The following is a 46579-nucleotide window of genomic DNA, read 5'->3' on the forward strand; positions in this document are numbered from 1 at the left end:
CGCCCCCACCACCATCGGCGCGCCCGCCGTCGGCGGCCCGCCCACCGGGCCCACGCGCGCGACGACGGGCGTGCAGCAGGCGGTCGGGCGCGACGGCGAGGTCCCCGGTCACCCGGACGAGCTGCGGACCGAGGTCGTACGCCGCCCGGGTCCCGACGCGCCGCCCCGCCCTGAGCACGACCCCTGGGGAGGAGCCCGGTGAACGTCCCCCTGCGTCGCGTCGCGACGGTCGTCCTCGTCATGTTCCTCGCGCTCATGGTGTCGACGACGTACATCCAGTTCGTCCAGGCGGACTCGCTCAACGACGACCCGCGCAACGCCCGCACGATCTACCGCGAGTACAACAAGTTCCGCGGGCCGATCGTCGTCGCGGGCGACGTGATCGCGTCGTCGACCCCCGTGGACGACGCGTTCGGCTTCCAGCGCCAGTACGCGAGCGGCCCGCTGTACGCCCCGGTCTCGGGCTTCCTGTCCCTCACGAACGGTCGCACGGAGATCGAGGACAAGGAGAACGACTACCTCAACGGCCAGGCGAGCTCGCTGTGGCTCGACCGGCTCAGCGCGCTGTTCACGGGCAAGCAGCCGCAGGGCGCGTCCGTCGAGCTGACGATCGACCCGGCCGCGCAGCAGGCCGCGTGGGACGCGCTCGGCGACCAGCGGGGCGCGGTCGTCGCGATCGAGCCGAAGACCGGTCGCGTCCTCGCGCTCGTGTCCAAGCCGAGCTACGACCCGAACGAGCTCGCGACGCACGACACGGCCGCGGCGCGCGACCGCTACCAGGAGCTGCTCAACGCGGACGGCAACCCGATGTCGAACCGCGCCATCCGCGGCAACACGTACCCGCCGGGCTCCACGTTCAAGATCGTCACGTCGGCCGCCGCGATCGAGAGCGGGCAGTACACGGCCGAGAGCGTCGTCCCCGCGCCGGACGAGTACCAGTACCCGCAGTCCGACCGCACGATGAAGAACTTCGGCGGGTCGCGCTGCTCCCCGACGGGCGAGATGACGCTCGCCGACGCGCTGCGCATCTCCTGCAACACCGCGTTCGCCGACCTCGGTGTCACGCTCGGCGACGACGTGCTGCGCGACCAGGCGGAGGCGTTCGGGTTCGACGAGCCGCTCGAGATCCCGCTCGACGTCACCGCGAGCCACTTCCCGGACGACGAGGAGGCGACGCCGGACGCCACGGCCCGCGCCGCGATCGGCCAGGGAGACGTGCGCGTCACGCCGCTCCAGATGGCGATGGTCGCCGCCGCGATCGCGAACGACGGCGTGCAGATGGCCCCGTACACCGTGGAGACGGTGCGCAACCCGGATCTCGACGTGGTGCGGCAGTCCGAGCCGCGCCGCCTGCGCACCTCGGTGTCGCCCGCCACGGCGGAGCAGCTCACGCAGATGATGCTCGGCGTCGTGCAGAACGGCTCCGGCGAGGCCGCGCGGATCCCGGGCGTGCAGGTGGCCGGCAAGACGGGCACCGCGGAGACCGGCGGGGACGCCGCGCCGCACGCGTGGTTCACGAGCTTCGCGCCCGCGGACGACCCGCAGGTCGCGGTCGCGGTCATCGTCGAGAACGGCGGCTCGCTCGGCAGCGAGGCGACCGGCGGCGCGATCGCCGCGCCGATCGCACGCGCCGTCATGGAGGCGGTGGTGAACGGATGAAGCCCGTCCGGGGCCTGACGCTCGGCAACCGCTACCGCCTCGTGCGACGCATCGCCGTCGGCGGCATGGGCGAGGTGTGGGTCGCGGCCGACGACGCCCTGGGCCGCGAGGTCGCCGTCAAGGTGCTGCGCAGCGAGTACGCCGGGAACGAGGACTTCCTCAACCGGCTGCGCACCGAGGCGCGCAACAGCGCCGCGCTCTCGCACCCCAACATCGCCCAGATGTACGACTACGGGGAGGCGAACGGCTCCGGGTACCTCGTCATGGAGCTCGTCGTGGGCGAGCCGATGGCGGACCTCCTCGAGCGCGAGCCGGTGCTCCCGGCCGTGCGGCTCCTGCCGATCCTCGCCCAGACGGCGCGCGGCCTGCACGCCGCGCACCTGTCCGGCGTCGTGCACCGCGACGTGAAGCCGGGCAACATCCTCATCGACCGCGCCGGGACGGTGAAGATCACCGATTTCGGGGTGTCGCTCGCCGCGAACCAGGTGCCGATGACCGCCACGGGCATGGTCATGGGCACGGCCCAGTACCTGTCGCCCGAGCAGGCCGTCGGGCAGGCCGCGACGGGTGCGTCGGACATCTACGCGCTCGGCATCGTCGCGTACGAGTCGATCGCGGGGAACCGTCCCTTCACGGGGTCCACGCCCGTCGACATCGCCGTCGCGCACGTCAACGAGCCCGTGCCGCCGCTGCCGTCGTCGGTCGACCCCGAGCTCGCCGAGCTCGTCATGGTCATGCTCGCCAAGGACCCGCTCGCGCGGCCGCACCCCGCCGACGCCCTCGCGCGCGTCTTCGAGGAGATCGGCGCGCGCCTCGCGAGCGACCCGTGGTCCGCACGCTCCACGACCCCCGCGCCCACGACGCGCCGGGCCCGCCGCGCGCGCACGGCGGAGGAGGCCCCCGCGCCCGAGCCGGACCCCGCGCCCGTCATCACCCCGCTCGTCATCCCTGCGGCGGTGCGGGACCCGCACGCCACCGACCCGGCGACGCCGTGGGTCGCGCCCGAGCCCCGCCCGGCCGCGCACGCCGCCGCGCCCACCGAGGTGCCGGCCGACGGGCCCACGCCGGAGACGTCCGCCGGTCCGGTCGTCGGCCGGCACGGCGTGCCCGCGACGCCCGACGACCAGGGACCGGCCGCGCCGGACGAGGGGGCGGCCACCGGGCCCGCCCTGCCGTGGGAGCGACCCGTGCCCGCGGGCGCAACGGCGGCCGGCGAGAACGCACCCCGGTCGTACCCGCCCCGGCGCGAGATGCACGGCGGCACACGCTCCTCGCGCCGCCCGCAGCCTGCACGCGGCGGGGCGCGCGCCGTCGCGGCGGCGGGACGCCCGTCGGGCCCGGCGGTCTCCGAGCGCAGCGCGACGGCGTCGTCCGCCGCGCCGGCGACGCGCGCCGAGGCCCGGCGCCGGTCCCAGGCGACGCCGTCGCGCGCCTCGTCGTCCGGACGTCGCACCTCCACGACCACGGGACGGCGCCTCGGCGGCCTGCCCAACGGGCTGACGTGGCCCCTCGTGGCGCTGCTCGGCCTCCTCCTCGTGCTGGTCGTCGCGACGCTCGCGTCCCTCGGAGACCGCGGCGCGCGCGACGACGCCGCGGCCTCGTCGCCCGGACCCGCGGCCGCCGTCGTGGTCGTCGACGGCGTCCCCGGACCCCCGCACGAGCGGGTGACATCGTGACGACATCGTTGTGTTCCCCGCTCTCCCGCAGGCCCCCGAGTGGGATGATTGCGCCAGATGTGCCGCGTGCGGACGCGCCCGCGGCCCCGACGACACCGAAGGACGAATGAGTGGTGGACAACGCTCCCCGAGTGCTTGCCGGGCGCTACCAGGTCGGTGAGCTCATCGGCCGTGGCGGCATGGCCGAGGTGCACATCGGGCACGACAACCGCCTCGGTCGTACCGTCGCGATCAAGATCCTGCGCTCCGACCTCGCGCGCGACCCGTCCTTCCTCGCCCGCTTCCGGCGCGAGGCGCAGGCCGCGGCGTCGCTGAACCACCCGGCGATCGTCGCGGTGTACGACACGGGCGAGGACGTGCACGCCGACGCCACGGGCAACTCCGTGCACGTGCCGTTCATCGTCATGGAGTACGTCGAGGGGCACACCGTCCGCGACATCCTGCGCGACGGCCAGGCCGTCCCGATCGACGAGGCGGTCGAGATCACCGCGGGCGTGCTCGCGGCCCTCGAGTACTCGCACCACGCGGGGATCGTCCACCGCGACATCAAGCCCGCGAACGTCATGATCACGCCCACGGGCGCGGTCAAGGTCATGGACTTCGGCATCGCGCGCGCGGTCGCCGACTCGGCGACCACGATGACGCAGACGCAGGCCGTCATCGGCACCGCGCAGTACCTCTCCCCGGAGCAGGCGCGCGGCGAGACGGTCGACGCGCGCTCCGACCTCTACTCCACGGGCTGCCTCCTCTACGAGCTGCTCACGGGCCGCCCGCCGTTCATCGGCGACTCGCCCGTCGCCGTCGCCTACCAGCACGTGCGCGAGGCCCCGGCGACGCCGAGCGCCGTCGCCCCCGACGTGCCCGAGGTCCTCGACCGCATCACGCTCAAGGCCCTCGCCAAGGACCGCACCGCGCGCTACTCCAGCGCGGCCGAGTTCCGCGCCGACCTCGAGAACGCCGTGCGCGGCGGGGCGATCACGGCCCCGGCGCTCGGCGTCGCGGCCGCGGCCGCCGGGCTCGGCGCGGGTGCCGCCGCGGCCGACCTCCAGCCGACGATGGTGGAGTCCGCGACGCAGGTCATGGCCCCCGCCGGCGCGGGCGCCCCAAACCCCTGGGCGACGAGCACGGCGCCCGCCGTCCCGCCCGGCGAGGAGCCGCCCGGGGAGGACGACGAGGAGCCGAAGAGCCGCAAGGGCCTCATGTGGACCCTCATCGCGGTCGGCGTGCTCGCCCTCGCCGCGATCATCACGATGATCGTCATCTCCAACCAGGGTGAGGACGAGCCCACCACCGGCACGGTCCCCACGCTCTCCGCGCCCATCACGCCCGAGGAGGCGGAGAAGGCGATCACCGACGCCGGGTTCGAGTACGCCGAGGCCCTCGACCAGGAGTCGACGGAGCCCGAGGGGACGTTCACCAGGACGGACCCCGCGGGCGGCACCGAGGCGGAGCTCGGCTCGACCGTCACGGCCTTCTTCTCGGCCGGGCCCGACGCCGTCGTGATCCAGGACGTCAAGGGCAAGACCCAGGACGAGGCGCGGCAGATCCTCGAGGGCCAGGGCCTCACCGTCACGTCCGGCGGGTCCGAGGACTCGAAGGACGTCCCGAAGGACGCGGTCACGCGCACCGACCCCGCGGCCGGCCAGTCCGTCGCCGCCGGGTCGACCGTCACGCTCTACACGTCGTCCGGCCTCGTCGCGCTCCCCGACCTCGTGGGCGGTCAGCGCGCGGCGGCCGAGCAGGCGATCACCGACCTCGGCCTCAAGCCGGTCGTCAACGAGGTCGAGTCCGACGAGCCCGAGGGCCAGGTCGTCGCGCAGCGGCCCAACGCCGGGAGCGTGCCGCAGGGCTCGGAGGTCACCATCGACGTCGCGATCCCGCGCTCGGCCGAGACGACCACCGTCCCGACGAACCTCGTCGGCATGACCCTGGAGCAGGCGCAGGAGGCGCTCGGCGGTGCCGGGCTCAACCCCGGTCGCCAGCAGAACCAGGAGTCGGACCAGTGGCCCGCCGGGACCGTCATCGGCTCGGACCCGCGCGGCGGTGCCGAGGTCGAGGTCGGCAGCGAGGTGTCGCTCATCGTCTCGACGGGCCCCGGCCCGTCGGGCGGCGAGGGCCCCGGTGGCGGTGGCGGCCCAGGTGGCGGCGGCGGCCCCGGCGGCGGGGGTGGCGACGACGACGGCGACGGCTGACCGCACCTCGCCGGCCCACCCCGGGCGGGTTGCCGCCCGGAGCACAGGCGAATGACGACGGGCCCTCACCTCGGAGGAGGTGAGGGCCCGTCGTCGTGCGCAGGTCGGGGCTGTGGGCGGCTACTGGCGCACGAGGGGCGCCATGCCCGCCGAGCGCTCGACGGCGCCGTCGAGACCGCACGCCTCGAGCCAGTTCGCGAGCAGCCGGTGCCCACCCTCGGTGAGCACGGACTCGGGGTGGAACTGGACGCCGTGCAGAGGCAGGTCGCGGTGCTGCAGCCCCATGATCACGCCGCCCGCGGTGGCTGCCGTGACCTCGAGCTCCGCGGGCACCGTGTCGTGGACGACCGCGAGCGAGTGGTAGCGCGTCGCGGTGAACGGGACGGGGAGGCCCGCGAGCACGCCCACGCCCTCGTGCTCGACGAGGCTCGTCTTGCCGTGCATGAGCTCGGGCGCGTGCGTGACCGTCGCGCCGTACACCTCGGCGAGCGCCTGGTGGCCGAGGCACACGCCGAGCATCGGCGTGCGCGACGCGGCGCACGCCCGGATGACCTGCTCGCTCTGACCCGCCTCCTTGGGCGTGCCGGGGCCGGGGGAGACGAGGACGCCGTCGAAGGCGGTGCCGTCGGCGTCGTGGTAGCGGCCCTCGGCGTCGGGCTCGGGCACGGCGTCGTTGCGCACGACGACGGTCTGCGCGCCGAGCTGGTCGAGGTACCCGACGATCGTGTAGACGAACGAGTCGTAGTTGTCCACGACGAGGATGCGGGTCTGGTGGGTCATCGTGGGGCCTCCCCGGGCACCGCGCCGGCGGCGTCGGTCTGGATGTTGGGGTCGTTGAACGGCATGTACTCGGAGACGAGCGGGAACAGCCACTCGAAGCACGCGAGCACGACGGCGGCCGCGAGGACGAGCAGGAGGAGGGCCCGGACCCACGCGGGGCCGGGCAGCGCACGCCACAGCGCCCCGTACATCACGCGCTCCCTTCGGCCGGCGGTGCGGTCTGCCCGACGAGGTCCGGCGGCGTGCCGTCCTCGACCGGCATCCAGTAGTCGAACTTCGCGTTGACGATGAACCGCGCCACGAGCGAGTTGAGCCCGATCGGGTGGCACGTCGTCAGGGTGAGGTACCGCTCGGTGGGCTCGACGCCCGGCTGCCAGGGCACCGGGGCGATCGCCTCGACCTGGTCGGGCCGGACCGCCTGCATGTGGTCCACGCGGTAGACGTACCAGGTCCCGCCGGCCTCGACGACGATGGGGTCGCCGACCTGCAGCTCCTCGACGTCGTGGAAGATCTTGCCGTACGTCTGGCGGTGGCCGGCGAGCGAGAAGTTGCCGACCGCGCCCGGCATGACGGTCTCCGGGTAGTGCCCGGCCATCGCCTGGTCGAGGATCGCGCGCTTGTCCGTGCCCTCGGCGATCGGCATCATCTTGCCGTCCCAGCGCGGGACGTAGAGCGTGCCCCACACCTCGCCGGGCCCGGGCGCCGCCATGACGGGCGGCTCGTCGCGGCGGACGGTCGTGCCGACGTCCTCGGCGTCGGGCACGGGCGCGGCGATCTCCTCGAGCACCTCGGCCTGGACGCGGTCCGCCTGGACGTCGGTCCACCAGAGCTGCCACACGACGTAGAGGCCGAGCAGCACGCCGAGCGTGATGAGCAGCTCGCCGAGGACTCCGACGACCGCCGAGACCGCGCCGCGCCCGGAGCCGCGACGCCCGGCGTGGCGCACCGGGGCGGGTGCCGTGGCCGTCACGACGCCACCGCCCCGGCCGGGCGCGCGTAGCGCAGCTCGAGCGCGCCCTGGTAGCCGGGCATCTCGATCTCGGGCTCGTCCTCGACGGACCAGCCGAGGTTCACCGCGTCGACGTACTCCTTGTACACCTGGACGCCGGGGGAGCGGTCGAGCGCGTCGCGCAGCGCCTCGGGGTCACCCACGGCCTCGACGACGTAGGGCGGGGAGTACACACGCCCGTGCAGCAGGAGGATGTTGCCCGCGCAGCGGAACGCGGACGTCGCGGTCACGCGCTGGCCCTGCAGGGTCATCGCCTCGGCGCCACCCGCCCACAGGGCGTTGACGACGGACTGGATGTCCTGCTGGTGCACCACGAGGTCGTCGGGGCGGATCTGCGGCGGGTAGTTCCCCTCGGGGGGAGCGTCGTCGAGCGTCACGGACACCCCGCGCCCGGTGACCGGCGTCGTGCCGGCCGCGACCGCGGTCCGCGCCGCGAGGTCGGGGTCCACGCCCGCAGGCGCGTCGCCCGTGCTCGACAGCCGCGCGACCTCCGCGGTGAGCGCGTCGACCTGCTCGGCGAGGTCCGCGACGCGGTCCGACTCGCGGTCGACGAGCTGGGCGAGGTTCTCGGGGTGGCGCGAGTCGTCGCCGCGCGCGAGGCGCGCGTTCGCGGTGAACATGAGGCCGGACAGCGCGAGGACGAGCGCGACCGTCACCGCGGAGCGGAGGCGGCGCGAGCGCGGCGCGGGGGGCTGCGCCGGGGCGGCGACGGGCTGGTCGCCGGGCGTCACGGAGGCGGGGGTGGCGTCGTCCACGCGACCGTCTCCTTCCTGGCGGCGAGGTCCGTCGACCGTGCCGGTGCCGTCTTCCGCGGTGCGCGGCGGGCGTTGCCCGCGCGCGGTGTCCGCGCCTATTGTGTGCGCCCACTACGCTAGTCGACGAACGTCGTCCACGATCGTGACGGACCCGTGCTCTCGCGGAGCCCTTGCGGCGCGTCGACGACCTTCGCCCGAGCCATGCACGGTTCCTGCACGACGACGGCAGGCGTCCGCACCCGCGGCGCGCCCCGGCGCCGTCGGCAGCGGACCCCACCAGGACAGGAGCCTTCCCTCGTGCCCGAGTCGAAGTCGCGCAAGAAGCCCAAGCCGCAGCGTCAGCCGAGCGTGCCCAAGCCCGAGGCGGGCAACCCGCGCTGGCTCGTGCCCACGATGCTCGGGCTCATGCTCCTCGGCCTCGCCTGGATCGTGCTCTTCTACCTCAGCGGCCCCAAGCAGCTCCCGGTCCCGCCGCTCGGCGCGTGGAACCTCGCCGTCGGCTTCGCCTTCATCATCGCGGGCTTCGCCCTCACGACGCGCTGGAAGTGACCCGGGCGGAGGGAAGCACACAGGTGTAGTTCCACACCTGTGAGTAACCCTGGGGATAACTCCTCGGGGTCATCCGACGAGGTGGCCGAACTGGTCCGCCTGGGCGTACGTGAGCCACGCGGCCGCGACGAGCGCGACGGCCACGAGCACCGTCGCGCCCACGGACACCGCCGTGCGGCGCTCCCGGGGCGCGTAGGCGTACGCGGCGCCCAGCGCGAGGCCCACGACGAGCCCGCCGAGGTGCGCCTGCCAGGCGATGTTCGCGAAGAAGAGGCCGATCGCGAAGTTGATGCCGATGAGCACGACGATCTGCATCGCGTTGCGGCCCGTGCGACGCAGGACGAGCAGGATCGCGCCGAAGAGCCCGAACACCGCACCGGAGGCGCCCACGACCGGGGTCACCCACGCGTCCGACGTCGGGCCGCCCGCGAGGACGAGGTACCCGACCGAGCCGCCGAGCGCGGACAGCAGGTACAGCGCCGCGAACCGCAGGCGCCCGAGCTGCTGTTCGAGGAACGGGCCCGTGACCCACAGGGCGTACATGTTGAACAGGATGTGGACGGGGCTCGTCGAGTGCAGGAACGCGGCCGTGAGGAACCGGTAGGGCTGGAGCTCCCCGATCCACGGCGCGAACGCGAGCATGCTCGTCCACGTGCCGCCCGTGACGAGCTGGAGGATCCAGCTCGCGACGCACAGCCCGATGATCGTGAACGTCACGACGGGCGGGCCGCCGCGTGCCCTCCCGCCGAACGCGGTGCGCTGCGCAGGCGCCTGCCGGGCCGCCTCGCGCACGCAGTCGACGCACTGGACGCCGACCGCGGCCGGGCGCTGGCACTCCGGGCACGCGGGACGGCCGCAGCGCTGGCACCGCACGTACGACACCCGGTCCGGGTGCCGCGGGCACACGGGCGGGACGGCGGGGCCGTCGTGCGGCCCGGCCGTCCCGTACGCGGGCGGACCAGGAGGCCCGGGAGGCGTCGTCGAGATGGTCAGTCCTCGATCGTCACGGACGTGATGACGATGTCCTCCTGCGGGCGGTCGCCCGGGCGCGTCGGCGTCGCGTTGATCGCGTCGACGACGGCACGGGACTCGTCGTCCGCGACCTCGCCGAAGATCGTGTGCTTGCCGTTGAGCCACGGCGTCGGGACCGTCGAGATGAAGAACTGCGACCCGTTCGTGCCCTCGGCCTCGCCCGTGACGGGGTTGCGGCGCAGGCCCGCGTTCGCCATGGCGAGGAGGTACGGGCGGTCGAACTGGAGCTCGGGGTGGATCTCGTCGTCGAACGTGTAGCCGGGGCCGCCGGTGCCGGTGCCCAGCGGGCAGCCGCCCTGGATCATGAAGTCCTGGATGACCCGGTGGAAGATCAGGCCGTCGTAGAACGGCTCGGTGCGCTCAGCGCCCGTGCGCGGGTCGGACCACGTCGTGGTGCCCTTCGCCAGCCCGACGAAGTTCGCCACCGTCTTCGGGGCGTGGTTCGGCAGGAGCTCGATCCGGATGTCACCTGCGGTCGTGTGGAGGGTTGCGAACATGGGCACCATCCTCCCACGAGACCCGCTCGCGACCCGTCCGACGGGATGTCTCGCGGGGCGGGCGGGGTGGTGGCAGAGTGGTCGGAAACGCCCACGCATCCGCCATATCGTCCCGTCGGACGACGACCCCGGGGAGCACGCATGACCCGTACCCGCTCAGCGAGCGACTCCGTCAAGGACACGCTCGAGTCGATCGACACCGAGAAGCTCAAGGAACAGGCCGCGCAGGCCGCCGCGACCGCCCAGCACGCGGCGACCCAGCTCGCGGACCAGGCCAAGGACGCGGCGGTGCAGGCCAAGGAGTGGGGCACGCCCAAGGTCGAGGCCTTCCTGGAGTGGCTCCAGCCGCGCGTCGAGAAGGCGTGGCAGGACAGCATCCAGGCGGCCGCGCCGCGCGTCGAGAAGGCCGCCGTCAAGGCCGCTCCGGCGATCGACACCGCGCACGACAAGCTCGTCGACGAGGTTCTGCCGAAGATCGTCGCGAGCTTCAACGCGGCAGCGGCGAGCGCGGCGGAGTCCGCCACGCGCGCGGCCGACGACGCGGCGAAGGCGACGGCGGCCGCGTCCGTCGCCGCCGCCGCGGCGACCGGCAAGAAGGCGCGCAAGCTCGCGAAGCAGGCCGAGAAGGCCGCGACCGAGGCGGCCAAGCACGCGAAGAAGTCGGCGGACAAGGCCGGCAAGAAGGCCGCGAAGCACGCCGACAAGGCGGCGGAGAAGGCGGCGGCTCGCCTCGCGGCCGCCGCGGACAAGGCCGCCGCGAAGGCCGCCGAGGCCGACGCCTCGAAGGGCAAGGGCCGCACGATGTGGTGGATCGCCGGAGGGATGACCGCCGCCGGCGTCGGCTACGTGCTCTACCGCCGCGCGCAGCCCGCGACGGACCCGTGGGCCGAGCCCTGGGAGCAGGAGCAGCAGCAGGTGCACTTCGACGACGTCGTCGGCGAGGCGCGGCACGCCGTCGGCGACGCCGCCGAGACCCTCGGAGAGGCCGCCGGCGTCGCCGTCGCGAAGGGCCGTGAGGCCACGGACAAGCTCGCCGAGCGCGCCGCCGAGGTGCGCGAGGACGTCAGCGACCGCGTGAGCGAGGCGGTCTCCGAGGCGAAGGACGCGGCGAAGAAGGCGTCGAGCCGCTCCCGCGGGTCCGCGCGGGGCGGGTCGTCCGCGGCGTCGAAGGACGCCGCTGCGGCGAAGGACGCGGCCAAGGACGCGGCCGACGACCTCGGCGACGCCGGCCGCAAGGCCCGGGACGCCGCCGAGGAGGCCGCGCAGGAGGCCGTCGAGAAGTCGAAGGACGCGGGCGGCGAGTGAGCGGTCCGCGCTGACGCGTCAGAGCGTCCGGGTCACGGCCCGGGTGACGGGCACGAGCCGGTCACCCGGGCCGACCCGTGTCCCCGTGCCGACGGCGCGCAGGAACGGCAGGTCGGACGCGTGGTCGCCGAACCCGGCGCAGCGCTCCAGGGGTATCCCGTGCGTCGCCGCGTGGGCGCGCACCGCCCGGGCCTTCGCCTCGCCGACGAGCGGCTCGACGACGTCGCCCGTGTAGCGGCCGTCCCGCACGACGGCCCTGGTCGCCAGGACGTCCGCCTCGACCCACCGCTCCCGGACGCCGACGAGCGCGGGCTCGAACGCGGCGGACACCGCGACCACGCGCGCGCCCGCACGCCGGTACCGCTCGACCGCGGCGAGCACCGGCGGCACCGGCTGCTCGGCCCACGGCCCCCCGGCGGCCGCCCAGTCCCGCGCGACCCGGGCGACGTCGTCGACGGCACGACCGCGCCACCACGCGAAGTACCGCCGGTTCGTCACCTCGCGCGGCGTCCCGGCGGCCGCGGCCTCGCGCAGCGACCGCAGGAACCGCTCGCCCTCCGCGACACGCCCGGACCGGTCCGCGTCGTACCGCAGGAGGTCGAAGATCGTGCTCCCGCGGCGCAGCGTGCCGTCGACGTCCGTGTGGACCGCGACGGCCGTCACGTGAGCCGTCCCACGACGCCCGCGACACGCTCCTCGACGTCGCCCGTGACCGTGACCGCCCGGACGCCGGAGAGCCGGAGAGCAGCGCGCGTGCGGCGGTCGAGCGCCGCCTGGAACGTGGCGTCGATCGGCGCGTCCGGCGGCAGCGGCACCTCGGGCGCCACGTGCACCACGAGGTCGTACCGTCTGCCGAGGCCCCGCGCGAGCTCACACGTCGCGCGGCGCGCGAGCGGCCCGAGGTCGGCACCCTCCCGGCGCGCCGCCGCGACGCCCGCGAGGTAGACCCACTCGTGGAGCACGGAGCCGTCGGAGAGGAGCCCGTCCCCGAGGGCGGTCTCGCCCCGCACGCGCTCGTCGAAGCGCCGCAGCACGAGCTGGAAGACCTCCTCCGGGGAGCAGTCCTCCAGCGCCCGGGGCACTCCCGGCACGGGGTCGCGCATCGCGGTCGTCGCCGCGACCGGGAGACCGAGCCGCGCGGACAGCGCCCGGACGAGCGTCGTCTTCCCCGCGCCGTAGGCACCGACGACCGCGACACGCGACCCGCGGCTCACCGCCCGGCCCGGTGCGCGGCGACGCGCTCGCGCACCACGTCCGCCACGCCCTGCAGCGTCCCGGCGTCGCGGAGCTCCCACTCGTGGACCTCGACGCCGTAGAGGCGCGTCACGACGACCGCCGCCTCGGCGAGCACCAGCGAGTCGACGTCGTGGTCGTCGAAGCGCGCGTCGTGCGGGAGGTCCGCCGGGATCTCGAGCACGACGTCCGTGATGGAGCGGACGATCAGGCGTGCCGAGGTCGGCCGGCGGGAGCTGGGGTGACGAGGTCGGCATGGTGGTCTCCTCTCGCGGGGCCCGCCGTCGGCGAGCCGTGGTGGTGGCGTGCGGGCACGTGCCGGTCGCGGGTCGCGCGGGCGTGCGTCGTGCGGGCGGCCGGGTCGCCCGGCCAGGTCAGGGTCGTGGCGCCCCACGTCGTGCCCCCGCCGAACGCGGCGACGACGATCCGGTCCCCGCGGTCGAACCGGTCGGCGTGGTGGGCGAGCGCGAGCGGCACGGACGCGGCCGACGTGTTCCCGAACCGCCCGAGGTCGTCGACCACCTTGGCGTCGGGCAGGCCGAGCGCTCGGGCCACCGCCGTGAGGATGCGGCGGTTCGCCTGGTGCGCGACGAGCCAGTCGCAGTCGTCCGCGGACCACCCCGCGTGCGCGAGCGCGCTCGCCGCGACCTCGGCGAGCCGCGAGACCGCCGCGGTGAACACCTCGCCGCCGCGCATCGTGAAGTAGCGGTCAGCCGTCGGCGTCGCGGCGTCGACGGGGAGCCGGGACCCGCCGGCGCGCACCACGATGTGGTCCGCGCACGACCCGTCCGACCCCAGGAGCACCCGGTCGACCGTCCCGGGCGCGCCGGGCGTCCCCGCGACGAGCACGACCGCGCCCGCGCCGTCGCCGAAGATGACGGCCGTCGTGCGGTCGGACGGGTCGACGATGCCGCTGAAGCGGTCCGCGCCGACGACGAGCACCGACTCCGCGGACCCCGCGAGGATCGCGTCGCGCGCGCTCGCGAGGGCGTACACGAAGCCCGAGCAGACGGCGCCCACGTCGTGCGCCGGGACGGTCCCGAGGCCGAGGCGGTGCGCGACCCACGGGGCCGTCGCCGGGCACGGGTGGTCCGGCGTCGTCGTCGCGAGGACCACGCGGTCCACCCGGTCGAGACCCGCGGTGCGCAGCGCGGCGCGGCCGGCGTGCACCGCCATGTCCCCGGTGGACGTCCCCGGGTCGGCCCAGCGGCGCTCCCGGATGCCGGTCCGGGTCGTGATCCACTCGTCGGTCGTGACGAGCGCGCGCTTGAGGTCCGCGTTGGTGACGACCCGCTCGGGGACGTACGCGCCCCAGCCCGCGACCAGCGCGGCGCGCTCAGACACCGACGGGCTCGCGCTCGAGCTCGGACCGCGTGTCGATCGCGGCGTAGTCGGCCTCGGCCCGGCGCAGCGCCTCGTCGAGCGGGATCACGCGCGGGAGGTCGAAGTGCGCGGTGATGGTCCGGAGCCGCTCCGCGACGGTCCCGCCCGCGGTGAGCGTGGGGATCCCGAGGGCGTCGACCTCGTCCTGGATCATCGTGTCGGCGAGCACGCGGAACCGCTCGTTCACGGGGCGGTGCCCGTCGGCGACCATCGGGAACTCGACGGGCAGGCGCACGAACGCGTCGTACCCGGCCTTCGCGTGCTGCTTGGCCGGGACACCGAGCTGCGTGATGACCTCCTCGAAGAACGCGAGCTCCGGCGTGCGCTCCACGGTGTCGAGCGTCGCGGTCGCGGTCGGGTTGATGCCGACGAGCACGCGCACCGTGCCGTAGATCCACTCGTGCAGCGACGAGCCGTCCGAGATGAACGTGTCGCCGAGGTGCGACTCGTTCACCGCGCGCTCGGTGTTGCGGCGCGTGATGAGCATGAGGATCTCCGCGCCCGTGCACTCCTCGAGAGTCTTGCCCGGGACGGAGAGGGGGAGCAGCTCACGCATGGTCTTCGCCGCGCTGCGCGGGATCCCGGTGTAGTGCGACAGCGCGAGGGTCGTGAGGGTCTTGCCGGTGGAGTAGGTGCCGGAGACGGCGAGGCGCATGACGGTCCTTTCGTGACGGTCGGGGAGGGGTCGATCAGGGGGCGGGGACGGGGTCGCCCGTGGCAGGTGCGACGGGGAGCGCGTGCGCGACCGCGCACACGACCTCGTAGGGCCCGACCCCGGCGACGACGTCCGCGAGGCGCCACGGGACGCCGTCGCGCTCGACGACGCGGGCGCGCGCGAGCCGCGCACGGGCGGTGAACGGGCCCGTGCCGCGCGGCGCGGTGGACGCCCGGACCGTCGTGCGGCGCATCCACAGCGTGCTCGACCGCGCGCGGTCGAGGTCGTCGAGGTCGTACAGGAGCACCTGGCCGAGCTGGAGCGCCGCGACGAACGCGTCGAGCAGCGTGAGGGTCGGCTGGCGGTCGGCCTCCAGGCCGCGCAGGCGGACGGCGTCCTCGTCCGCGTGCACGTCGCACCGCGCGACGAGGTCGTCCCCGTCCCGTCGGCCGTCGCGCAGCTCGACCGCGTGGTCCACGATGCCCGACCCGTACGTCTGGCCCTCGCCGCACAGGGCCGCGAGCGCACCGACCGACGAGAGGTCGGCCAGGCTCTCGACCGCGAGCGGGCGGCGGACGCGGCCGCGCACGGCGAGCGGCCCGACGGCGGCGTCGAACGCGTGCGAGGCGGCGCCGTCCCCGGCGTCGATCCCCGCCGTCACCGCGAACGCGTCGAGCGCGTCCTCGAGCGGGGTGTCGGACGCGCGGACCTCGACCTCCGTCACCGCGGCGGCGGCGGCCGTCTCCGGGGCGAACCGCGTCGCGAGCAGCGCCGTCACGCTCTGCGCCGCGAGGGCGAGGGCGTCGGTCGTGGCGAGGTGCTGACGCTGCTCACGCCCGTCCTTGCGCGACCACGTGCCCTCGACGTCGAGCGAGCCGAGCGCCTCGAGCGTCGAACGATCGCCGCGGTGCGTCACGCGCAGGTCCCGCAGGCGCGGCGTCGTGCGCCGGTAGCCCGAGCCGAAGAACCGGGTCCGCGACGGGCCGAGGACGTCGTCGACGTGCCCCCACGCGCCCGGCGCCCGCGCGACGACCGGGGTCGGTGCGGTCACCGCGCCCCCACCTCCGAGTCCTGAGCCGCAGCGGCGTCCTGCGGTGCGGCGGACGCGCTCGCCGCGGCGGGCCGTGGCACCCGGTACAGCGCGAGCACGAGCCCGGCCACGACGAGGAGCACGAGCGCGTCCACGACGAGCCCGGTCTTGACGCCGGCGAGGTACTGGTCCGGCGTCGCCGTGACGGAGACCCCCGCCGCGATCGCCACCGCCGCGAGGACCGGCGTCCCGAGCGTGAAGGCGACCTGCTGCGTCATCGCGGTCAGTCCCGTCGCGAGGCCCTGCTCCTCGTCCGGCAGGCCGGACGTCACCGCGACGGTGTAGGAGACGATGACGAGCACGTGGCCGAACCCGCCGACGGCCGTCGCGGCGAGGATCGTCGCGTACCCCGAGGCGAACCCGTGGCCCAGCGCGAGGAAGCTCAGCGCCGTCGCGCCCTGGAGCACGAGCCCGAGCACGAGCGTCGCGCGGGCCCCGACGCGGTTGATGATGCGCGCGGCGACGACGCCTCCCGTGAACGCGCCCGCGCCGAGGACGGTGAACGCGACGCCCGTCTGCAGCGCCGACGCGCCGAGCACCTGCTGGAGGTAGATCGTCAGCAGGAACACCTTGCCGCTCTCCATCGCGAACGTCGCGAGCCCCGCGAGGTTGCCGAGCGCGACGGACGGTCGGCGCAGGATCGTCACCGCGGCGAGCGGGTGCGACGAGCGCGACTCGATGACCCAGAAGACGACGAACAGCGCGGCCGACGCCGCGAGGAGGCCGATCGTCGTCGGGGACGCCCAGCCCGCGTCCTCCGCCGTCGTGAGGCCGAGGACGAGCGCGAGCAGCGCGAGCGTGATGGTCACCGCCCCGGGGACGTCCAGGCGGCGCCGCGACGGCTCCGACGACTCGCGGATGAGGAACGGCGCGACGAGGAGGACGGCGATGCCGACCGGGACGTTGATGAAGAACGTGAAGCGCCACCCGAGCAGCTCGGTGAGCACGCCACCGAGCACGGACCCCGCCGCGAACCCGAGCGAGAGCAGGGCGCCGTTGAGCCCGAGCGCCCGGTTGCGCGCCGGGCCCTCGGGGAACGAGGTCGTGAGGAGCGCGAGCGCGGACGGCGTCGTGATCGCCGTCGCCACGCCCTGGACGACGCGCGCCGCGTAGATCACCGACGCATCCTGCGCGAGGCCGCCCACGAGCGACCCCAGGGTGAGGAGCGCCATCCCCACGAGGAACAGCTTCCTGCGCCCGTAGTAGTCGCCCACGCGGCCCATGAGCAGCATGAGCCCCGCGGCGGAGAGCGCGAAGAGCGTGACGATCCAGGAGAGCTGGCTCGGTCCCATGTCGAGGTCGGCGCCGATGACGGGCAGCGCGACCGTGACGATGGAGAAGTCGAGCGCGAACATGAACTGGGCGGCGAGCAGGACGACGAGGACGCCGGTGTCGCGGCGCGAGACGGTCGGGGAGTGGAGGGCCATGCGGCCACCCTCCCGGCGGGCGGGGGCCGCATCCAGACTCGCGCGGACGTAGGTGCGCGGATGCTGGTGGTCGGACCACCAGGGTCAGTCGTCGCCGACCGGTTCCCAGCGCCCGTCCCGCACGACGCCGAACGGCACGTCCGCGAGGTGGGTCGCCACGGCCGTCGTGCCGGGGACGGAGAGCGCGTCGAGGACGCGCCGCCGCGACCGCTCGGACGCGATGGGGTCCACGTCGAAGCACGACCCCCACTCCGGGTGCTCGAGCTGGACGACGCTGTGCAGGACGTCGCCGACGACGAGGATCCGGCCCTGCGCGTGCGTCACCTCGAGACTCACGTGGCCCGCGGTGTGGCCCGGCGTCGCGAGGACGCGGACGCCCGGCACGACCTCGTCGCCCTCCCCGACACGGCGCCAGCCCGCCGGCGCGCGCTCGCCCGCGCCCACGAGGTGCGGCACGCCGTCCAGGCCGGCGAACCCGGGCCACCCGCGCAGCGCCCACCCCGCGTGGTCGTCGTGCGCGTGGGTGAGCACGACCGCGTCGACGGTGCCCACGACGCCCGCGTGCTCGACGAGCCCGCCCCCGACCATCGCGCCGATCGACGCGTGCGTCGCGTCCGCGGGCACGTGGACCGGGCCGAGCCCGGCGTCGACGAGGACGCGCCAGTCCGGGCCCTCCAGGAGGAGCGCGCCGATCGAGGCGACGAGGAGGCCGTCCGCGTCGAGCAGGTCCGGCCGCGTGCACGCGAGGTCCGGGGCGTCGGGCCGGTCGTCGAGCGAGAACCACCGCCGCGGGTGGAGCCCGACGTGACCGTCCGGGAGGTACGTGGCGCGCACGCCCCCCGCGGTGAGCGTGCGCCGCCGGCCCGGCCTCGCCCACCGGTGCACGTCGGCGCTCACACGACCCGCGCCAGGGCGTCCGCCGTCGACGTCGCCGCCTTGGGGATGTAGACGAACACGCGCTGGTCGCCGCCCTGGAACGGCGTGAGGACCGACGGCTCGAAGCTCAGCCGCCCGAGGCTCGGGTGGTCGTACACGAGGTCGACGTGCGGCACGACGCCGACGACGTGCGCGTCCCACAGCGAGCGGAAGTCCTCCGAGACCGCCGACAGGTCGCGCACGATCGTGGTGAACCCGTCGTCCCACGCGTACCGCGCCGCCTGCTCGCGGAGCTGGGCGACGAGCATCGGGCCGACGACGTCGCGCAGCGGGAACCGCCCCGCCGTCGACGCGTCCACGAAGAAGTCGACGAGGCAGTTACTGCCCGGCTCGATCCCGAACACGTAGCGCGCGAGCGCGTTCGTCGCGAGCACGTTCCAGTAGCGGTCGACGCCGTACGCCGGGCGTCGTTCGACCGCGTCGACGAGCGCCTGGAGGCGAGAGGCCGAGCCCGTCGCGTCGTCGTCGCCGTGGTCGTCGACCGGGCCCCCGAGCCCGGCGAGCTCGAAGAGGTAGCGGCGCTCGGGCGGCGTGAGGCGCAGCGCCCCGGCGATCGCCTCCAGCACCGCCGGGGACACCGAGAGCTCCCGGCCCTGCTCGATCCAGGTGTACCAGGACACGCCGACGTGGGCGAGGACCGCGACCTCCTCGCGCCGCAGCCCGGGCGTGCGACGGCGGCCGCCCGCGGGGAGGCCGACGTCCTCGGGCCGCGTCGCCTCGCGCCGGCGCCGCAGGAAGCTCGCGAGCTCGGTGCGGCGGAACGACTCCGCCCGCGCGCGGTCCGTCGCGACCGCGGTCACGCGACCGCTCCGGCCGGCGCACGGTCCGCGTCGAGACCGGCGAACGCGTCCGGTCCGTCGAGCGCGTCCGGTCCGTCGAGCGCGTCGGGTCCGGTCGGCGTCGCGGCGACAGCGCGGACGAGGTCCGTGAGCACGTCGTCGGGCACGTGGTGGAAGAGGTGACCCGCGCCGGGCAGCCGGTGATGGCGCGAACCGGGGCCGCCGCGCGCCGTCCACTCGAGCGCGTCGGCCTCGCCGACCACGTCGTCGAGCGTGCCGCGCACCACGTGGACCGGCACGCGCAGCGCGGCGCGCGACGGCACGTACCGGCGGACCCGTGCGAGGTCGCGCGTCAGCCGGTCGGTCGGTCGCCCACCCGCGCGGTCCAGGCACCGCCGCGCGTGGCGGCCGGGTGGCGCGCCCAGCACGACCGCGCGCGGACCGACCCCACCGAGCGCCTCCGCCGCGGCTGCCGCCTCGTACGCCACGAGCGCGCCCATGCTGTGGCCGTAGTACACGCCCGACGGGTCGGGCACGCCGCGCCACCATCGGCGCGCCGTGGCCACGATCGGCTCCGGACCGCTCGCGTCGTCGTCGTACGCGACGACCCGGACCTGCGGGCCCAGGCGCGCCCAGTGCCGGAAGGCACGGCGGTCCCCGCCCGCGTGATGGAAACAATGGAGCATGGTGCCCTGCACACCGGTGCTGCCCACGTCGTGACCCCCTTCGCGACGACCGTCCCGACCAGGGACGACGACTCGGAGACTATGCGGGCGGCACGGGTGCGACAAGGCGGGTGAGGAGCCTCACCCCCGGGCGCTCAGAGCGCGAGACGACGTAACGGCCCGGACCGCCACGGCTCTCCGACGAGGCGAGACGGTCCCGGGAACGACGAAGACCAGGCCCGACGGATCGGTCCTGGTCTTGCGGTGGTGGAGCCAGGGGGACTCGAACCCCCAACCCCCTGCTTGCAAAGCAGGTGCGCTACCAATTGCGCCATGGCCCCGGGCGACGCGGCCTGGGGCCGGTCATGAGCGAGTCGTGCTCACTCGAAGGTGTCGGTGACCTCTGCCCAGAGGTCGCGCTCGGCGTTGTCCTCCGTGTACTTGCGCCACAGGACGTATCCGGCGCCGGCGGCGAGGAGCAGGACGAGAAGCTTCTTCATGACGTTCCCCCTCGAGTGGGTTCGGCAGTGGGCCTAAGAGGACTTGAACCTCTGACCTCTTCCTTATCAGGGAAGCGCTCTAACCGTCTGAGCTATAGGCCCGTTCGTGCCTCGCGCCGGACAGCCCCGGGGGGCCGCTCCGCTCGCAGGCAGCGCTTGAGGTTACCCCACCGGGCGCCGCAGACCCAAACCGAGAGGTCCGCGGCCCCGGGTGCGGAGCGTTCTCGTCAGTCGTCCGTGAGCGTGAGGTGCACGCCGCCCACGAGCGCCGCGACGATGTTGTAGAGGAACGCCATGATCGTCGACAGCGCGGTGATGATGACGACGTTCACGACGCCGAGCAGCGTGGCGATCGAGATGACGCGGCCGAACGCGACGTACTGCTGGATGTCGACGTCGGTCTCCGTCCCCACGATCTGCGTGAAGAGCTCCTCGATCTTGAAGAACACCTGCATGCCGTCGAGCACGTACCAGACCACGGCCGTCGCGACGACGGTCATGATCCCGATCGCGACCGCGAGGAGGAAGCCGAGCTTCATCGCGGACCACGGGTCGATCCGCGACACTGCGAGCCGCACGCGGCGCGGACCGCCGTCGTGCCGGACCGCGGGCGTCGCGCCCGTCGCGGTGCCGACGGCCGGCGTCGCGCCCGTGACGGGGGTCGCCGTCCCGGTCACGCCCGCCGCGGAGTAGTGCATCGAGGAGCCTGCTGCGGCACGGGCGGTCGCGGCGGGCGCCGCGGAGCCGGCCGGGGCCGCCGAGGTGGTCGTGGGCACGCGCCTCACCGTCTCGTCGTCGATCTCGTCGTGCCCGGGAGCGGGCTCCGTCTCCGCCGGCGCGGCGGGGACCGCGGCCGACACCTTCTTCGCGGCGCTCTTGGCCGCGGCGATCGCGGCGGCGGCGGCCTTCACGGCACCCGCGCGCGCGACCGCGACCCGGCTCTCGCCCGACGCGCGCTCCATGCCGTCGTCGTCCACGGCCGGCGCGGGGACGTCGCGCGTGGTCGCCGGGGGAGGCGGGGGCGGCGGCGGCACCGCACTGGCGGCCGCGCCGTTCGACGACGCCTTCGAGGCACCGTTCGACGACCCGCCGGAGGTCCCGTTCGAGGAGGAGCCGTCCGCTTCGCCGTGCCGGGCCGGGGCCGGGGCGCCGGTGCGCGACGACGCGTCCGTGTCGGGACGCGGCACCGTCAGCCGCGGCGTGATCGTCGGCGGGGCGTTGTTCTCGCTGCTCATCTGGTTTCCTCGGTGGTTCCGGGGGCCGGCTCGGTCGCGCTCGCCCCGTCGGACGAGGCGGCCGCGTCGGTGGTCGGTGCGCTGCTCGTGTCGGTGCCGCCCGGGGCCGTGCCGGTCCCGTCCTCGCCCTCCACGGTATCCCGATCCTCTCCGAGGCGACGCTCGACGTTCCGCGCGACCGCGATGATGCGGTCGCCCTTGTCGGGCTTCGCGAACGTCACCCCCTGCGTGTTGCGGCCCGTGAGGTTCACCTCGTCGACCGCGGACCGCACGATCTTCCCGCGTTCCATGATGACGAGCACCTCGTCGTCCGCCTCTGTCACCAGAGCCCCCACGAGATCTCCACGAGCCTCGACCAGGTTGGCGACCTTGATGCCCAGACCGCCGCGTCCCTGGACGCGGTACTCGTCGATCCGCGTCCGCTTGGCGAACCCGCCCTCGGTCACGACGAACAGGTCGGAGCCCTCCTCGACCACGTCGGCCGAGAGCAGCTCGTCGCCGTCGCGGAACTTCATGCCCGTGACGCCGGACGTCGCACGGCCCAGCGGGCGCATCGTGTCGTCGTCGGCGTGGAAGCGGATCGACTGGCCCTTGCGCGAGACGAGGATGAGGTCGTCGGCGGCGTCCACGAGCAGCGCCGCGACGAGCTCGTCGGGCGTGCCCGACTCGTCCTCGCGCAGGTTGATCGCGATGAGCCCGCCCGAGCGCGGCGAGTCGTACTCGGCCAGGCGGGTCTTCTTGACGAGGCCACGACGCGTCGCGAGCACGAGGTACTGCGCGGCGTCGTAGTCGCGCAGGTCGAGCACCTGCGCGATCCGCTCGCCCGGCTGGAACGCGAGGAGGTTCGCGACGTGCTGGCCCTTGGCGTCGCGGCCGCCCTCGGGCAGCTCGTACGCCTTGGCGCGGTAGACGCGACCGAGGTTCGTGAAGAACAGCAGCCAGTGGTGCGTCGTCGTGACGAAGAAGTGGTCGACGATGTCGTCCTCGCGCAGCTGCGCGCCACGCACGCCCTTGCCGCCGCGCTTCTGCGCGCGGTAGCTGTCGCTGCGGGTCCGCTTGACGTACCCGCCGCGCGTGATCGTGACGACCATCTCCTCCTCGGCGATGAGGTCCTCCACGGAGACCTCGCCGTCGAACGGCAGGATCGTCGTGCGGCGCTCGTCGCCGTACCGCGCGACGATCTCGGCGAGCTCGTCGCCGACGATCGCGCGCTGGCGCTCGGGCTTGGCGAGGATGTCCTGGTAGTCGAGGATCTGCCGCTCGAGCGCGTCGTGGTCGTCGAGGATCTTCTGCCGCTCGAGGGCCGCCAGGCGGCGGAGCTGGAGGTTGAGGATCGCGGTCGCCTGGACCTCGTCCACGCCGAGCAGCTCCATGAGCCCCGCGCGCGCCTGGTCGACGTCGGGAGAGCGACGGATGAGCGCGATGACCTCGTCGAGCGCGTCGAGCGCCTTGAGGTAGCCGCGCAGGATGTGGATGCTGCGCTCCGCCTCGGCGAGCAGGTACTGCGTGCGGCGCACGACGACGTCGAGCTGGTGCGTCGTCCAGTGGCGCACGAACGCGTCGAGGCTCAGCGTGCGCGGCACGCCGTCGACGAGCGCCAGCATGTTCGCGCCGAACGTGTCCTGGAGCTGCGTGTGCTTGTAGAGGTTGTTGAGCACGACCTTCGCGACGGCGTCGCGCTTGAGCACGACCACGAGGCGCTGGCCCGTGCGGCCGGACGTCTCGTCGCGGATGTCCGCGATCCCCTGGACACGGCCGTCCTTGACGAGGTCGGCGATCTTCGCGGCGAGGTTGTCCGGGTTCACCTGGTACGGGAGCTCGGTGACGACCAGGCACACGCGACCCTGGATCTCCTCGACGTTGACGACCGCGCGCATCGTGATCGACCCGCGGCCGGTCCGGTACGCCTCCTCGATGCCCTTGTGGCCGAGGATCGTCGCGCCCGTCGGGAAGTCGGGGCCCTTGATGCGCTGCAGGAGCGCCGCGAGGAGCTCCTCGCGGCTCGCGTCCGGGTGCTCCAGGTGCCACCTGACGCCCTCGGCGACCTCGCGCAGGTTGTGCGGCGGGATGTTCGTGGCCATGCCGACGGCGATGCCGGCCGAGCCGTTGACCAGCAGGTTCGGGAACCGCGACGGCAGGACCGACGGCTCCTGCGTGCGGCCGTCGTAGTTGTCCTGGAAGTCGACCGTGTCCTTGTCGATGTCCCGGACCATCTCCATGGCGATCGGCGCCATGCGGCACTCCGTGTACCGGGGGGCCGCAGCCGGGTCGTTGCCCGGCGAGCCGAAGTTCCCCTGGCCCGCGACGAGCGGGTAGCGCAGCGACCAGTCCTGCACGAGGCGAACGAGCGCGTCGTAGATGGCGCTGTCGCCGTGCGGGTGGAACTTGCCCATGACGTCGCCGACGACGCGCGAGCACTTCGAGTACGACCGGTCCGGCCGGTAACCGCCGTCGTACATCGCGTACAGCACGCGCCGGTGCACCGGCTTGAGGCCGTCGCGCACGTCCGGCAGGGCACGGCCGACGATGACGCTCATCGCGTAGTCGAGGTACGACCGCTGCATCTCGAGCTGCAGGTCGACCTGCTCGATGCGCCCGTGGTGCACCGCGACCGCCGTCCCGTCCGCGTGCACGATCTCGTCGGCCGCGTCGCCGGGAGCCGCGGGCTCGATCTCGGGGTTCTGGTCGTCGGTCACGCTCTACCTCGTTCGTTCGTCTCTTCGTGCATCGTGGTGCGCACGGCCGCCCCGGGGAGCCCGGTACCGGCGGTCCTCAGGCTCCTTGCGGAGCCGCGCGACGGCTCAGATGTCAAGGAACCGCACGTCCTTCGCGTTGCGCTGGATGAAGCTGCGCCGGGACTCGACGTCCTCGCCCATGAGCACCGAGAAGATCTCGTCGGCCGCGGCGGCGTCGTCGAGCGTGACCTGGTTGAGCGTGCGGTGCTCCGGGTCCATCGTCGTGTCCCACAGCTCCGAGTAGTCCATCTCGCCCAGACCCTTGTAGCGCTGGATCCCGTTCTCCTTGGGGATCCGCTTGCCCGCGGCCTGCCCGGCGGCGAGGAACGCGTCGCGCTCCTTGTCCGAGTAGACGTAGTCGTGCGGGGCGTTCGACCACTTGAGCCGGTACAGCGGCGGCTGCGCGAGGTAGACGTGCCCGTTCTCGATGAGCGGCCGCATGTACCGGAACAGGAGCGTGAGCAGGAGCGTCGCGATGTGCTGGCCGTCGACGTCGGCGTCGGCCATGAGGACGATCTTGTGGTAGCGGAGCTTCGTGATGTCGAAGTCCTCGCCGATCCCGGTGCCGAACGCGGTGATGATCGACTGGACCTCCTGGTTGGACAGGGCCCGGTCGAGGCGCGCGCGCTCGACGTTGAGGATCTTGCCGCGGATCGGCAGGATCGCCTGCGTCTGCGGGTTGCGGCCGCGGACGGCCGAGCCGCCGGCGGAGTCGCCCTCGACGATGAAGATCTCGCACTCCTCGGCACGGTTCGACTGGCAGTCGCGGAGCTTGCCGGGCATGCCGCCGGACTCGAGCAGCCCCTTGCGGCGGGTGGCCTCGCGCGCCTTGCGGGCCGCGATGCGCGCCTGCGACGCCTGGATCGCCTTGCGGATGACGTCGCGGCCCTCGTTCGGGTGCGCGTCGAACCAGTCCGTGAGCTGCTCGTGGACGACGCGCTGGACGAACGTCTTCGCCTCGGTGTTGCCGAGCTTGGTCTTCGTCTGGCCCTCGAACTGCGGCTCGCCGAGCTTGACGGACACGACGGCGGTGAGGCCCTCGCGGATGTCGTCGCCCGTGAGGTTGTCGTCCTTGTCCTTGAGGATGCCCTTGTCGCGCGCGTAGCGGTTGACGAGGGACGTCATCGCGGCGCGGAAGCCCTCCTCGTGCGTGCCGCCCTCCGTCGTGGAGATCGTGTTCGCGTAGGTGTGGACGGACTCGGAGTACGCGGTCGTCCACTGCATCGCGATCTCGACCGAGATGCGCTTCTCGGTGTCCTCGGACTCGAAGTCGATGACGTCCGGGTGGACGAGCTCGACCTTCTTCGCCGCGTTGAGGTGCTTGACGTAGTCGACGAGGCCGCCGTCGTACTTGTACGTGACCGTGCGCGCCGGCGTCGCCGCCCCGGACGCGGGGGAGCCGTCCGCGGCCGCGACGCCGTCGGCGTCGGCCGCCGCGTCCTCGCCGCCGGTGACCTCGTCGCCGGTGTCGAGGTGGGCCGGGCGCTCGTCGGTCAGGGTGATGCGCAGGCCCTTGTTGAGGAACGCCATCTGCTGGAAGCGCGCGCGCAGCGTCTCGAAGTCGAACTCGGTGGTCTCGAAGATCTCCGGGTCGGCCCAGAACGTCTGCGTCGTCCCGGTGGCGTCGGTCGCCTCGCCGCGCTGGAGCTCGCCGACGGGCTTGCCGCCGTCCGCGAACTCCTGGCGCCACGCGTAGCCGTCGCGCTGGACCTCGGTGACGACGCGCGTCGAGAGGGCGTTGACGACGGAGATGCCGACGCCGTGGAGACCGCCGGAGACGGCGTAGCCGCCGCCGCCGAACTTGCCGCCCGCGTGGAGGATCGTCATGACGACCTCGACCGTCGGGCGGCCCTCGGTGGGGTGGATGGCGACCGGGATGCCGCGCCCGTTGTCGACGACGCGGACGCCGCCGTCGGCGAGGAGCGTCACGTCGATCGAGTCGGCGTGCCCGGCGAGCGCCTCGTCCACAGAGTTGTCCACAACCTCGTACACAAGGTGGTGGAGGCCGCGCTCACCCGTCGAGCCGATGTACATGCCGGGACGCTTGCGGACCGCCTCGAGGCCCTCGAGGACGGTGATGTTGCTCGCGTCGTAGCCGCCGCCCGCCGTGGGTGCCGCCTCCGCGGACGCCGTCGGGTCGGAGATGGCGGTGTCGGTGTGGTCTGCCACGGGCAGGACTGCTCCTCGTCGTCGTGCGCGCTGCGCCCGCGTTCGTGCGGATCGGGTCGCTGCTGCTCAAAGGTTCCGGGCCCGCACCGCCGTCGGCCCCAGCCCATCGTGACGGGGTGACGACCCGTCGGTCGGGGACTGGTCGCACCACCTCCGAGAGGCGGCGCGAGCGAGTGGTGACAAGACCCGGAATGACCTCACCAGTCTACCCGCCACGAGCCGAATTCCGCGGATTGTGGCCCTCTCCGGGGCGGTCGTCGCGACATTCCCGACGCGATCCGCGCGCCGCCGTCGAGAGTTCTCCACACGGTTGTCCACAAGGCCTGTGCGCGTCGCTCCGGGCGGCCCTCGACGCGGTCGCCGCAGACCCCTCGGGTGGGTGGGCCGTCGCCTGCGGTCCGTGGTTGATTGTCGCGACAAGTCCGGAATCGGTATTTCGCGGAGAGGATGGTCTAATACCACGCACAATCATGATTCGCGCGTCGTCCGCGCAGGAGTGATCGGCGTGCGGGCGGCCCGACCCACGAAGGGACCCTCACCCCGTGAAGAGACTTCTCGCGAGCGCGACAGCGACAGCGCTCGCACTCGGCGGACTGCTGGTCGCCACCGCGACCCCCGCCTCCGCCCACAGCGGCGAGCCGATCGCCGACTGCCAGAGCCTCACCGTCGACCTCTGGGCGTACGCGAACGGGAACGGCCTCACCGTCGTCGTCGACGGCCAGACCCTCGAGCCGCGCAGCTTCGACGGGCGCTTCCGCAAGACGTACCCGCTCGACCCGACCCAGGACCACACCTGGAGCGTCGCCGTCGACGCCGCCGACCACGACCGCTACGACCGGTCCTGGAACGGCTCCACGACGGCCTGCGAGGCTCCCGAGGAGGAGAGCCCCGTCCAGGTCGGCGTCTACGTGTACCCCAAGCTGGACGCCGACCGCCCCGCGGCCTGGGAGAACTCGGGCCCGCAGCGGATCGTCACGAGCGGCGAGCTCCCGCTGCCCGAGCGCCCGTGGGACAAGACCTGGCTCGTCACGCCGCTCGACCTCGAGGCCGTGCGCGAGGTGGCCCGCACGATCGAGCCGGACGTGACGACGGCCGACCTGTGCACCGCGTGGGCCGTGCAGCAGGACCTCGTCGACCTGCCGGGCGGTCTCGACGACCTCCCCACCGACATCCGCTACTCGCCCGACGGCGACCACCTCGGCGAGTTCCCGCACGGCACGCTGATCTCCTGGGACCACCAGGACCTCGCGAACCTCTTCCCCGAGGGCGAGTGCGACACCCCCGAGCGCCCCGCGGAGGACGTCGCCGCCCCCTCGACCCCGGTCGTCCCGACCGCGCTCGAGGTGTGCGGCGCCGAGCTCACCCCGCAGGACGTCCCCGCCGAGTCCGAGGAGTTCCGCTACACGGCGACGGCCGAGGGCGTCGTGGCCGAGCCCAAGGACGCGAGCGTCACGTTCTCCGACGAGACCGCCGGGCTCGGCTACGTGGTCGCCGAGGACGGGCGCAGCGCGCTGTTCCCGCTCGCCGACCTCGTCCCCTCCGAGGAGGAGTGCGCGCTCGTCCCCGGTGAGATCGCCGCGGTCTGCGAGGGCGACGTGCCCTACCTGGGCTACGAGGTCGCACTGCCCGAGGGCGTCACCGTCGACGAGGAGAACCCGCTGACGATCACGTTCCTGCACCCGAACGGCGGTGAGGACTACGTCCTGACCGACCAGCCGCTCAGCGGGACCATCCTCTGGCCGGGCGCGTCCGCCGAGGAGCCGAAGCAGTGGCCCGGGTTCGTGCGCAACGAGGACGGGTCGTACACGGAGACTGAGGGCAACTACGCGTGGACGCGCGACGGCGTGAGCGTCCTCTTCGAGGTCAACCCGTCGTACTCGACCGTCGTCGACTACCCGCCGGCGACGAGCGCGTGCGCCAACCCGCCGGTCGCGCCCGTCGCGGTCGAGGACGTCGCGGGCCCCGCCGAGCCGGGCGGACCCGCGCTCGCGACGACCGGCGCGACCGTCGCCGGCGCCGCGGCGTTCGCCGCGCTGCTGGTGGGCGGAGGCGCCCTGGTGCTCTGGCTGCGCCGTCGCGCGCACGCCTGACCCGACCAGGTGACCCTCGCGGTCACCTGCACCCCACGAGGCCCGCCGCGTCCCCGGTCGCGGCGGGCCTCGTCGTCCCGCCGCGCGCGGGACGCCGCCGCTCATCGGGAGGCGCGGGTCCGCCGTCGGGCGCTCAGCCCCGCGTGTCGCGCGGCCTCAGCCCCACGTGTCCCGCGGCCCGGGTCCGCGGACGGACCGCTTGCCGCGCCGGAAGCTCGGACCCGCCGGCCCCAGGACCGTCACCGTCTCGACCACGCCCTCGCCGACCTCGCGCGCGAGCCGTTCGAGCAGCTGCGGGGCGAGCAGGCGCACCTGCGTCGCCCAGGCCGTCGAGTCCGCGCGCACCACGAGGACCTTGTCCTCGAACGTCTCCGGCTCGCAGTGGTCCGCGACCTGGTCCCCGACGACCTCGCGCCACCGCCCGACGACGCCCCCCACGGACACGTCCGCGACCCAGTCGCGCTCGCGCAGCAGGTGCGCGACGACGTCCCCCAGGAGCTGCGGGTCGCGCCCGCCCGGGCGCGCTCCCGACGTCGGCGGGTCGGCCAGGATCCGGCGCCGCGGCTCCTGCCCCGGACGCAGACCCTTCGCCCGCGCCGCCGCCTTCGCGCGGTTGAGCGCCTGCCGCGCGACCTCCGCCGGCGGCGTCAGGTCCACGACGTGCCCCACGGGGACGCCCGTGGACCGCGGCTCCAGCGCGTCGACGTCCCCCGCGTCCGCGCGCGACGACGGCGCCCGGCGACCCGGCTCGTCGTCGCCCGGGCGGACCTCAGCCCTCGACACGGCTGACCGTCCCGTCGTGCACGGAGAAGCGAGCACCCTCGAGGAGCGCCGGGACGTCGTCGGGCACGGCCGCGGTGATGATGACCTGCCCTGCGCCGGCGACGAGCTCCGCGAGACGCTCGCGCCGGCGGACGTCGAGCTCGGCGAACACGTCGTCGAGCACGAGGATCGGCTCGCCGTCCGGACCCCAGTGGTCCGCCCACAGCAGCGAGTCGAGGCCCGCCGGCGCCCCGTCCTTGAGCAGGCGGTAGGACGCGAGGCGCAGCGCGAGCGCGAACGACCACGACTCGCCGTGGCTCGCGTACCCCTTCGCTGGCAGGCCTCCGAGCGTGAGCACGACGTCGTCGCGGTGCGGCCCCACGAGGTTCACCCCGCGCTCGATCTCCTTCGCCCGCACCACCCGCATGGCATCCAGCATGCGCTTCTCCAGCGTCGCGACGTCCGGAAGGGCGGGCGCGTCGGCGTCGTCCTGCGGGTCCGTGCCTGCCGTCGGGGTCGCGGACGACGGCGCGTCCTCGTCGAGCACCTCGTCGACGGACGAGCGGTACGCGATCCGCGCCTCGCCCTGCCCCGCGCTGACCTGCTCGTACGCCTCCGCGACGTACGGCATCAGGGCGGCGACGAGCTGCAGCCGCAGTGCTGTGATCTCGGCGCCGAGGCTCGCGAGGCGCGCGTCCCACACCTCGAGCGTCGCGAGCGGGGAGGCCGCCTGCTCGGGTGCGTCGTCGTCGGGCGGCGGCTCGACGGCGGCACGACGGGACCCGCGGCCGCGTCCCCGCAGCGCCGTCGCCGACTTGAGCAGCGCGCCGCGCTGGCGCAGGACGCGGTCGTAGTCGGCGAGCAGCGCGGCGACGCGGGGCACGAGAAGGACGGCGAGCTGGTCGAGGAACCGGCGTCGCCCGTCGGGGTCGCCCTTGACGAGGGCCAGGTCCTCCGGCGCGAAGAGGACCGTGCGGACGATGCCGAGCACGTCGCGCGGCCGCTTCGCGGGCGAGCGGTTGATGCGCGCCCGGTTCGCGCGGCCCGACGCGATCTCGAGCTCGACCGTGCTCGCGCGGTCGCCGCGGACCACACGCGTGCGCACGACGGCGCGGGTCGCGCCCGCTCGCACGAGGGCCGCGTCACCCGCGACGCGGTGGCTGGCGAGGGTCGCGACGTAGCCGATCGCCTCCACGAGGTTCGTCTTGCCCTGGCCGTTCTGCCCCACGAGGGCGTTCACGCCGGGGACGAGCTCGACGTCGACGGACTCGTACGAGCGGAAGTCGACGAGGGACAGGTGCGAGACGTACATCGGTGCGAGGAGGTCCGGGGGAGAGGGACGAGGACGCGCGGGAGCCGGCCCGCCGTCAGGCGGGAGGCTCGAGCGGCCCCGCGCCCGGGGACGCCGGTCCGGCCGCCTTCACGGCGTGCCCGCCGAACTGCTGACGCAGCGCCGCGACGGCCTTGAGCGCCGGCGACTGCTCCTGACGCGACGCGAACCGGGCGAACAGCGCCGCCGAGATCACCGGGAGCGGCACGGCGTTGTCGATCGCCTCGTCGACGGTCCACCGACCCTCGCCGGAGTCGTCGACCCAGTCGTCGATCGCGGCGAGCTGCGGGTCCTCCTCGAGCGCCTTGACGAACAGGTCGAGGAGCCACGAGCGCACCACGGTGCCGCGCGTCCACGCCTTCATCGTGCCGTGGACGTCCTTGACGAGCTCGCTCTTCGCGGCGAGGAGCTCATAGCCCTCCGCGTACGCCTGCATGAGGCCGTACTCGATGCCGTTGTGGACCATCTTCGCGAAGTGACCCGCGCCCACCTCGCCCGCGTGCACGAAGCCCTCCTCGCGCGGGCCCTCCGGGCGCAGCGCGTCGAAGATCGGCATCGCGGCCTCGACGTAGGTGCGGTCGCCGCCGACCATGAGGCCGTACCCGTTCTCGAGGCCCCACACGCCGCCCGAGACGCCGACGTCGAGATAGCCCACGCCCTTCTCGGCCAGCTCGCCGGCGCGCGCCTGGTCCTCGGCGTAGTAGGAGTTGCCGCCCTCGATGACAACGTCCCCCTCACCCAGCAGTCCGCCGAGCTCGGTGACGACGCTCCGGGTCGGGTCGCCCGCGGGGACCATCACCCACACGATCCGCGGGCCGTCGTCGGGCAGGGCCGCGACGAGCTCGGCGAGGCTCGCGACGTCCGTGACCTCGGGCCGCGGGTCGTACCCGACGACCTCGATCCCGGCCGCGCGGATGCGCGCCCGCATGTTGTTGCCCATCTTGCCGAGACCGACGAGTCCGATGCGCGTGACCATGCGTGTCCTCCGGTGGGGTCGGGCGTGCGGGTACGGGGCGACCTCGGCGGGTCAGCCCGCGAAGCGGATCGGGACGAGGAGGTAGCGGTAGTGAGACGAGTCCTCGCCGTCGAGCGAGTCCTGACCGGTGAACTCGACCGGCTTGTTCGGGTGCGTGAAGCTCAGGCGGACGAAGTCCGTCCCCAGCGCACCCAGGCCGTCCAGCAGGAACTGCGGGTTGAACGCCACGGAGATGTCCTCGCCGACCAGCACGGCCTCCAGCGCCTCGGACGCCTGCGCGTCGTCACCCTGCCCGGCGTCCAGCACGACCTGGCCGTCCGTGAACGACAGCCGGATGGGCGTGTTGCGCTCCGCGACCAGGGAGACACGCTTCGCCGCGTCGATGAGGGGGGCGGTGGGGACGACCGCGTGGATCGGGGTCTCGTCCGGGAAGAGCCGGCGCACCGCGGGGTAGTCGCCGTCGACGAGCTGCGACGTCGTGTGGCGGCCGCCCGCCTCGAAGCCGATGAGGTCGACCCCGACGCCGGTGTTCAGGCCGATGTTCACGAGACCCGATCCGCCGAGCGACTTCGCGACGTCGTTGAGCGTGCGCGCGCGCACGAGCGCGACGGCCGAGTAGCTCGGCGTCACCGGCGTCCAGGTGAGCTCGCGCAGCGCGAGGCGGTAGCGGTCCGTCGCGAGCAGCGTGATCTTCTCGCCCTCGATCTCGACCCGCACGCCCGTGAGGAGGGGCAGCGTGTCGTCGCGGCTCGCGGCGACGGTGACCTGCGCGACGGCGTTCGTCAGCTCGTCGCCCGAGACCGTCCCCGAGAGCTCGGGCATCGCGGGCAGGGCCGGGTACTCGTCCACAGGCATGGTGAGGAGCGTGAAGCGGCTCGCCCCGCACGTGACGATGACCTTGTTGCCCTCGAGGACGACGTCGACGGGCTTCGCGGGCAGCGCGCGGGAGATCTCCGCGAGGAGCCGGCCCGACACGAGCACGGTGCCCGGCTCGCTCACCTCGGCGGGGATCTCGGAGCGGGCGGAGACCTCGTAGTCGAAGCTCGACAGGCCGATCGTCCCGGTCGCGTCCGCCTCGAGCCGCACGCCCGCGAGGACAGGGGCCGGCGGGCGCGTCGGCAGGGTTCGCGCCGTCCAGGTCACCGCGTCGGCCAGGACATCACGCTCAACCCGGAACTTCATCCCACACCCTCTCGTCCCAACGTCCTGATCGGACTCGATCTTCACATGTGCCGTCCGGCTGCGCCCCGGTGCCCGGCTCGTCGTCGAGCGGTGCGCCCCGGGCGACCGTGCGGCGAGCCCGGTTCCTCCAGGACGCGACGAGCTCGGTCCGCAGGTCCGCGCACACGCGTCGTGCATGAACCCTACGCGAGGTGCGGGTCCGGAGGAACTGGAACGACGTCCCTGGGGACGGCGCTGTGGAACGGTCCGTGCGCGTGCACGGGGTCGGCCGTCGGAGCATGCTCGGTCGATCGGCCGGCGCGGAGGTCACGCTCGGCCGCCGGTGCCTGATGAAGGCGTGTGAATTCCCCCTGCTAGATCACTGTCGTCATCGTCATAGGGGTTGTGGAACTCGTGGAAAACCGACGTTTCCGCAGGTCAGAGCACTAAATGCCGTGTGGACGGGCTGGTGGTCGCTGTGTGGGAAAGTCGCGCGTCCTGTGGGCGGCCGCTCTGTCCCCACACGTCGTCCACCGAAATGGGGTGCTCCGTCCACACGAACACGGCCGTCGTCCACAGTTATCCACAGAACGGCGCACAGGGATGGGAAATCCGGTGCGTCCACAGACTGTGTACGCGGATGTCCGTCCACATCGGGCACGGGAAAACCGCGCAAGAATCCACGGGTCCTCGATCTGAGTGCGTGGTTGTGGCCGGGCGCCGTGCCCCGGGATCACGCGGATGTCACAACCCACAGCAACCCTGTGGATGACTGTGGACAACTCGGCCCACACGCTGTGTACGAACCACCTTCGTGGGCTTCGGGACGGGGCTCGGCAGAGCCGGTGGCCCGATATCCACAGATTCGCGCACCCAGGTGGGGAACTCTGTGGATGGTCGGGGCGGTGCGTGAGGCGCGGACGGGTCTGTGCTCGGTCGCCGTCCGCCGCGTGACGAAGACCTCGCACGAGCGGGTGGAGAACCGGTCCGGAGAACGTCGTCGGGCCGCCGTCGCGTCGCGCGAGCGGACCGGACAGGAGCGCGCCGGGCCTCTGGTGCCGGAGGACGGGGTCGTGCAAGGACCCGGACACCCGTCGTCGGTACGGGTCGCGTGAAGGCTCCTGGTGCGACCCCGCGCGGTCGATCACGGCCTCGCGCACCGTCACGTGCAGCGTGACGGAGTGCGTGGCTCCCTGCGCCGCGGCCGCGAGCATGCGGTCGTGGACCACCGTGCGCGGCGGTGCTCCGTCGCGACGCCCGGGGAGGGACCGTTCGAGCGAGCGTCGCCGCGGGCGCGCACGAGCCCGAGTATCGGCGCGGTGCACGGTCCGGGCCATGGGGCAGGTCAGCCGCGGTGCTGCTGCTTGATGCGACTCGTGAGCTCGGTGACCTGGTTGTAGGTCGAGCGGCGCTCGGCCATCTGCTCGGTGATCTTGCGGTTCGCGTGCATGACCGTCGTGTGGTCCCTGCCCCCGAACTGCTGCCCGATCTTGGGCAGGGAGAGATCGGTGAGCTCGCGGCACAGGTACATCGCGATCTGCCGCGCCGTCACGAGGACGCGCGAGCGCGAGCTTCCGCACAGGTCGTCGATGGTGAGTCCGAAGTACGCGGCCGTCTGGGCGATGATCGCCGCCGGTGTGATCTCCGCGCTGTCCTCGTCCGTGATGAGGTCCTTGAGCACGATCTCCGCGAGCGGGAGGTCGACCTGCTGGCGGTTGAGGTTCGCGAAGGCCGTGACGCGGATCAGCGCGCCCTCGAGCTCGCGGATGTTCGTCGAGATGCGCGAGCCGATGTAGGACAGCACGTCGTCGGGGGCCGCGAGACGCTCGCTCGACGCCTTCTTGCGGAGGATCGCGATGCGCGTCTCGAGGTCCGGCGGCTGGACGTCGGTGATGAGCCCCCACTCGAACCTCGACCGGAGGCGGTCCTCGAAGCCGTTGAGCTGCTTGGGCGGCAGGTCGGACGTGATGACGACCTGCTTGTTGGCGTTGTGGAGGGCGTTGAACGTGTGGAAGAACTCCTCCATCGTCTGTTCCTTGCCCTGCAGGAACTGGATGTCGTCGATGAGGAGGACGTCGACGTCGCGGTAGCGGCGCTGGAACGCGCCCGCCTTGCCCTCACCGATGGAGTTGATGAAGTCGTTCGTGAACTCCTCGGAGTTCACGTAGCGCACGCGCACGTTGGGGTAGAGGTTGTGCGCGTAGTGCCCGATCGCGTGCAGGAGGTGCGTCTTGCCGAGCCCGGAGTCGCCGTAGATGAACAGCGGGTTGTAGGCCTTGGCCGGCGCCTCGGCGACGGCGACCGCCGCGGCGTGCGCGAAGCGGTTGGACGACCCGATGACGAACGTCTCGAAGACGTACTTCGGGTTGAGCCTGCTCGGCTCGGCCTGCGGCCGCGGCGGGGGAGGCGGCACGAGGTCGGGCAGCCCGTCGTCGGGCTCGATGTACGGCCGCTCGACGGCGGGCCGCGACGCGGGCGCCACGACCGGGTCGGAGCTCAGCTCCGGGTCCACCGTGATCCCGAAGCGGACGTCACGGCCGAGGCACGACGACATCGCCGTCACGAGCTCGTCGCGCACACGCGTCTCGAGGTACGTACGGGTCTGCTCGTGCGGCACAGCGATGAACACCGTGTCGTCGAGGATCGCGAGGGGCTTGGCGAGGCGGATGAACGCGATCTGCCGGGGCGTGATGTCCGGGCTCGCCTCGAGGATGCTCAGGGTCTGCGACCAGACGTCGGCGATGTTCTCGTCCGGGTTGGCCACGGGCAGTTCCTCACGGGTCGAGGGGGCGCCGGGCACGAGCGACCAGGCCGTCGAGCGCGTGCTGACGGGCCAGGGGCGGGGTGCGCCGACGAGAGACGGTCACGGGTGTGGTGATGCTGAGGTCGATCGTGCCACGGGAACCCCTCGTCCACATAGTTGTCCACAGGCTGTGGGTTGTAGGGTGGGGTCGCCCGGGCCGCTCGACGGCCCTCCCGTCGGCGGCCGTCGCGACCGCGCCGCCGTGCGGTGAACCTCACCCGCGCTGGTTTGACCCGGAGGGGTCGCGCAGCGTACCGTCAGACAGCCGTTCCAGGTGTTCTTGGCGCGCCCGCGTGGAGGAAGCTCCGCACGAGGCCCTGTGTCGCGAACGACCTGCATGGACCCGGTGCCCCCAGCAATGGCCCACCCGATCCGTGCGCCTGGGGCGCAGCCGGACGGGCGACCGACCGGCGCACGACCTGAACCACCGACGGGCACCATCCGGCGCCCGTCATTGCATCGTCGAGGACATAGACGGTGTACCTCCCCGACGTTCTTGGAGTACCTCGTGAGCAAGCGGACCTTCCAGCCGAACAACCGGCGCCGGGCGAAGACCCACGGCTTCCGGCTGCGCATGCGGACCCGCGCCGGCCGCGCCATCCTGGCTGCCCGCCGTCGCAAGGGCCGCAGCGAGCTCTCTGCCTGATCCCACGTGCTCCCCGCGGCGCACCGACTGCGCCGTTCCGTCGATTTCGAGCGGGCGGTGCGCCGCGGCGTGCGTGCTGGTAGGTCGACCGTGGTCGTGCACCTCTCGGAGGACTCCGAGGGCGCCGCGCAGCCGCAGGTCGGCTTCGTCGTCTCCAAGGCGGTGGGGAACGCGGTGCACCGCAACCTCGTGAAGCGTCGTCTGCGTGCCGCCACCGCGGCACGCCTCGAGGTGCTGCCCGCGCACGCACGCGCCGTCGTGCGGGCGCTCCCGGCGTCCGCCGACGCCACGTTCGACCAGCTGAGCACCGACGTCACGCGCGGCCTCGAGCGCGCCGCGCAGCGTCTGCACGAGCGAACCGGCGCGGGTCGATGACGACCACGCACCCTGCCGCCGAGCACGACCCACGTCCCGCCGGGGTCGACGCACCTGCGGTGCCGAGCGCGGCGCGACGACTTCTCGACGTCCTCCGCCGGGTCCCCGCGCTCACGCTCATCGGCATGATCCGTGCCTACCAGTCGGTGATCTCGCCGATGACGGGGCCGACGTGCAAGTACTACCCGTCCTGCTCCCAGTACGCCCTCACGGCGGTGCGTCGTCACGGCGCCCTGCGCGGAACGGGCCTCGCCCTCTGGCGGCTGCTGCGCTGCAACCCCTGGAGCCTCGGTGGGGTCGACGACGTTCCGCCGGCTCGACACACGCACTAGTCCGGCGCCCGATCGCGGGCGGTTCACCATCTTTTCTTTGTCATCCGTCTGAGGGAGCAGTCACCGATGGACTTCTTCGCGTTCCTCGCCCCGATCGAGTGGGTCGTGGCGTGGATCATGTACCTGTGCCACCAGGGGCTGGTGTTCCTCGGGTTCTCCGACGGTCCGGGGCCCGCGTGGGTCCTGTCGATCGTCGGGCTCGTGATCATCATCCGCATCCTGCTGATCCCGCTGTTCTTCAAGCAGATCAAGGCGTCGCGCGGGATGCAGATGCTGCAGCCCGAGATGCAGGCGATCCAGAAGAAGTACAAGGGCAAGACGGACCCCGCCTCTCGTGAGGCCATGAGTCGCGAGACCATGGAGCTGTACCGGAAGCACGGGACGAACCCGTTCGCGTCGTGCATGCCGATCCTGCTGCAGTCGCCGATCTTCTTCGCCCTCTTCCGCGTGCTCAACGGCCTCGTGCCGATCTCGAACGGCACGGACAACCCGATCGGCCCGATCGACGCGTCGGTCGCGAGCGACATCGAGAGCTCGTCGGTGTTCGGCGCCCAGCTGTCCGACATCTTCCTGCGCACCGACGACCTGCAGACCAGGATCGTCATCGGCGTGCTCATCCTCGCGATGTGCGCGACGACGTTCTTCACGCAGCGCCAGCTCACCATGAAGAACATGCCGAAGGCCGCGCTCGAGGGCCCGATGGCGTCGACGCAGAAGATGATGCTCTACGTCTTCCCGTTCATCTTCGCCGTGTCGGGCGTCAACTTCCCCGTCGGTGTCCTCGTCTACTGGACCACGACGAACCTCTGGTCGATGGGTCAGCAGTTCTACACCATCCGCCGCATGCCCGCCCCGGGATCCGAGGCCGAGCGCCAGCTCAAGGAGCGCCAGGCACGCAAGCGCGCTGCGAAGGGCATCGTCGAGGACGCCACGCCGGTCATCGAGCAGCCCCGCGGGCAGCGCCAGCAGCCGAAGCGCAAGGACCGCCAGAAGGGCGCCCCGCGCCCCGCAGCCTCGTCACCGGCCGCCCACGGTGATGATGCGGCGGTCGAGGACGCGCCCGTCGAGGACGCCGCGCCGGGCAGCACCGGTCCGTCGAGCGGCGCGCCGGCATCCGGGAGCTCGAAGCCCGCGCCCAAGAAGAAGAAGCAGAAGTAGAGCTGCGCCCGAGCGCACCCTGCCGTGAGGAGCACCGCCATGACGCCTACCGAGACCCCCGCGCCCGAAGAGGCCGCGGCCGCCGCGACGACGCCCGACACCACCCGCCTCGAGGAGGAGGGCGAGATCGCGGCTGACTACCTCGAGGAACTGCTCGACATCGCCGACCTCGACGGTGACATCGACATCGACGTCGAGCACGATCGTGCAGCCGTCGAGATCGTCGCCGACGACCCGGCTGACCTCCGATCCCTCGTCGGCACTGACGGCGAGGTCCTCGATGCTCTCCAGGAGCTCACCCGCCTGGCCGTTCAGGCTCGTACCGGCGAGCGGAGCCGCCTCATGCTCGACGTCGCCGGGTTCCGTGCCGACCGTCGTCGTGAGCTCACCGCACTGGCGGAGGACGCGATCGCTCGTGTCCGTGCCGAGGGAACGAAGGTCTCGCTCGAGCCGCTCAACGCGTTCGAGCGGAAGGTCGTGCACGACGCCGTCGCGGCGGCGGGCCTGCGCAGCGACTCCGAGGGCGTGGAGCCGCAGCGGTACGTGGTGATCCACCCCGCAGACTGATCGCACCCGTCGCACGGGCCGGCGCCTCTCGTTTCACGTGAAACGGGGGGCGTCGTCGTGTCGGGGCTGCGGACACGAGCCGTGGAGCCGTCCACGACCCAGCGAGGTAGAACGCACCGACGCTTGTCGGTGCCCCGACTGCTCGGCTGGCGGGGCGACGGCGGTGTGGGGCACGGTGACGTGCGCGCGTCCGCTCCGTGCGCGCCGCTGAGCACGCCGGCGTGCTGCCCTCTGCGTGTCGGCCGGTACTCATGACGTCGTGCGCCGGGACGGAGGACGAGGGTGGACGGGCACGCTCGGCTCCGGAGCGAGAAGCGGGCACGACCGTCGTGTGGTCGACGAGCGGCTGGCCGGTGTTTCACGTGAAACGATGGTTCCGGTTCAGCGAGAAGACCGAGGAGAGGATGCACGAGGTGTCGGAAGAGAACAGCGAGCCGGAGATCTCCAGGGAGCAACTGGCGGAGTATTTCGGCGACGCGTTCCCCGCGGTCGATCGTTTCGCCGAGCGGCTCCGTGACGAGGGCGAACTGCGGGGACTCATCGGCCCGCGTGAGGTGTCGCGCATCTGGGACCGCCACATCCTCAACTCCGCCGCCGTGGTGCCCTTTCTTCCGACGACGGGTCTGATCGCGGACATCGGTTCCGGTGCGGGCCTTCCCGGTGTCGTCATCGCGGCCATGCGCCCCGAGGCAGAGGTCTACTTGATCGAGCCGATGGAGCGGCGTTGCGCGTGGCTCGCGGAGGTCGCCGAGGATCTCGACCTGTCGAACGTCGAGATCAAGCGCGGGCGTGCCGAGGAGTACCACGGAGCGTTCGAGTGCGACGCCGTGACCTCCCGTGCTGTCGCGGCGTTGGACAAGCTTGCTCGGCTGTCCTTGCCGCTGGTCCGTGCGGGCGGCGAGATGATCGTCCTCAAGGGGCGCAACGTGGGCCGTGAGGTCGAGCCGGCACGTAAGGTCCTGCGCCGCCTCAAGGGTTCCGAGCCCGAGATCATCGACGCGCCCACGCTCCCGGGTGTGGAGACGACGACCGTGGTGCGGATCGTGCGGCAGACTGGGGCTCGCTGAGTCCACCGAGCGAGGCTCGCTCATGCTGCGACCGCGACACGGAGGAACACTGTTCTCGACCTCCGCTGTGCGGCGCACGCTTCGACGCATGCTGGGGACGCGACGACCGAGAGGATGAGACGCGTGACGGAACGGCCTGTCGAGCCGGAGGGACGTCAGGATCTGGCGACCCCACAGCCGATCTCGCTGGACGGGGGAGACATGTCTGGGGTGAAGACGGACGACGACCGCCGAGCAGCTTTGATGGCGAGCCTCCCGGCGACTGACGAGACGACGCCACTGGCCGCCCAGCTCGCGGAGGACGCCCGTCGCCGCATCGATCTGCAGGGTCGACGGTTCCCGCGACCCGTGTCCACGCGCATCATCACGGTCGCGAACCAGAAGGGCGGCGTCGGAAAGACCACGACGACGGTCAACCTTGCCGCCGGACTGGCCCAGGCAGGTCTCAACGTCCTCGTGATCGACAACGATCCTCAGGGCAACGCGTCGACGGCCCTCGGCGTGGAGCACCGAGCGGGGACGCCGTCGATCTACGAAGTCCTCGTGGACGGCGACCCTCTCTCCAGCGCGGTGCAGCAGTGTCCGGACATCCCCACGCTCTGGTGCGTCCCCGCGACGATCGACTTGTCTGGCGCCGAGATCGAGCTCGTCTCGCTTGTTTCACGTGAAACACGGCTTCGTCGTGCGTTGGACGAGTATCTGGCGGAGCGCGCGCGTGAAGGTCTTGAGCCGATCGACTACGTCCTCGTGGACTGCCCTCCGAGCCTCGGCCTGCTCACCGTGAACGCTTTCGTGGTCGGCCGCGAGGTGCTGATCCCGATCCAGTGCGAGTACTACGCGCTCGAGGGCCTCAGCCAACTCCTCAAGACCATCGAGCTCATCAAGTCGCACCTCAACCCGGGGCTGCACGTCTCGACGATCCTCCTCACCATGTACGACGGCCGGACGAACCTGGCACAGCAGGTCGCTGCGGAAGTGCGCGAGCACTTCCCTGACCAGACGTTGCGCACCACGGTGCCACGCTCGGTGCGCATCTCGGAGGCGCCCAGCCACGGCCAGACGGTCATGACGTACGACCCCGGGTCGACGGGTGCGCTCGCCTACCTTGAGGCGGCTCGCGAGCTGACACAGCGTGCGGAGAACCGCGCGGAGGACCGCGGGCTCGAGAACCACCACTCCGACGGCGCCGCGCCGATGTCGCCAGCAGACGAGCCAGCGCCGTCCGCACGTACCGATCACGAGTTCGCCGGCACCATCGGTGGTCCCGGCATGCGCCAGGAGGAGCAGCGATGAGCGAGAAGCGTCGAGGGCTGGGACGTGGGCTCGGTGCCCTCATTCCCACCAGTTCTGAGGGAAAGCGTCCGGTGGACGTCTTCTTTCCGAGCGCTCCGGCTGAGGAGTCGCCGCGCGACGAAGCCGACACTCGAGCCGACCTCGCCGATTTGCCGGCAGACGCGCACGCTTCGAGCGCTGATGTCACGCCCGTCGTGACGCTGGTCGCCGATGCGCCGTCCGGCCCGTCCGACGTCGACGTTCTCACCGCGCTCTCGGAGTCGGACCTGGCGGAGCTGGACGCGGTGAGTAGCGGTACGGGTGCCGCGGAGGGAGCGAACGAGGCGCCTTCTGTCGACTCCGAACCCTCGACGAGCGAGCCCGAAGGTACCGCGCCGGAGCGCGACGCTCCCGGTACGGATGTTTCACGTGAAACCGCGGCCAGCGCGCCGAACGAGGCAGGACCGAGCGACGACGCCCTGGCACCCGCCGCCGGCGACCCCGCGGCAGCACACGCGACGGAGGAGTGGGCGGGCGGCGCTGGTGACGATCTGGTCCCCGTCCCGGGCGCACGTTTCGCCGAGATTCCGACGGGTTCGATCCGCCCGAATCCGCGTCAACCGCGGACCGTCTTCGACGAGGGCGAGCTGGACGAGCTGATCGGGTCGATTCGCGAGATCGGCGTGCTGCAGCCGGTCGTCGTGCGTCCTGTCGCGGGGGAGGATGGGTCGTACGAGCTCATCATGGGGGAGCGGCGCTGGCGCGCGACGCAGGCCGCGGGACTCGATGTGATCCCCGCAATCATCCGCGAGACGGGCGACGCCGACCTCCTGCGCGACGCACTGCTGGAGAACCTCCACCGCAGCGCGCTCAACCCGCTGGAGGAAGCCGCAGCGTACCGCCAGCTTCTCGACGACTTCGGATGCACGCACGAGGAGCTCGCCGATCGGATCTCCCGGAGCCGCCCGCAGATCTCCAACACCCTGCGTCTCTTGCGACTCCCTCCGCTCGTCCAGCGGCGAGTCGCCGCTGGAGTGCTCTCGGCGGGGCATGCCCGAGCGCTGCTCGGTCTCACCGACGGGGCGGAGATCGAGCGCCTCGCGCAGCGGATCGTCGCCGAGGGGCTGTCCGTACGAGCGACGGAGGAGATCGTCGCGATGGGCGGGCTCGACGGTCAGCGACGTGCGCCTCGGGCTCCGCGAGCCGGGCAGCGCTCGGCGGCGATCGACGAGCTGGCGCACCGACTGTCCGATCGCTTCGAGACCCGCGTCAAGGTCGATCTCGGAGCCAAGAAGGGCCGCCTCACCGTGGAATTCGCGTCCGTTGAGGATCTCAACCGGATCCTGGACGTGATGGCACCCGACGACCCCGGTCTCCTGCGGCACTGAGACCCCACCCGCCGTGGTCGGCGGTCGAGCACCGGCATGCGGCCGGATCCGTGCGCGATGGCGCTGGATCCGGCCGCAGCTGTCTTGTCCGGCGCGACCTTGGTGGGCGGAAGACGTTCCCTCAGGTGCGCAGAGCGAGCACGGAGCGGCCTGAGATGCGGCGCCCGACACGGCGCTCGGGTTCGAGCGGGCCCCCTCCAGGATTGGGGCCTCGTGTGGCTAGCCGGGCGCGATGGGACGCGGCCCATGGCGCGGAACAGCTCGACCCAAAGGTCCCGCCTCGGCACGCACTCTCGAGCCGCCGCGGGACCGAGGCCGAGATGGGTCACGGGGCGGGATCGACGCCTGGACAGCGTGAGACCGCCGGGTCCGAACGCAGGTCTCGGGCCTGAGCGAAGGACAGCAGCAGGGGCACGAACCCTCTGGACGGAAGAGTGGTGCCGTCGGGCAAGGGCACAGAACTCGGCCGGGAGGTTTCACGTGAAACACAAAGAGCCCCGCCGCCGTGTGCGCCCCGACAGAAGCCCGGGATCTCGTGGGCCCAGTAGCCAGAGGTCGACCGCCCCGGCGTGAACACAGTGAGAGGGCCCCTCCAGGGGAGACACCCGTGCGCTCCGCGGTGCTCTCGCGCTCGTCGCGGGGGTGCTGGTCGGGCCGAGGCCGTGTTTCACGTGGAACCGCGCCGGGCGGGGCCAACCCGTTTCACGTGAAACGTGCGCGTCTGCCGTGGCAACCGTGGTGGCTCGAAACCGAGCTTCAATCATGTGCTTGCACGGCGCTGCCTCGACACCGCGAGGCGCACCGAGGTCTCTGGCGTTTGGCGCGGGTCAGGTTTCACGTGAAACGTGGGAGGCAGGGGCGATGTCGTCCTGGTAGATCGAGTGTCCGTCGTCGCGACGGTGTCGGTCACGAACGTGGGGTACCTGACACCGGGGATGGGAACACGTTCCGAACCGAAGTGGATCGCCGCGCGTCGCCGAGACCGCGGTCAGTGGCGCACGTGCGCGTTGACGATCGACCGGTAGAGGCGGCCGAGGTCGAGACCAGCGGCGCGGGCCGCCTGGGGGAGGAGGGATGTCTCCGTCATTCCCGGGGCGACGTTCACCTCGAGGAACTGCACGACGCCGTCGGGATCGAGGATGACGTCGGTGCGCGAGAGGTCACGAAGGCCGAGCGCCTCGTGTGCGCGGACGGCGACCGCGCGGACGATCGAGAGCACGTCCTCGTCGAGCCGCGCGGGGGCGAAGTACTCGGTCCGGCCCGGGTTGTACCGGGCGTCGAAGTCGTAGGGTCCGCTCGTGACGATCTCGACCGGGGGGAGGGCCTCAGGACCGTGGCCGAGGTCCACGACGCTCACCGCGAGCTCGACGCCGCGGACGGCACGCTCGATGAGCGCGACCTCCCCGTAGGCGAAGCAGTCGACCATCGCCCGAGGGAGCTGGTCGGCGCGCTCGACGAGCGTGACTCCGAGCGCCGACCCGCCGTGCGTGGGCTTGACGACGAGAGGGAGGCCCAGGCGGGCGACGACGGCGTCGAGCACGGGCTGTGCCCCGAGCTCGCGGAACAGGCTCTGGGGGAGGGTCACGTACTCGGGGGTGCACAGGCCGGCGCCGAGCACGACGCTCTTGGCGACGGGCTTGCTCCACGCGGCACGGCTCTCGCGCGGTCCCGTGCCGACGTAGGGGACGCCGACGAGCTCGAGCACGTCCCTGATCGACCCGTCCTCGCCGCTCGCGCCGTGGAGGAGCGGCCACACGACGTCGGGACGGTTCGCGTCGAGGAAGGGCAGCAGGTCGGCGTCGACGTCGTGGACCGTGACCTCGAGACCGGCTGCCCGCAGGCTCTCCGCGACGCGGCGCCCGGACCGGAGCGACACGTCCCGCTCGTGCGAGAGCCCGCCCGCGAGGATGGTGACGTGGCCGCCGGGCGGCACGTCGTCGTCGGGCCGGAGGAGGTGAAGGTGCTGGTCAGCGCGCTGTGCGGCGTCGGGGGCAGAGATCTCGGCGCCCTCGTCGTCGGTCGCCGCCGTGGTCGGGGTACCCGTGGTCGTGTCCACTGTTGACGGACTCCTGTTCGGTGCCGGCGCGTCCCGGTGGGGTGCCAGCCGGCGTCGTGATGGGTGCTTCAGGCCAGGTTCGGCGAGGGGTTCTCGACGTCGGTGACGTCGGGGTCGAGCTCGGCGTTGGTGCCGAAGATCTCGACGAGCTCCTGCTCGGCGTTCACGACACCCGCCAGGCGGCGGACGCCCTCGCGGATGCGCTCGGGGGTCGGGAAGCAGTAGGAGAGACGCACGTGGCTCGACCCGGTGCCGTCCGCGTAGAACGCGGTGCCCGGGACGTACGCGACGCGCGCGGTGACGGCACGGGGGAGCATGGACCGCGCGTCGAGCCCTTCGGGGAGCTGCACCCAGGTGTAGAAGCCGCCGTCCGGGACGGTCCAGCGCGCGGACGGCAGGTGCTCGGAGAGCGCCCCGATCATCGCGTCGCGTCGCTCGCGGTAGAGCTCGCGGAACTGCTTGATCTGGCCCTTCCAGTCGCACGTGTCGAGGTACGACGCGATGGCGAGCTGCGACGCGTTCGAGGGACACAGGATCGCGGACTCGCTGGCCAGCACGAGCTTCTCGCGCACCGCGTGGGGCGCGACGACCCACCCGACCCGATACCCGGGCGCGAACGTCTTGGAGAATGACCCGAGGTAGAGCACGCCGTCCTCGTCGAGCGACCGCAGCGCGGGGAGCGTCTGGCCGTCGAAGCCGAGGAGGCCGTAGGGGTTGTCCTCGATGACGAGCACGCCGTACCGCTGGGCGATCTCGAGGACGCGCGGGCGGCGCTCCGCGGTGAGCGTGACGCCGGCCGGGTTGTGGAAGTTCGGCACGGTGTACAGAAGCTTGACGCGCCGACCCTCGGCGGCGAGGCGGGAGAGCGTCTCCTCGAGCGCGTCGGGGACGAGGCCGTGCTCGTCGAGGGGCACGTGGACGACGTCCGCCTGGTACGAGCGGAAGACTCCGAGCGCTCCGACGTAGCTGGGAGCCTCGGCGACGACGACGTCGCCGGGATCGATGAAGATGCGCGTCACGAGGTCGAGGGCCTGCTGGGAGCCGGTGGTCACGACCACGTCGTCGGGGTGGCAGTCGATGCCCTCAAGACGGACGACGTCGAGGATCCGCTCTCGCAGCGACTCGTCGCCCTGCCCGGACCCGTACTGCAGCGCGGTAGCACCGCGCGTCGCGACGAGACGCTGCATGGTGTCGGCGATCTGGTCGAGGGGGAGTCCCTCCAGGTACGGCATGCCGCCGGCCAGGGACACGACCTCGGGACGGTTCGCGACGGCGAAGAGCGCGCGGATCTCCGACGCTCGCATCCCGTGCGCTCGCTCTGCGTAGGCACCGAACCACGGGTCGAGGCGGGTGCCGCCGGGGGCGGGCTGCTGCGGGGGAGTCGTCGGACCAGTCACGATTCCCAGTGTCGCACGGGGGATCGGGGGATCCCGTGAAGACGCCGGAGGGCGGACCACGGCGTCCGTGGCCCGCCCTCCGGCGGTGCGCCCCCCGCGACGGGGGCGAGAGTGTCTCGACGCGCGGTCTCGGGTCAGGCGGTCGTGGCCAGGACCGTGTCGATCTCCTCCGTCAGCGCACGCTTGGGGCGAGCGCCGATGATCGACTTCTGGAGCTCCCCGCCGACGTAGACGTTGAGCGTGGGGATCGACACGATCCCGTAGGCGCCCGTGGTCTCGGGGTTGGCGTCGGTGTCGAGCTTGGCGATCTTGATCTTGTCGCCGTACTCCTCGGCGAGCTCCTCGAGGATGGGAGCGACTTGGCGGCACGGGCCGCACCACGTGGCCCAGAAGTCGACGAGGACGGGGACGTCAGACTCGAGGACCTCGCTGCGGAAGGTGGCGTCGGTGACCGGAACGGTCGGCATGGTGACCTCCTGGAAGATGTGGCTGGGACGGACGCCAGCGGCGCGCGGGCCGAGCCCGGCGGCGTCGCGGGCGGTGGATCAGGCCTGGATCTCGGCGAGCGCCTCGGGCAGCTCGTCCGGGTTCGGGGTCTGCGGGGTACCCGCGAGGTCCTCCAGGCCGGCGGCGTCGGCGAGCTCTGTGAGGAAGCGCTGCGCGTCGAGCGCGGCGGCGCAGCCGGAGCCGGCCGCGGTGATGGCCTGGCGGTAGGTGTGGTCGACCGCGTCACCGCAGGCGAACACGCCCTCGATGTTGGTCGCCGTGGAACGGCCGACCACCTGGATGTAGCCCTCGTCGTCCAGGTCGATCTGCCCCTTGACGAGCTCGGTGCGCGGCTCGTGGCCGATCGCGACGAAGAGGCCGGTCGCGGGGAGCTCGCGCTCCTCGCCGGTCACGGTGTCGCGCAGCGTGAGGGCCTCGACCTTGTTCTCGCC

The 46579-nt window shown here is 72.8% G+C and carries 44 protein-coding genes and 2 tRNA genes (1 of these 46 cut by a window edge); 15 read left to right on the forward strand and 31 right to left on the reverse strand.

Annotation, left to right across the window (positions count from 1 at the left end; translation table 11 throughout):
* The 4 genes from GYH36_RS03885 to pknB form a co-directional block, all read left to right on the forward strand.
* Positions 1 to 202 carry the 3' portion of an FtsW/RodA/SpoVE family cell cycle protein gene (locus tag GYH36_RS03885; protein WP_024841607.1) on the forward strand. 1448 nt of this gene lie to the left of the window's left edge, so only the last 202 of its 1650 coding nucleotides appear in the window; its start codon lies off the left edge, out of view; it ends in the stop codon at positions 200 to 202.
* Positions 199 to 1659, forward strand: coding sequence for a peptidoglycan D,D-transpeptidase FtsI family protein (locus GYH36_RS03890; RefSeq protein WP_024841606.1), 1461 nt, complete (start codon positions 199 to 201; stop codon positions 1657 to 1659). The genes GYH36_RS03885 and GYH36_RS03890 overlap by 4 nt, the downstream gene beginning before the upstream one ends.
* The gene (locus GYH36_RS03895; protein WP_162289155.1) at positions 1656 to 3335 is read left to right on the forward strand and encodes a serine/threonine-protein kinase; all 1680 of its coding nucleotides are present in this window, start codon (positions 1656 to 1658) and stop codon (positions 3333 to 3335) included. Before GYH36_RS03890 ends, GYH36_RS03895 begins: the two co-directional genes overlap by 4 nt.
* 110 nt (positions 3336 to 3445) lie before the next feature.
* On the forward strand, positions 3446 to 5527 hold the full coding sequence (pknB, locus tag GYH36_RS03900; RefSeq protein WP_162289156.1) for a Stk1 family PASTA domain-containing Ser/Thr kinase: 2082 nt from the start codon (positions 3446 to 3448) through the stop codon (positions 5525 to 5527).
* 120 nt (positions 5528 to 5647) lie between these two features.
* Here pknB and GYH36_RS03905 read toward each other — a convergent pair whose 3' ends face one another.
* From GYH36_RS03905 to GYH36_RS03920, 4 genes are read right to left on the reverse strand one after another with little or no spacing between them, the layout of a single operon-like run.
* Entirely contained in the window at positions 5648 to 6307 is a 660-nt protein-coding gene (locus GYH36_RS03905) for an aminodeoxychorismate/anthranilate synthase component II (protein ID WP_115941540.1), read from the reverse strand.
* Positions 6304 to 6498: a hypothetical protein gene (locus tag GYH36_RS03910; protein ID WP_115941539.1), complete on the reverse strand. Its 195-nt coding sequence runs from the start codon at positions 6496 to 6498 to the stop codon at positions 6304 to 6306. The genes GYH36_RS03905 and GYH36_RS03910 overlap by 4 nt, the downstream gene beginning before the upstream one ends.
* Positions 6498 to 7277, reverse strand: a complete 780-nt coding sequence (locus GYH36_RS03915; protein WP_162289157.1) for a class E sortase — start codon at positions 7275 to 7277, stop codon at positions 6498 to 6500. Before GYH36_RS03915 ends, GYH36_RS03910 begins: the two co-directional genes overlap by 1 nt.
* Complete coding sequence (locus tag GYH36_RS03920; protein WP_312028496.1) at positions 7274 to 8071, reverse strand: DUF881 domain-containing protein; 798 nt, start codon at positions 8069 to 8071, stop codon at positions 7274 to 7276. Before GYH36_RS03920 ends, GYH36_RS03915 begins: the two co-directional genes overlap by 4 nt.
* 297 nt (positions 8072 to 8368) lie before the next feature.
* On the opposite strand from GYH36_RS03920, the gene GYH36_RS03925 reads away from it, so the two are divergent.
* Entirely contained in the window at positions 8369 to 8620 is a 252-nt protein-coding gene (locus GYH36_RS03925) for a cell division protein CrgA (RefSeq protein WP_115941538.1), read from the forward strand.
* A gap of 69 nt (positions 8621 to 8689) precedes the next feature.
* Here GYH36_RS03925 and GYH36_RS03930 read toward each other — a convergent pair whose 3' ends face one another.
* Together GYH36_RS03930 and GYH36_RS03935 are read right to left on the reverse strand one after the other, a co-directional pair.
* Positions 8690 to 9502, reverse strand: coding sequence for a rhomboid family intramembrane serine protease (locus GYH36_RS03930; RefSeq protein ID WP_312028497.1), 813 nt, complete (start codon positions 9500 to 9502; stop codon positions 8690 to 8692).
* Positions 9503 to 9609: 107 nt separating this feature from the next.
* Positions 9610 to 10149, reverse strand: coding sequence for a peptidylprolyl isomerase (locus GYH36_RS03935; RefSeq protein WP_024841597.1), 540 nt, complete (start codon positions 10147 to 10149; stop codon positions 9610 to 9612).
* A gap of 141 nt (positions 10150 to 10290) precedes the next feature.
* Between GYH36_RS03935 and GYH36_RS03940 the strand changes: the two genes are divergently transcribed.
* Positions 10291 to 11454: a hypothetical protein gene (locus GYH36_RS03940; protein WP_162289158.1), complete on the forward strand. Its 1164-nt coding sequence runs from the start codon at positions 10291 to 10293 to the stop codon at positions 11452 to 11454.
* Between the two features lie 18 nt (positions 11455 to 11472).
* Here GYH36_RS03940 and GYH36_RS03945 read toward each other — a convergent pair whose 3' ends face one another.
* The 16 genes from GYH36_RS03945 to gyrB form a co-directional block, all read right to left on the reverse strand.
* A complete protein-coding gene (locus tag GYH36_RS03945) occupies positions 11473 to 12117 on the reverse strand; it encodes an HAD family hydrolase (RefSeq protein ID WP_162289159.1) in 645 nt (214 codons plus the stop codon).
* Positions 12114 to 12668, reverse strand: coding sequence for an ATP/GTP-binding protein (locus tag GYH36_RS03950; RefSeq protein ID WP_155098458.1), 555 nt, complete (start codon positions 12666 to 12668; stop codon positions 12114 to 12116). Before GYH36_RS03950 ends, GYH36_RS03945 begins: the two co-directional genes overlap by 4 nt.
* The gene (locus GYH36_RS20240) at positions 12665 to 12871 is read right to left on the reverse strand and encodes an acyl carrier protein (protein ID WP_162289160.1); all 207 of its coding nucleotides are present in this window, start codon (positions 12869 to 12871) and stop codon (positions 12665 to 12667) included. The genes GYH36_RS03950 and GYH36_RS20240 overlap by 4 nt, the downstream gene beginning before the upstream one ends.
* Positions 12872 to 12894: 23 nt before the next feature.
* The gene (locus GYH36_RS03960) at positions 12895 to 14031 is read right to left on the reverse strand and encodes a beta-ketoacyl-ACP synthase III (protein WP_162289161.1); all 1137 of its coding nucleotides are present in this window, start codon (positions 14029 to 14031) and stop codon (positions 12895 to 12897) included.
* A complete protein-coding gene (locus GYH36_RS03965) occupies positions 14024 to 14725 on the reverse strand; it encodes an AAA family ATPase (RefSeq protein ID WP_115941534.1) in 702 nt (233 codons plus the stop codon). The genes GYH36_RS03960 and GYH36_RS03965 overlap by 8 nt, the downstream gene beginning before the upstream one ends.
* Positions 14726 to 14759: 34 nt before the next feature.
* A complete protein-coding gene (locus tag GYH36_RS03970; protein WP_162289162.1) occupies positions 14760 to 15776 on the reverse strand; it encodes an AvrD family protein in 1017 nt (338 codons plus the stop codon).
* Entirely contained in the window at positions 15773 to 17242 is a 1470-nt protein-coding gene (locus tag GYH36_RS03975; protein ID WP_162289163.1) for an MFS transporter, read from the reverse strand. The genes GYH36_RS03970 and GYH36_RS03975 overlap by 4 nt, the downstream gene beginning before the upstream one ends.
* A gap of 84 nt (positions 17243 to 17326) precedes the next feature.
* Positions 17327 to 18076, reverse strand: coding sequence for an MBL fold metallo-hydrolase (locus GYH36_RS03980; protein ID WP_162289164.1), 750 nt, complete (start codon positions 18074 to 18076; stop codon positions 17327 to 17329).
* A 59-nt stretch (positions 18077 to 18135) separates the two neighbouring features.
* Positions 18136 to 18978, reverse strand: coding sequence for a helix-turn-helix transcriptional regulator (locus GYH36_RS03985; protein ID WP_162289165.1), 843 nt, complete (start codon positions 18976 to 18978; stop codon positions 18136 to 18138).
* A complete protein-coding gene (locus GYH36_RS03990) occupies positions 18975 to 19670 on the reverse strand; it encodes a thioesterase domain-containing protein (protein WP_162289166.1) in 696 nt (231 codons plus the stop codon). Before GYH36_RS03990 ends, GYH36_RS03985 begins: the two co-directional genes overlap by 4 nt.
* A 217-nt stretch (positions 19671 to 19887) precedes the next feature.
* Positions 19888 to 19963: transfer RNA gene (locus GYH36_RS03995), tRNA-Ala, on the reverse strand.
* 39 nt (positions 19964 to 20002) lie between these two features.
* Positions 20003 to 20122, reverse strand: a complete 120-nt coding sequence (locus tag GYH36_RS19405; RefSeq protein WP_216859231.1) for a DLW-39 family protein — start codon at positions 20120 to 20122, stop codon at positions 20003 to 20005.
* A gap of 28 nt (positions 20123 to 20150) precedes the next feature.
* Positions 20151 to 20224, reverse strand: a tRNA-Ile gene (locus tag GYH36_RS04000).
* Between the two features lie 125 nt (positions 20225 to 20349).
* Positions 20350 to 21357, reverse strand: a complete 1008-nt coding sequence (locus GYH36_RS19230; protein WP_024841585.1) for a DUF3566 domain-containing protein — start codon at positions 21355 to 21357, stop codon at positions 20350 to 20352.
* Positions 21354 to 23993, reverse strand: coding sequence for a DNA gyrase subunit A (gyrA, locus tag GYH36_RS04010; protein ID WP_312028500.1), 2640 nt, complete (start codon positions 23991 to 23993; stop codon positions 21354 to 21356). The genes GYH36_RS19230 and gyrA overlap by 4 nt, the downstream gene beginning before the upstream one ends.
* A 165-nt stretch (positions 23994 to 24158) precedes the next feature.
* On the reverse strand, positions 24159 to 26237 hold the full coding sequence (gyrB, locus tag GYH36_RS04015; protein WP_312028501.1) for a DNA topoisomerase (ATP-hydrolyzing) subunit B: 2079 nt from the start codon (positions 26235 to 26237) through the stop codon (positions 24159 to 24161).
* 566 nt (positions 26238 to 26803) lie between these two features.
* Here gyrB and GYH36_RS04020 point away from each other — a divergent pair.
* Positions 26804 to 28351 carry a hypothetical protein gene (locus tag GYH36_RS04020; protein ID WP_162289169.1) on the forward strand — a complete coding sequence of 516 codons (1548 nt, stop codon included), beginning with the start codon at positions 26804 to 26806 and terminating at the stop codon, positions 28349 to 28351.
* Between the two features lie 156 nt (positions 28352 to 28507).
* Here GYH36_RS04020 and GYH36_RS04025 read toward each other — a convergent pair whose 3' ends face one another.
* The 5 genes from GYH36_RS04025 to dnaA all read right to left on the reverse strand — a co-directional run bounded on the left by GYH36_RS04025 (position 28508) and on the right by dnaA (position 35344).
* Positions 28508 to 29047: a DciA family protein gene (locus GYH36_RS04025; RefSeq protein ID WP_203231559.1), complete on the reverse strand. Its 540-nt coding sequence runs from the start codon at positions 29045 to 29047 to the stop codon at positions 28508 to 28510.
* Between the two features lie 73 nt (positions 29048 to 29120).
* Positions 29121 to 30425, reverse strand: a complete 1305-nt coding sequence (gene recF / locus GYH36_RS04030; RefSeq protein WP_162289170.1) for a DNA replication/repair protein RecF — start codon at positions 30423 to 30425, stop codon at positions 29121 to 29123.
* A gap of 55 nt (positions 30426 to 30480) precedes the next feature.
* Positions 30481 to 31419, reverse strand: a complete 939-nt coding sequence (gene gnd, locus GYH36_RS04035; RefSeq protein WP_024841579.1) for a phosphogluconate dehydrogenase (NAD(+)-dependent, decarboxylating) — start codon at positions 31417 to 31419, stop codon at positions 30481 to 30483.
* Between the two features lie 51 nt (positions 31420 to 31470).
* On the reverse strand, positions 31471 to 32601 hold the full coding sequence (dnaN, locus tag GYH36_RS04040) for a DNA polymerase III subunit beta (RefSeq protein WP_024841578.1): 1131 nt from the start codon (positions 32599 to 32601) through the stop codon (positions 31471 to 31473).
* A 1324-nt stretch (positions 32602 to 33925) separates the two neighbouring features.
* The gene (dnaA, locus tag GYH36_RS04045; protein WP_024841577.1) at positions 33926 to 35344 is read right to left on the reverse strand and encodes a chromosomal replication initiator protein DnaA; all 1419 of its coding nucleotides are present in this window, start codon (positions 35342 to 35344) and stop codon (positions 33926 to 33928) included.
* Positions 35345 to 35891: 547 nt separating this feature from the next.
* Here dnaA and rpmH point away from each other — a divergent pair.
* From rpmH to GYH36_RS04085, 8 genes are all read left to right on the forward strand, one after another.
* Positions 35892 to 36029: a 50S ribosomal protein L34 gene (gene rpmH / locus GYH36_RS04050; RefSeq protein WP_013885212.1), complete on the forward strand. Its 138-nt coding sequence runs from the start codon at positions 35892 to 35894 to the stop codon at positions 36027 to 36029.
* A 6-nt stretch (positions 36030 to 36035) separates the two neighbouring features.
* Positions 36036 to 36404: a ribonuclease P protein component gene (gene rnpA, locus GYH36_RS04055; protein ID WP_115941526.1), complete on the forward strand. Its 369-nt coding sequence runs from the start codon at positions 36036 to 36038 to the stop codon at positions 36402 to 36404.
* Positions 36401 to 36736 (forward strand): membrane protein insertion efficiency factor YidD, encoded by a 336-nt coding sequence (yidD, locus tag GYH36_RS20245; protein WP_162289171.1) that lies wholly within the window; start codon positions 36401 to 36403, stop codon positions 36734 to 36736. The genes rnpA and yidD overlap by 4 nt, the downstream gene beginning before the upstream one ends.
* Positions 36737 to 36802: 66 nt before the next feature.
* Entirely contained in the window at positions 36803 to 37894 is a 1092-nt protein-coding gene (yidC, locus tag GYH36_RS04065; protein WP_034605047.1) for a membrane protein insertase YidC, read from the forward strand.
* A 39-nt stretch (positions 37895 to 37933) separates the two neighbouring features.
* Positions 37934 to 38461, forward strand: coding sequence for a Jag family protein (locus GYH36_RS04070; RefSeq protein WP_024841575.1), 528 nt, complete (start codon positions 37934 to 37936; stop codon positions 38459 to 38461).
* A 404-nt stretch (positions 38462 to 38865) separates the two neighbouring features.
* The gene (gene rsmG / locus GYH36_RS04075; RefSeq protein ID WP_162289184.1) at positions 38866 to 39528 is read left to right on the forward strand and encodes a 16S rRNA (guanine(527)-N(7))-methyltransferase RsmG; all 663 of its coding nucleotides are present in this window, start codon (positions 38866 to 38868) and stop codon (positions 39526 to 39528) included.
* 123 nt (positions 39529 to 39651) lie between these two features.
* Complete coding sequence (locus tag GYH36_RS04080) at positions 39652 to 40821, forward strand: ParA family protein (protein ID WP_446661270.1); 1170 nt, start codon at positions 39652 to 39654, stop codon at positions 40819 to 40821.
* Positions 40818 to 42188 (forward strand): ParB/RepB/Spo0J family partition protein, encoded by a 1371-nt coding sequence (locus GYH36_RS04085; RefSeq protein WP_162289172.1) that lies wholly within the window; start codon positions 40818 to 40820, stop codon positions 42186 to 42188. The genes GYH36_RS04080 and GYH36_RS04085 overlap by 4 nt, the downstream gene beginning before the upstream one ends.
* A gap of 988 nt (positions 42189 to 43176) precedes the next feature.
* Here GYH36_RS04085 and GYH36_RS04090 read toward each other — a convergent pair.
* The 4 genes from GYH36_RS04090 to GYH36_RS04105 form a co-directional block, all read right to left on the reverse strand.
* The gene (locus GYH36_RS04090) at positions 43177 to 44121 is read right to left on the reverse strand and encodes a D-alanine--D-alanine ligase family protein (RefSeq protein WP_115943438.1); all 945 of its coding nucleotides are present in this window, start codon (positions 44119 to 44121) and stop codon (positions 43177 to 43179) included.
* Between the two features lie 191 nt (positions 44122 to 44312).
* Complete coding sequence (locus tag GYH36_RS04095; RefSeq protein ID WP_312028499.1) at positions 44313 to 45641, reverse strand: aminotransferase-like domain-containing protein; 1329 nt, start codon at positions 45639 to 45641, stop codon at positions 44313 to 44315.
* Positions 45642 to 45775: 134 nt separating this feature from the next.
* Positions 45776 to 46108, reverse strand: coding sequence for a thioredoxin (trxA, locus tag GYH36_RS04100; protein WP_024841569.1), 333 nt, complete (start codon positions 46106 to 46108; stop codon positions 45776 to 45778).
* Positions 46109 to 46186: 78 nt separating this feature from the next.
* Positions 46187 to 46579, reverse strand: a 393-nt coding sequence (locus GYH36_RS04105) for an NAD(P)/FAD-dependent oxidoreductase (protein ID WP_162289173.1), incomplete at its 5' end; no start/stop codon positions are given.

The organism is Cellulosimicrobium composti, assembly GCF_010287905.1.
Classification (GTDB): Bacteria; Actinomycetota; Actinomycetes; order Actinomycetales; family Cellulomonadaceae; genus Cellulosimicrobium; species Cellulosimicrobium composti.

What these genes read in the sequence shown, in the direction of transcription:
- GYH36_RS03895 (WP_162289155.1), top strand. Translation starts at nt 1,656, where the DNA reads ATGAAGCCCGTCCGGGGCCTGACGCTCGGCAACCGCTACCGCCTCGTG.
- GYH36_RS03905 (WP_115941540.1), bottom strand. Translation starts at nt 6,307, where the DNA reads ATGACCCACCAGACCCGCATCCTCGTCGTGGACAACTACGACTCGTTC.
- GYH36_RS03910 (WP_115941539.1), bottom strand. Translation starts at nt 6,498, where the DNA reads ATGTACGGGGCGCTGTGGCGTGCGCTGCCCGGCCCCGCGTGGGTCCGG.
- GYH36_RS03935 (WP_024841597.1), bottom strand. Translation starts at nt 10,149, where the DNA reads ATGTTCGCAACCCTCCACACGACCGCAGGTGACATCCGGATCGAGCTC.
- GYH36_RS03940 (WP_162289158.1), top strand. Translation starts at nt 10,291, where the DNA reads ATGACCCGTACCCGCTCAGCGAGCGACTCCGTCAAGGACACGCTCGAG.
- GYH36_RS03965 (WP_115941534.1), bottom strand. Translation starts at nt 14,725, where the DNA reads ATGCGCCTCGCCGTCTCCGGCACCTACTCCACCGGCAAGACCCTCACG.
- GYH36_RS03975 (WP_162289163.1), bottom strand. Translation starts at nt 17,242, where the DNA reads ATGGCCCTCCACTCCCCGACCGTCTCGCGCCGCGACACCGGCGTCCTC.
- GYH36_RS19405 (WP_216859231.1), bottom strand. Translation starts at nt 20,122, where the DNA reads ATGAAGAAGCTTCTCGTCCTGCTCCTCGCCGCCGGCGCCGGATACGTC.
- GYH36_RS19230 (WP_024841585.1), bottom strand. Translation starts at nt 21,357, where the DNA reads ATGAGCAGCGAGAACAACGCCCCGCCGACGATCACGCCGCGGCTGACG.
- recF (WP_162289170.1), bottom strand. Translation starts at nt 30,425, where the DNA reads ATGTACGTCTCGCACCTGTCCCTCGTCGACTTCCGCTCGTACGAGTCC.
- gnd (WP_024841579.1), bottom strand. Translation starts at nt 31,419, where the DNA reads ATGGTCACGCGCATCGGACTCGTCGGTCTCGGCAAGATGGGCAACAAC.
- dnaN (WP_024841578.1), bottom strand. Translation starts at nt 32,601, where the DNA reads ATGAAGTTCCGGGTTGAGCGTGATGTCCTGGCCGACGCGGTGACCTGG.
- yidD (WP_162289171.1), top strand. Translation starts at nt 36,401, where the DNA reads ATGACGACCACGCACCCTGCCGCCGAGCACGACCCACGTCCCGCCGGG.
- yidC (WP_034605047.1), top strand. Translation starts at nt 36,803, where the DNA reads ATGGACTTCTTCGCGTTCCTCGCCCCGATCGAGTGGGTCGTGGCGTGG.
- GYH36_RS04070 (WP_024841575.1), top strand. Translation starts at nt 37,934, where the DNA reads ATGACGCCTACCGAGACCCCCGCGCCCGAAGAGGCCGCGGCCGCCGCG.
- rsmG (WP_162289184.1), top strand. Translation starts at nt 38,866, where the DNA reads ATGCACGAGGTGTCGGAAGAGAACAGCGAGCCGGAGATCTCCAGGGAG.
- GYH36_RS04085 (WP_162289172.1), top strand. Translation starts at nt 40,818, where the DNA reads ATGAGCGAGAAGCGTCGAGGGCTGGGACGTGGGCTCGGTGCCCTCATT.
- trxA (WP_024841569.1), bottom strand. Translation starts at nt 46,108, where the DNA reads ATGCCGACCGTTCCGGTCACCGACGCCACCTTCCGCAGCGAGGTCCTC.